The organism is Bacillus sp. 491mf (genome assembly GCF_900112415.1).
In the GTDB taxonomy this organism is placed as follows: Bacteria; Bacillota; Bacilli; order Bacillales; family Bacillaceae_G; genus Bacillus_A.
Genome location: NZ_FOLV01000010.1, coordinates 83,070 through 140,740, shown reverse-complemented (window position 1 = coordinate 140,740; position 57,671 = coordinate 83,070). Strand labels below are relative to the sequence as shown.

65 protein-coding genes and 5 pseudogenes (1 of these 70 only partly in view) are annotated in these 57,671 nt (G+C 34.1%); 43 read left to right on the top strand and 27 right to left on the bottom strand.

Features of this window, described 5'->3' with window-relative positions:
- The 4 genes in view from BM211_RS12395 to BM211_RS12380 are tightly spaced (at most 28 nt apart) and all read left to right on the top strand, a layout consistent with a single transcriptional unit that may run on beyond the window.
- Positions 1-162: the 3' portion of an amino acid permease gene (locus BM211_RS12395; protein ID WP_371261874.1), read on the top strand. It extends 1,287 nt beyond the left edge of the window; only the last 162 of its 1,449 coding nucleotides appear in the window; its start codon lies beyond the left edge, outside the window; it ends in the stop codon at positions 160-162.
- A 28-nt stretch (positions 163-190) separates the two neighbouring features.
- Positions 191-1,513 (top strand): 4-aminobutyrate--2-oxoglutarate transaminase, encoded by a 1,323-nt coding sequence (gene gabT / locus BM211_RS12390; protein ID WP_051957266.1) that lies wholly within the window; start codon positions 191-193, stop codon positions 1,511-1,513.
- A 24-nt stretch (positions 1,514-1,537) separates the two neighbouring features.
- The gene (locus BM211_RS12385) at positions 1,538-2,980 is read left to right on the top strand and encodes an aldehyde dehydrogenase family protein (RefSeq protein WP_090997663.1); all 1,443 of its coding nucleotides are present in this window, start codon (positions 1,538-1,540) and stop codon (positions 2,978-2,980) included.
- Positions 2,981-3,007: 27 nt separating this feature from the next.
- Positions 3,008-3,367 (top strand): DUF3870 domain-containing protein, encoded by a 360-nt coding sequence (locus BM211_RS12380; RefSeq protein WP_035431970.1) that lies wholly within the window; start codon positions 3,008-3,010, stop codon positions 3,365-3,367.
- A gap of 603 nt (positions 3,368-3,970) precedes the next feature.
- On the opposite strand, the gene BM211_RS27110 is transcribed toward BM211_RS12380, so the two are convergent.
- Both BM211_RS27110 and BM211_RS12375 read right to left on the bottom strand, forming a co-directional pair.
- A complete protein-coding gene (locus tag BM211_RS27110; RefSeq protein ID WP_256217093.1) occupies positions 3,971-4,105 on the bottom strand; it encodes a hypothetical protein in 135 nt (44 codons plus the stop codon).
- 437 nt (positions 4,106-4,542) lie between these two features.
- A complete protein-coding gene (locus tag BM211_RS12375; protein ID WP_090997660.1) occupies positions 4,543-4,920 on the bottom strand; it encodes a hypothetical protein in 378 nt (125 codons plus the stop codon).
- A gap of 208 nt (positions 4,921-5,128) precedes the next feature.
- Here BM211_RS12375 and BM211_RS12370 point away from each other — a divergent pair, with 208 nt between their 5' ends.
- The 13 genes from BM211_RS12370 (at position 5,129) to BM211_RS12305 (ending at position 15,407) form a co-directional block, all read left to right on the top strand.
- Positions 5,129-5,395, top strand: a complete 267-nt coding sequence (locus BM211_RS12370) for a hypothetical protein (protein ID WP_090997657.1) — start codon at positions 5,129-5,131, stop codon at positions 5,393-5,395.
- Positions 5,396-5,556: 161 nt separating this feature from the next.
- The gene (locus BM211_RS12365) at positions 5,557-6,804 is read left to right on the top strand and encodes a WXG100 family type VII secretion target (RefSeq protein WP_090997654.1); all 1,248 of its coding nucleotides are present in this window, start codon (positions 5,557-5,559) and stop codon (positions 6,802-6,804) included.
- Between the two features lie 12 nt (positions 6,805-6,816).
- Positions 6,817-7,272, top strand: coding sequence for an SMI1/KNR4 family protein (locus BM211_RS12360; RefSeq protein ID WP_090997650.1), 456 nt, complete (start codon positions 6,817-6,819; stop codon positions 7,270-7,272).
- Positions 7,272-7,637 (top strand): hypothetical protein, encoded by a 366-nt coding sequence (locus BM211_RS12355; protein ID WP_090997647.1) that lies wholly within the window; start codon positions 7,272-7,274, stop codon positions 7,635-7,637. The genes BM211_RS12360 and BM211_RS12355 overlap by 1 nt, the downstream gene beginning before the upstream one ends.
- Positions 7,638-7,682: 45 nt before the next feature.
- Positions 7,683-7,901, top strand: a complete 219-nt coding sequence (locus tag BM211_RS12350; protein ID WP_090997642.1) for a bacteriocin immunity protein — start codon at positions 7,683-7,685, stop codon at positions 7,899-7,901.
- A 182-nt stretch (positions 7,902-8,083) separates the two neighbouring features.
- Complete coding sequence (locus tag BM211_RS12345) at positions 8,084-9,190, top strand: response regulator aspartate phosphatase (protein WP_090997639.1); 1,107 nt, start codon at positions 8,084-8,086, stop codon at positions 9,188-9,190.
- The gene (locus BM211_RS12340; RefSeq protein ID WP_090997636.1) at positions 9,187-9,441 is read left to right on the top strand and encodes a hypothetical protein; all 255 of its coding nucleotides are present in this window, start codon (positions 9,187-9,189) and stop codon (positions 9,439-9,441) included. The genes BM211_RS12345 and BM211_RS12340 overlap by 4 nt, the downstream gene beginning before the upstream one ends.
- Before the next feature lie 550 nt (positions 9,442-9,991).
- The gene (locus BM211_RS12330; protein ID WP_256217092.1) at positions 9,992-10,240 is read left to right on the top strand and encodes a GyrI-like domain-containing protein; all 249 of its coding nucleotides are present in this window, start codon (positions 9,992-9,994) and stop codon (positions 10,238-10,240) included.
- A gap of 27 nt (positions 10,241-10,267) precedes the next feature.
- Positions 10,268-11,191, top strand: coding sequence for a C45 family autoproteolytic acyltransferase/hydrolase (locus BM211_RS12325; RefSeq protein ID WP_090997630.1), 924 nt, complete (start codon positions 10,268-10,270; stop codon positions 11,189-11,191).
- 38 nt (positions 11,192-11,229) lie between these two features.
- Complete coding sequence (locus BM211_RS12320; RefSeq protein WP_090997627.1) at positions 11,230-11,688, top strand: DUF2262 domain-containing protein; 459 nt, start codon at positions 11,230-11,232, stop codon at positions 11,686-11,688.
- Positions 11,689-12,194: 506 nt separating this feature from the next.
- Entirely contained in the window at positions 12,195-13,136 is a 942-nt protein-coding gene (gene glaH / locus BM211_RS12315; RefSeq protein ID WP_177206932.1) for a glutarate dioxygenase GlaH, read from the top strand.
- 73 nt (positions 13,137-13,209) lie between these two features.
- Entirely contained in the window at positions 13,210-14,430 is a 1,221-nt protein-coding gene (gene lhgO, locus BM211_RS12310) for an L-2-hydroxyglutarate oxidase (protein WP_090997625.1), read from the top strand.
- Between the two features lie 257 nt (positions 14,431-14,687).
- Entirely contained in the window at positions 14,688-15,407 is a 720-nt protein-coding gene (locus BM211_RS12305) for a plasmid pRiA4b ORF-3 family protein (protein ID WP_051957267.1), read from the top strand.
- A gap of 46 nt (positions 15,408-15,453) precedes the next feature.
- Here BM211_RS12305 and BM211_RS12300 read toward each other — a convergent pair whose 3' ends face one another.
- On the bottom strand, positions 15,454-16,338 hold the full coding sequence (locus BM211_RS12300) for an Rpn family recombination-promoting nuclease/putative transposase (protein WP_090997622.1): 885 nt from the start codon (positions 16,336-16,338) through the stop codon (positions 15,454-15,456).
- 254 nt (positions 16,339-16,592) lie between these two features.
- Here BM211_RS12300 and BM211_RS12295 point away from each other — a divergent pair, with 254 nt between their 5' ends.
- The 4 genes from BM211_RS12295 to BM211_RS12280 all read left to right on the top strand — a co-directional run bounded on the left by BM211_RS12295 (position 16,593) and on the right by BM211_RS12280 (position 20,333).
- Positions 16,593-17,417, top strand: coding sequence for a MerR family transcriptional regulator (locus BM211_RS12295; RefSeq protein ID WP_090997619.1), 825 nt, complete (start codon positions 16,593-16,595; stop codon positions 17,415-17,417).
- 23 nt (positions 17,418-17,440) lie between these two features.
- Entirely contained in the window at positions 17,441-18,442 is a 1,002-nt protein-coding gene (locus tag BM211_RS12290) for a serine hydrolase domain-containing protein (RefSeq protein WP_090997616.1), read from the top strand.
- A 284-nt stretch (positions 18,443-18,726) separates the two neighbouring features.
- Positions 18,727-18,972: a GrpB family protein gene (locus BM211_RS12285; RefSeq protein ID WP_035432104.1), complete on the top strand. Its 246-nt coding sequence runs from the start codon at positions 18,727-18,729 to the stop codon at positions 18,970-18,972.
- Between the two features lie 185 nt (positions 18,973-19,157).
- On the top strand, positions 19,158-20,333 hold the full coding sequence (locus tag BM211_RS12280; RefSeq protein WP_035431988.1) for a DUF4272 domain-containing protein: 1,176 nt from the start codon (positions 19,158-19,160) through the stop codon (positions 20,331-20,333).
- An 804-nt stretch (positions 20,334-21,137) separates the two neighbouring features.
- Here the strand turns inward: BM211_RS12280 and BM211_RS12275 are convergent.
- From BM211_RS12275 to BM211_RS12265, 3 genes and pseudogenes are all read right to left on the bottom strand, one after another.
- Positions 21,138-21,788: a Yip1 family protein gene (locus tag BM211_RS12275; protein WP_090997613.1), complete on the bottom strand. Its 651-nt coding sequence runs from the start codon at positions 21,786-21,788 to the stop codon at positions 21,138-21,140.
- Between the two features lie 304 nt (positions 21,789-22,092).
- On the bottom strand, positions 22,093-22,641 hold the full coding sequence (locus BM211_RS12270) for an AAA-type ATPase lid domain-containing protein (protein ID WP_090997610.1): 549 nt from the start codon (positions 22,639-22,641) through the stop codon (positions 22,093-22,095).
- A 128-nt stretch (positions 22,642-22,769) separates the two neighbouring features.
- Positions 22,770-23,612, bottom strand: a pseudogene (locus BM211_RS12265) (transposase); the annotation flags it as partial.
- 305 nt (positions 23,613-23,917) lie between these two features.
- On the opposite strand from BM211_RS12265, the gene BM211_RS12260 reads away from it, so the two are divergent.
- Positions 23,918-24,274, top strand: coding sequence for a hypothetical protein (locus BM211_RS12260; RefSeq protein ID WP_090997607.1), 357 nt, complete (start codon positions 23,918-23,920; stop codon positions 24,272-24,274).
- 448 nt (positions 24,275-24,722) lie between these two features.
- Here the strand turns inward: BM211_RS12260 and BM211_RS25950 are convergent, their stop codons facing one another.
- On the bottom strand, positions 24,723-24,905 hold the full coding sequence (locus tag BM211_RS25950) for a transposase (protein WP_177206929.1): 183 nt from the start codon (positions 24,903-24,905) through the stop codon (positions 24,723-24,725).
- Here BM211_RS25950 and BM211_RS12255 point away from each other — a divergent pair.
- From BM211_RS12255 to BM211_RS12235, 5 genes and pseudogenes are all read left to right on the top strand, one after another.
- Positions 24,862-25,089: pseudogene (locus BM211_RS12255) on the top strand (IS4 family transposase); the annotation flags it as partial. The gene BM211_RS25950 and the pseudogene BM211_RS12255 overlap by 44 nt on opposite strands.
- Before the next feature lie 42 nt (positions 25,090-25,131).
- Positions 25,132-25,530 (top strand): hypothetical protein, encoded by a 399-nt coding sequence (locus BM211_RS26465; protein WP_177206928.1) that lies wholly within the window; start codon positions 25,132-25,134, stop codon positions 25,528-25,530.
- A gap of 278 nt (positions 25,531-25,808) precedes the next feature.
- On the top strand, positions 25,809-27,086 hold the full coding sequence (locus BM211_RS12245) for a DNA cytosine methyltransferase (protein WP_090997604.1): 1,278 nt from the start codon (positions 25,809-25,811) through the stop codon (positions 27,084-27,086).
- 91 nt (positions 27,087-27,177) lie between these two features.
- Positions 27,178-28,869 carry an McrB family protein gene (locus BM211_RS12240; protein WP_090997601.1) on the top strand — a complete coding sequence of 564 codons (1,692 nt, stop codon included), beginning with the start codon at positions 27,178-27,180 and terminating at the stop codon, positions 28,867-28,869.
- Entirely contained in the window at positions 28,862-30,112 is a 1,251-nt protein-coding gene (locus BM211_RS12235; protein WP_090997598.1) for an LlaJI family restriction endonuclease, read from the top strand. The genes BM211_RS12240 and BM211_RS12235 overlap by 8 nt, the downstream gene beginning before the upstream one ends.
- 332 nt (positions 30,113-30,444) lie before the next feature.
- Here BM211_RS12235 and BM211_RS12230 read toward each other — a convergent pair whose 3' ends face one another.
- A complete protein-coding gene (locus BM211_RS12230) occupies positions 30,445-30,792 on the bottom strand; it encodes a YolD-like family protein (RefSeq protein WP_090997595.1) in 348 nt (115 codons plus the stop codon).
- The gene (locus tag BM211_RS12225; RefSeq protein ID WP_090997689.1) at positions 30,789-32,054 is read right to left on the bottom strand and encodes a Y-family DNA polymerase; all 1,266 of its coding nucleotides are present in this window, start codon (positions 32,052-32,054) and stop codon (positions 30,789-30,791) included. Before BM211_RS12225 ends, BM211_RS12230 begins: the two co-directional genes overlap by 4 nt.
- Before the next feature lie 281 nt (positions 32,055-32,335).
- Here BM211_RS12225 and BM211_RS12220 point away from each other — a divergent pair, with 281 nt between their 5' ends.
- Positions 32,336-32,800: a DUF2691 family protein gene (locus tag BM211_RS12220; RefSeq protein ID WP_090997592.1), complete on the top strand. Its 465-nt coding sequence runs from the start codon at positions 32,336-32,338 to the stop codon at positions 32,798-32,800.
- A 97-nt stretch (positions 32,801-32,897) separates the two neighbouring features.
- Here the strand turns inward: BM211_RS12220 and BM211_RS12215 are convergent, their stop codons facing one another.
- Genes BM211_RS12215 through BM211_RS12205 form a run of 3 tightly spaced genes read right to left on the bottom strand, consistent with a single transcriptional unit; the run spans position 32,898 to position 34,042 of the window.
- Positions 32,898-33,374: a small multi-drug export protein gene (locus BM211_RS12215; protein WP_090997589.1), complete on the bottom strand. Its 477-nt coding sequence runs from the start codon at positions 33,372-33,374 to the stop codon at positions 32,898-32,900.
- A gap of 27 nt (positions 33,375-33,401) precedes the next feature.
- Positions 33,402-33,836, bottom strand: a complete 435-nt coding sequence (locus tag BM211_RS12210; RefSeq protein WP_090997586.1) for a hypothetical protein — start codon at positions 33,834-33,836, stop codon at positions 33,402-33,404.
- A gap of 2 nt (positions 33,837-33,838) precedes the next feature.
- Entirely contained in the window at positions 33,839-34,042 is a 204-nt protein-coding gene (locus tag BM211_RS12205; protein ID WP_035432022.1) for a helix-turn-helix transcriptional regulator, read from the bottom strand.
- Between the two features lie 411 nt (positions 34,043-34,453).
- On the opposite strand from BM211_RS12205, the gene BM211_RS12195 reads away from it, so the two are divergent.
- The 3 genes from BM211_RS12195 to BM211_RS12180 all read left to right on the top strand — a co-directional run bounded on the left by BM211_RS12195 (position 34,454) and on the right by BM211_RS12180 (position 37,565).
- Positions 34,454-35,260: a YwqG family protein gene (locus tag BM211_RS12195; RefSeq protein ID WP_090997580.1), complete on the top strand. Its 807-nt coding sequence runs from the start codon at positions 34,454-34,456 to the stop codon at positions 35,258-35,260.
- Positions 35,261-35,358: 98 nt separating this feature from the next.
- On the top strand, positions 35,359-35,856 hold the full coding sequence (locus BM211_RS12190) for a hypothetical protein (RefSeq protein WP_035432026.1): 498 nt from the start codon (positions 35,359-35,361) through the stop codon (positions 35,854-35,856).
- Between the two features lie 716 nt (positions 35,857-36,572).
- Positions 36,573-37,565 carry a zinc-dependent alcohol dehydrogenase family protein gene (locus BM211_RS12180; RefSeq protein WP_090997577.1) on the top strand — a complete coding sequence of 331 codons (993 nt, stop codon included), beginning with the start codon at positions 36,573-36,575 and terminating at the stop codon, positions 37,563-37,565.
- Between the two features lie 790 nt (positions 37,566-38,355).
- Here the strand turns inward: BM211_RS12180 and BM211_RS12175 are convergent.
- From BM211_RS12175 to BM211_RS12155, 5 genes are all read right to left on the bottom strand, one after another.
- Positions 38,356-39,345, bottom strand: coding sequence for a hypothetical protein (locus BM211_RS12175; RefSeq protein ID WP_090997567.1), 990 nt, complete (start codon positions 39,343-39,345; stop codon positions 38,356-38,358).
- 28 nt (positions 39,346-39,373) lie between these two features.
- Positions 39,374-39,790, bottom strand: a complete 417-nt coding sequence (locus tag BM211_RS12170) for a hypothetical protein (RefSeq protein ID WP_035432031.1) — start codon at positions 39,788-39,790, stop codon at positions 39,374-39,376.
- Positions 39,791-39,805: 15 nt separating this feature from the next.
- On the bottom strand, positions 39,806-40,504 hold the full coding sequence (locus BM211_RS12165) for a YwqG family protein (RefSeq protein ID WP_090997549.1): 699 nt from the start codon (positions 40,502-40,504) through the stop codon (positions 39,806-39,808).
- A 315-nt stretch (positions 40,505-40,819) separates the two neighbouring features.
- Positions 40,820-41,041: a hypothetical protein gene (locus BM211_RS12160; protein WP_035432035.1), complete on the bottom strand. Its 222-nt coding sequence runs from the start codon at positions 41,039-41,041 to the stop codon at positions 40,820-40,822.
- A gap of 30 nt (positions 41,042-41,071) precedes the next feature.
- Complete coding sequence (locus tag BM211_RS12155) at positions 41,072-41,494, bottom strand: DUF1801 domain-containing protein (protein WP_090997546.1); 423 nt, start codon at positions 41,492-41,494, stop codon at positions 41,072-41,074.
- A gap of 419 nt (positions 41,495-41,913) precedes the next feature.
- Between BM211_RS12155 and BM211_RS12150 the strand changes: the two genes are divergently transcribed.
- The gene (locus BM211_RS12150; RefSeq protein ID WP_090997543.1) at positions 41,914-42,714 is read left to right on the top strand and encodes an ABC transporter ATP-binding protein; all 801 of its coding nucleotides are present in this window, start codon (positions 41,914-41,916) and stop codon (positions 42,712-42,714) included.
- Positions 42,715-42,758: 44 nt separating this feature from the next.
- A pseudogene (locus tag BM211_RS12145) lies at positions 42,759-42,953 on the top strand (Tn3 family transposase); the annotation flags it as partial.
- A 649-nt stretch (positions 42,954-43,602) separates the two neighbouring features.
- Here BM211_RS12145 and BM211_RS12135 read toward each other — a convergent pair.
- Both BM211_RS12135 and BM211_RS12130 read right to left on the bottom strand, forming a co-directional pair.
- Positions 43,603-43,908: a hypothetical protein gene (locus tag BM211_RS12135; RefSeq protein ID WP_090997537.1), complete on the bottom strand. Its 306-nt coding sequence runs from the start codon at positions 43,906-43,908 to the stop codon at positions 43,603-43,605.
- A 20-nt stretch (positions 43,909-43,928) separates the two neighbouring features.
- Entirely contained in the window at positions 43,929-44,411 is a 483-nt protein-coding gene (locus tag BM211_RS12130; RefSeq protein WP_090997686.1) for a WXG100 family type VII secretion target, read from the bottom strand.
- Between the two features lie 223 nt (positions 44,412-44,634).
- Here BM211_RS12130 and BM211_RS12125 point away from each other — a divergent pair, with 223 nt between their 5' ends.
- Together BM211_RS12125 and BM211_RS12120 are read left to right on the top strand one after the other, a co-directional pair.
- Entirely contained in the window at positions 44,635-45,252 is a 618-nt protein-coding gene (locus tag BM211_RS12125; protein ID WP_090997533.1) for a recombinase family protein, read from the top strand.
- Positions 45,253-45,452: 200 nt separating this feature from the next.
- Positions 45,453-45,590, top strand: a complete 138-nt coding sequence (locus BM211_RS12120) for a YvrJ family protein (RefSeq protein ID WP_141771632.1) — start codon at positions 45,453-45,455, stop codon at positions 45,588-45,590.
- Positions 45,591-45,663: 73 nt separating this feature from the next.
- Here BM211_RS12120 and BM211_RS12115 read toward each other — a convergent pair whose 3' ends face one another.
- On the bottom strand, positions 45,664-45,963 hold the full coding sequence (locus BM211_RS12115) for a hypothetical protein (protein WP_090997530.1): 300 nt from the start codon (positions 45,961-45,963) through the stop codon (positions 45,664-45,666).
- A gap of 538 nt (positions 45,964-46,501) precedes the next feature.
- Between BM211_RS12115 and BM211_RS12105 the strand changes: the two genes are divergently transcribed.
- Together BM211_RS12105 and BM211_RS12100 are read left to right on the top strand one after the other, a co-directional pair.
- Complete coding sequence (locus tag BM211_RS12105) at positions 46,502-46,690, top strand: hypothetical protein (protein ID WP_090997524.1); 189 nt, start codon at positions 46,502-46,504, stop codon at positions 46,688-46,690.
- Between the two features lie 388 nt (positions 46,691-47,078).
- Positions 47,079-47,785: pseudogene (locus tag BM211_RS12100) on the top strand (IS6 family transposase).
- Between the two features lie 149 nt (positions 47,786-47,934).
- On the opposite strand, the gene BM211_RS12095 reads toward BM211_RS12100, so the two are convergent.
- Positions 47,935-48,234, bottom strand: a complete 300-nt coding sequence (locus tag BM211_RS12095; protein ID WP_090997521.1) for a hypothetical protein — start codon at positions 48,232-48,234, stop codon at positions 47,935-47,937.
- Positions 48,235-48,849: 615 nt separating this feature from the next.
- On the opposite strand from BM211_RS12095, the gene BM211_RS12090 reads away from it, so the two are divergent.
- From BM211_RS12090 to BM211_RS12080, 3 genes are all read left to right on the top strand, one after another.
- Positions 48,850-49,758: an acyl-ACP desaturase gene (locus BM211_RS12090; RefSeq protein ID WP_090997518.1), complete on the top strand. Its 909-nt coding sequence runs from the start codon at positions 48,850-48,852 to the stop codon at positions 49,756-49,758.
- A gap of 216 nt (positions 49,759-49,974) precedes the next feature.
- A complete protein-coding gene (locus BM211_RS12085) occupies positions 49,975-50,436 on the top strand; it encodes a CarD family transcriptional regulator (protein ID WP_177206927.1) in 462 nt (153 codons plus the stop codon).
- A gap of 546 nt (positions 50,437-50,982) precedes the next feature.
- On the top strand, positions 50,983-51,129 hold the full coding sequence (locus tag BM211_RS12080; RefSeq protein ID WP_090997512.1) for a BC1881 family protein: 147 nt from the start codon (positions 50,983-50,985) through the stop codon (positions 51,127-51,129).
- A 294-nt stretch (positions 51,130-51,423) separates the two neighbouring features.
- Here the strand turns inward: BM211_RS12080 and BM211_RS12075 are convergent, their stop codons facing one another.
- Positions 51,424-51,699 carry a hypothetical protein gene (locus tag BM211_RS12075; protein ID WP_090997509.1) on the bottom strand — a complete coding sequence of 92 codons (276 nt, stop codon included), beginning with the start codon at positions 51,697-51,699 and terminating at the stop codon, positions 51,424-51,426.
- 335 nt (positions 51,700-52,034) lie between these two features.
- Between BM211_RS12075 and BM211_RS12070 the strand changes: the two genes are divergently transcribed.
- Positions 52,035-52,235, top strand: a complete 201-nt coding sequence (locus BM211_RS12070) for a cold-shock protein (protein ID WP_090997506.1) — start codon at positions 52,035-52,037, stop codon at positions 52,233-52,235.
- A gap of 194 nt (positions 52,236-52,429) precedes the next feature.
- Here BM211_RS12070 and BM211_RS12065 read toward each other — a convergent pair whose 3' ends face one another.
- From BM211_RS12065 to BM211_RS12055, 4 genes are all read right to left on the bottom strand, one after another.
- Positions 52,430-53,860 (bottom strand): IS4 family transposase, encoded by a 1,431-nt coding sequence (locus BM211_RS12065; RefSeq protein ID WP_090997503.1) that lies wholly within the window; start codon positions 53,858-53,860, stop codon positions 52,430-52,432.
- A gap of 195 nt (positions 53,861-54,055) precedes the next feature.
- Positions 54,056-54,469 (bottom strand): hypothetical protein, encoded by a 414-nt coding sequence (locus BM211_RS12060; protein ID WP_090997500.1) that lies wholly within the window; start codon positions 54,467-54,469, stop codon positions 54,056-54,058.
- A complete protein-coding gene (locus tag BM211_RS26455; protein WP_218160803.1) occupies positions 54,459-54,614 on the bottom strand; it encodes a hypothetical protein in 156 nt (51 codons plus the stop codon). The genes BM211_RS12060 and BM211_RS26455 overlap by 11 nt, the downstream gene beginning before the upstream one ends.
- 291 nt (positions 54,615-54,905) lie before the next feature.
- Entirely contained in the window at positions 54,906-55,688 is a 783-nt protein-coding gene (locus BM211_RS12055) for an HAD-IIB family hydrolase (protein WP_090814624.1), read from the bottom strand.
- An 88-nt stretch (positions 55,689-55,776) separates the two neighbouring features.
- Between BM211_RS12055 and BM211_RS12050 the strand changes: the two genes are divergently transcribed.
- Positions 55,777-56,475, top strand: a complete 699-nt coding sequence (locus BM211_RS12050; RefSeq protein ID WP_090814625.1) for a Crp/Fnr family transcriptional regulator — start codon at positions 55,777-55,779, stop codon at positions 56,473-56,475.
- Positions 56,476-56,914: 439 nt separating this feature from the next.
- Here the strand turns inward: BM211_RS12050 and BM211_RS12045 are convergent, their stop codons facing one another.
- Positions 56,915-57,259 carry an NUDIX hydrolase gene (locus BM211_RS12045; RefSeq protein ID WP_371261873.1) on the bottom strand — a complete coding sequence of 115 codons (345 nt, stop codon included), beginning with the start codon at positions 57,257-57,259 and terminating at the stop codon, positions 56,915-56,917.
- 17 nt (positions 57,260-57,276) lie between these two features.
- On the opposite strand from BM211_RS12045, the pseudogene BM211_RS27105 reads away from it, so the two are divergent.
- A pseudogene (locus BM211_RS27105) lies at positions 57,277-57,671 on the top strand (RNA-guided endonuclease TnpB family protein); the annotation flags it as partial.

The window sequence follows — 57,671 nt, the reverse complement described above, 5'->3', positions numbered from 1 at the left end:
ACGATATTCGTTTCGCAAGCATTTATCGCGGATATGCGCATGCAATTTTATTTGACGATTTTAGCTGCTGTAGTGGTGATCGCATCGTATTTTCTAAGAGTTAGAAATAAACAAGAGTTTCCTATTTTAAAAGGTTCGGAGATTGGTTTAGAGAAGGATTAAGTCAAAAATGAAAAAGGGGTATGTTCGAATGTTAAAAGATAATATGGTTACTACAAAATCTGCAATTTTACATGAGAGAAGAAAAAATGCGGTGCCACAAGGTCCGTATAATATTACGAATTTCTACGTTCAATCGGCAAAAGGAGCCATGATTACGGATATAGATGGCAATGAATTAATCGATTTTGCCGGCGGAATTGGAATGCAAAATGTCGGGCATTGTCATCCGAAAGTAGTAAAAGCGATTCAAGAGCAAGTGGAATCTTCCATTCATACTTGTTTTCATGTAGCGCCGTATGAAAGTTACGTTGCGTTAGCTGAAAGATTGAATGAATTAACGCCGGGCGATTTTAAGAAAAAAACGCTGTTTGCCAACAGCGGAGCGGAAGCGGTTGAAAATGCGGTGAAAATCGCGCGAAAAGCTACGGGGCGCAGTGCTATCGTTTCGTTTGAACGTGCTTATCATGGGCGGACATTAATGACAATGTCTCTTACAAGTAAAGTAAAACCGTATAAACATGGATTTGGTCCGTTTGCGCCAGATACATACAAACTACCTTATCCGTATTATTACCGCGCGGAAGACGGGATGACGACAGAGGAAGTGGATGGACAAATTTTAGCGTATTTCGAACGCTTTATGTTAGAAGAAGTGGCAAGTGATAACATTGCGGCGATTATTTTGGAACCACTTCAAGGGGAAGGCGGATTTATTGTCCCAAGTGCTGCGTTTATACAAGGAGTAAGAGATCTTTGTGATAAATATGGGATTGTCATGATTGCAGATGAAATTCAAACGGGCTTTGCTCGTACAGGAAACTTGTTTGCAATGGATCATTTTGGGGTAGCTCCTGATTTAATGACATTTTCAAAATCAATCGCTGCCGGTATGCCACTTAGCGCAGTGACAGGAAAAGCGGAACTAATGGATGCACCTGGCCCAGGGCAGCTTGGCGGTACGTTTTCAGGAAGTCCAGTTGCTTGCGCGGCAGCTTTAGCTGTTTTAGATGTCATTGAAGAAGAACAATTAGTGAAACGTGCCCGGGAAATTGGCGATCGTATGATGGAAGTGTTCAATAGCTGGAAAGATAAATATGAATTAATAGGCGATGTGAGAGGCCTCGGAGCGATGACAGCTATGGAACTTGTTAAGGATCGAAATACGAAAGAGCCGGCAACAGAAGAAGTGAAAGCAATTATGCAGGAAACACACAATAAAGGTTTAATTACAATAAGTGCGGGCATTTACAGCAGTGTACTTCGTTTCTTACCGCCGCTCGTTATTACAGATGAACAGCTTGAAGAAGGACTCGCTATTCTTGAAGCGGCAATTGCTAGGGTATCGAAATAAGAAGAAGTAGTTGGGGGTAGCAGAATGAAGTTTTTCAATTATATAAATGGGCAGTGGAAAGAGACGTCTACTCAGCGATATTCAAAAAACTATAATCCGCATAATGGAGAAGTATTAGGAGAATTTCCATTAAGCACAGCAGAAGATACACAAGCAGCCATTGCCTCTGCGAAAGAAGCCTTTCATAATTGGCAAAGGTTATCGTTTCAAGAGCGGGCAAGTTATTTATGGAAAGCAGCGGCGATTTTAAAAGAACGAGTGACGGAAATCGGTCATGACTTGACGAGTGAAGAAGGAAAAACACTTGCTGAAGGAATCGGAGAGACGAAGCGAGCAATTAGCATTCTCGAATACTATGCAGGAGAAGCAAATCAGCCGGTGGGAAAAATCATCCCGTCGGCTAATCCGAAAACGATGCTCTACAGTAAGCGGGTAGCGGTTGGACCAGTAGGATTAATTACGCCGTGGAATTTCCCAATTGCCATCCCAGCATGGAAAATGGCTCCGGCACTCATTTACGGAAATACGGTTGTCATAAAACCGGCTGAAATTACCCCGAAATCCGTATACCACCTCGTAAATGCTTTTCACGAGGCGGGGATTCCTGCCGGCGTTATCAATTGTGTCTTTGGAAAAGGTTCCGTAGTCGGAACGGAATTAACAGAAAACCCGGATATAAAAGCAATTTCTTTTACTGGTTCAAATAGCGTCGGAAAAACCATTCAACAAACAGCTACTGAAAGTGGTAAAAAGGTGCAATTAGAAATGGGCGGGAAAAACCCACTCGTTGTCTTAAACGATGCTGATATTCATAAGGCAGTAGAGATTGCGATCAAAGGAGCATTTATGTCAACAGGACAAAAATGTACTGCGACAAGTAGAATTATCGTGGAAGCGGAAATCTATGAGGAGTTTCGCAATCAACTTGTGCAGCGCACAGAATCTCTTACAGTTGGTAATCCGTTAGAACAAGATACATTTATGGGCCCATGTGTATCTGAAAATCAGCAGCAATCTGTTTTAGCGATGATTGAAGCAGGTAAGAACGAAGCTTCACTGCTTTGCGGAGGCAGCGTACCAACAGAAGAGGAATTACAACAAGGATGTTATGTGCTACCGACTATTTTTGAAGACGTACCACACGATGCACGCATTGCGAAAGAAGAAATATTCGGTCCTGTTATTTGTTTATTTAAAGTGAACAATTACAAGGAAGCAATTCATCTAGCAAACGATACAGAATATGGGCTAAGCGCATCGATTTGTACAAATAACTTAAGCCTGGCCCAGCAATTCATTGATGATATGGAAGTTGGAATGGTTCACGTCAACTCAGAAACAGCAGGAGCAGAGCCGCAAGTTCCGTTTGGCGGAATGAAACATTCCAGTGCTGGGCCACGCGAACAAGGAAAAGCAGCTGCAGAATTTTATACAAGAATCAAGACAGTATATGTAGATCAAGTATAATAAACAACATAATAATGGGGGATGAACATGCGTAAAGGAACTTTTTTCATGGCAGGACATGCGAGACTTCCGAAAGGGATGGCTGTGCGCAGCGTCTATGAAACACTAACAATTACAATAGAGGCAGATCACAAATATCACGTAATCATCGAATCGTCATGTACCCTTGCAACAGGACACGGGCGGGACTTTATTTCACAAATTTTAAGAGGATATAGTTTACAAGATGGTATTGATGACATCATCGAAGAAATATCCTATCATTATCAAGGAAAAGCGCAAAATGCGATTATTAGCGCTTTAAAGGACTTGTACCGCCAATATACAAGTTATGTAAACGGCGAAAAACCGCCGGAGGAGTATGAGGAGATTGCTCCGGTAAAATAACTTTTAAAAAACTTCTTTTTTAGTAAGGAGACAAGAGCATTTGGCCGTGCATAGAAACGGTCAGGGTTTGTTTTTGCCACATGCCAGGTTTAAAACATGTTGTATTAAAATGAATATGTAAATTATGAAACTGTCGAGTTTATTGCACTTCGATTTTAGAAGAGCGTTCGTAAATGAGAGCCAGTTGTATTCTAGCTTATTTGATGAGCGGAATATAGCTGGCTCTTTTATTTTCATAAAATAAGGGGGCAGGAAAATGGGGAAATCAAGTGGAAATCTAAAGGGAAAAAGGGAATGCGTAAAAACTACGAAACTGTGTAAGATGTGTAAAGTATGTAGTCAAGATCAAGATAAGGAAAATAAATCTGTTAAGTGATAATAGAGTTGTTTGAAACATTATCAAGACATAAATCGTAAAAGGGGTGATACATACGTGACTAGTATGTATCACCCCTTTTACTTGCGCCCGATTGTAAAATATGGTAGGAACCCCATAGCCATCAAGTTAAGAAAAACAAATACCCCAAAACAAAGAAAATGAGTTGAATTCTCATAAATAACTGTAAAATAATAAAATTTTCGTTTTGGGGACACTTTAAAATATTAGCTTGATGGCGATATAGCTTTTAATTTCTCGAAAAATTCTTTTAAGTGTACAAATTCATCTTCATTTCCGCGTGTTGAAATCATACCTTGTATATTCTCATTTGAGGACATTTTCTCTTGAAATTCTTGCATTGCATGTTCTTTTTAAACTCATGTAGACGCCTCCATAGATTAAAGTTTTTTGATTTTTTACTCCAAAAAAAGACTAAATCTTAACAAGAAAGCTAACATTTACAAAAATAGGCTATAAGCATATTCTTTGATATCGACATAAACTACTTATTGCTCCAATAAACATTATCAATATCACATAGGACATATAAATATGAAAATGCCCCATTTTTCCCCACTTTATCTATACTCATTATTTATAACGTTTTTTACAATTGGGGGGAGTTAATATTCTTAAGTTGATGAGCGTGTGGTAAGACCCCATCGCTATCGAGCTAACAAAATTAAATTTCCTTCAAATGAAAAGCTACACGATTGATAAGTAAAATCCTAAAGCCTTTATTGCACGTATTCTCTAAAAGTCGATAATAGATTAAATCGTAAAAAAGGAGCCCTTCTCACATGAGATGGCTTTCTACTTTATTCATTAAGTCTCGTGGAAAATTATCTTCTAAGTATCTAAATGCATCAACCTCTTCTTTTGTCATTTCTCTTACATAAATTGATTCCTCACGTGTCAATGGCTCTAATAATACCAATCCCGGCATATTTCTATACTCTCTTCTAAAATCCATTCTATCTTTCTCACTAGGAAGTTTACTAAGAAATAGCTCAACAGGAACGGGTGTTAAAAATCTATTATTTTCATCAACAAAATTAATGTCTATGTTATTATTCATTTCTCGAATGTGAAACAAGCAATCTTTTTTATCTTGCTGGGATACTTGCACTAAATAAGATGTTATCTTTTGTTCATCGATTAGTGTCCATTCCAATAAACTCAGCTCCTTAACGGTTTATTTATGTGAAATTTTAATAGCCGAATGTTAAGCAGATATAAAATTATGGCTAATTTATCTATAAAATCTATTCATAAAAAAAGAGCAGTATTTGCTCCTTACTCAAATGAACAATATTTTTTCTTAGTACGGCTAGTTCTTGTTTGTCCATGAAATAATATGATATATTCGACAACGATTTTATGTGCGCATAAAAAATATAGGAGTAGCTTTTTATCGCCATCTCCTATACCAAGTCGAAAACGATATTTTCACGTATAAGCTATCTTATATCTTAAAAGTAGTTGGTCATTATACAAAAGGTAAATCAAGCGCTGCACAATATAAAGCGTATTTATCAAACGGTGGTATAGTTATTGTTTTAACAAAGCACGATGATATTAATGGAGTGATTGAGCGCTCAATGAAATCTGATGATATACGAAAAATATATGAAACTGTAATAAAATAATGCAGTCATGAAATTTCCAAAAGTTTGATATAATTTATTTATCATATTTACAAGATATTTTTCACCTTAATTTGTATTTCCTAATATTTTTCCACCTTATAAATCTGTTATACTTTTATTTACAATTTTGTATATAAAATGGAAATGTGGGGAAATAGCAATTGGGACAAGTACGAGTTGATCCGGATAAACTGGAAGAAGCTGCAGATTCTATATCACGAAATAGAGAAGCTATGGAAAAAATAATTCGAGAACTTTTACAAGTCACGTTCGAATTACAGATATCTTGGGAAGGTATGGCACGCAAACAATTTTTTGATGAATTTTTCTCAAAAAAGAAGAGTATGGACGATTTAGTCAAACATTTACATCATACTGAACTCGAATTAAAGAAATCTGCGAAAACATTCCGTGAAGCGGATGAGAAAGCGTTTGGTGATTTTAATCAGATGGGTAAGCTATCAGACGCCTATCTACGAGGAAGCGGGAGAGCAGCAGGAGACACTATTTTTGATCCACTTAAAAAAGCATGGAACAAAACATCAGACTTTTTCGAACACTTAGCTGATGACCCAAAAGGAACATTAGAAGATGCAAAATATGGACTTAGGGACTTTATGGAGAATTCTATTGATGACACAAAAGAAGAAATTAAAGATACATACGAATTTGTGAAAAACCTGTGGAATGATCCTATTGGAACAGTAAAAAGTGAGTGGAATGAGAAAATCCAAGAGATGTATGCTATACGAAACGTTTTGTCTGATTGGTATGTAAAGAACGTAGAGTACGGAGATGAAGAAAGCTTCACAGAATCGATAGCATACGGGGCGACTTCTTTTGCAATTGCTGCAGTTCTTACAAAAGGTGCTGGTGCTGTAGGTAATGGTGCTAGATGGGGAAGAAGTTTGTCATCCATGTCCGAGTTTCAATTAGGAAGTCGTTTAGAACCAGGTTATGTGGGTAGTGGCACACAACACTATTTGCAAAAAGCGGTAACCTACACTTATGAAGGTGAGAATGGTTCGAAAACGATCAGATTGAGAAGAGGTTATTTAGCCGGGGATAAACATCCAGTTACAGATATACCATACAACCATGAAGGCTTCCCAATTTTTGAACCTTTTGGAGAAGTAAAGCTAAAAGAAACGGACTTTAAAAAAGATAGGCCAGCTCATGATAGAATATGTAGTAAAGCATTATATCAAAAAATAATAAAAGACCCGGAGTTAGCTTCTAAATTTACAGAAGAAGAGATAGAACTATTCAAATTCGGTGAAGTACCCGATAGATTCACATGGCATCATCATCAAGATACAGGTAGAATGCAGCTTGTAGATTCCTATTTACATGAGAAAACTGGTCATACAGGTGGATACAGAATTTGGGGGAAAGATTCCGATAAATAAGGAGGTTCACATATGAACGGTATAACATGGATTGGAACGAGTAAAAAAACAATAGCAGACACACAAATTCAACAAGTAGAGCAATATTTTGGTATTAGATTTCCCAATGATTTTATTGAGTGTGTAAAACAGCATAACGGTGGGCATCCACGTCCTAAAGTATTTTGTATAGAAGGACAGGAAGATAGCTCATTCAGTAACCTTTTAACTTTTGATTTAGAAAGTCAATACTCCATTATTCAGAGATATGAGAATATAAAAGATAGATTAGTAGATAGGGTATATCCTTTTGGTAGAGACTCGTTTGGCAACTTTTTATGCTTTGATTACCGAAACGGACACCAATCACCAACAGTTGTATTTTGGGATCATGAGGAAGAAGAAATGGAAAAAGCAATTTTCCCTGTTTGTTCGTCTTTCACAGAATTACTTAATAGCTTACGTGATTTTGAAGATGAGGATGAATAATGATTATATATAACGGACCAGTGGGTGATCCGATTGAAAATCCAAGTGGAAAATTTATAAGAGAACTAATATTTGATAAGGATAAGACATATTGGAAACAAGGTAGTGGTGATTCGTGTTTTGAAGTTGATGGATGTGAGGAACGGTTAATACTATTTTACGATGAACCGTATGGTTTTTTTATAATGAGACACCCAGATTATTTAGTAACACTTAATAAAAATGTTGAAATAGAAACAGTTGAACATTTAGTAGGCGGAGAACCAGTGAAAATACCTACTTGTAGTTATGTGGATCGTGAAATGACATATCGTATAATAAAAGGGTTTATCACAACTAAATCAGTACCAAAATTTATAGAATAGATTGATTTATACGATATAGATTTTGATCATGGATTTTAATGATATATGAATAGTAAAATAACTAAAGAAGAGCTTATTAAACTTGTAGAGAAAATATGTGATCCTAAATTGACGGATGAATTAGGTAGTAAGTACATTGATATTCTAGAAGCGAACGTACCTCACCCATCTCCAAGTGATATAATCTTTTGGGATTTTAGAGACTTAACACCCGAAGAGATAGTGGAGATTGCGTTGAACTACAAAGAAGAAGAAGAAAAATAAAATATTAAAGGACGAGCTACTCTTGAAAAAGGAATAGCTTTTTGTCCTTTTTCATTTCACTTTAATAAAAACTGAATATTCTATCTTTTATTGAAAAACAATTGATCTCCCCATTCGTTTTATCCAAATTATGTTAAAATATTAGTTAATAATCACGTATTATTAGTGGAGGGAGACTTATTATGCATGTATCGATGAAGGGAAACGAACGAGTTACAAAGTTGCTAAATGATTGGTATCAAGTAATGCTACACAAACAAGTGTTAAAAGCAACAAATTTAAAGCAAGAAATTGATGAACAGGTTAACATTTTGAAAACGGAAGAAAATGCAGAACTACAAGACCAAAATTTACTGTTATATTACTCTCTACTAGATTTTCGTTATAAGTTATTAACAACTAACACATATCTTTCTCTTGATGAATTTGATGTAATCGAAAAACTCAATAAGAAGTCCGTCGATAACTATTTATCGTATTATTATCATTTTTATAAAGCAATTCATAATATGATGTTAGCTAACTACATAGACGCTGGTGAACACTTTGGAAAAGCAGAAAAACTTTTAATATATGTTCCTGATGAAATTGAACATGCAGAATTCAACTACAAACTAGGAGTGCTATATTATCATATTCACAAACCTTTATTAACAATTAAACATGTACTTAAAGCAAAAGAACTATATGAGAAGCAGGATAATTATAAACTTAATCAATTGGAATGCGATGTCACATTAGGACTAGCAAGTATTACTTTAAATCAATTCGAACAAGCTGAAGAATATTTTGTAAAAAGCTTAGAATCTGCTCAAAAGCAAAATCATGAAAATTTAGTTATGTTAATTCGTTACAATTTAGGTTTTCTATATGCAAAACAAAATATATCAGAAACCGCTATACGTTATCTAACAGATGTTTATAACAATGAAAAACCATATCATAAGACATTATTCTTGTTAGCACAGGAATACTATAAGCTAAAACAGATTGAAAAAGCTAATACTCTTTTAAAAGAAGGTATGCAGTTAGCTGATACAGAATATACACATCATTTCCGCATAGTACAAGCTTTATATGACGTAGAATATAAGCAAAACCTAGAATCTGCTATTGTGGCAGGGATTAGTTACTTTGAAACACAACAACTTTACGGTTTTATTGAAGAGTACGCAGGACATCTTGCAAAACATTTCTATAAAGAAGGTAGTTCTGAAAAGGCTAGTAAATATTTTAATCTTGCCTATGAAGCAAAACAGACACTTACACAAAGGAGTGCATTGAAATGAAAAAATTATTAATTGGTTTTGTTGGTTTTGCGGCAGTTCTAACTATAGGTAATGTTTCATTTTCATATTCACAACAGGCTGATCACGGTAGACCACCAGCACCCCAAAACCCTGATTTGGCTTATACGACTTGGTCTCCAGCTTATGATCATGGGAGACCACCAATGCTAGCTAATGCCCATGGAGATCATGGCGGTTCTGGTAGTATAAGCACTGAAGGTGAAGCGGATCTTCCTACACCACAAGCATAACACTTTAATAGATTTAAAGAACAAGCCGCCCATCTAAAAGTGAGCGGTTTTCTTTATTAATACATTTATTAGATGTTACTTTGCACTTCACATCACGATTACTCCTCCTACCCTGTTTAGGAGGAACTCGAAATAAAACAGCGAGGACATAACGAAATTTGTTGTCTTCGTTTTTTACAAAATAATCAAGAAAACGTATACAATCTTTTTGATTTTTGTTAAAGAATAATACGAGGAGAATACGTATTTTAGGTTAGATTTTTTATATAGGAGAGACATATATGGAATCTCAGTTTTATGAAGTAATACGGTTTTATGAGGAAAAGATAAGTAACTTTCAGTTATTTTCTAAACGACATTGGTGGATTACATGCTATGGTGGTTTCTTAGTTTCCTTTTTTATATTGGTATTTTTAGCTCCTAACAATATGATAGGGCATTTACTTTCAGTAATACTTGTGTTTTCTCTGGTTGCTATTTTGAAAATTGGGAGGAGACATTAGTCTATACTCTCCGAAAAATAATTAAGTTCAAATTTATAGATAAGCTCGTGAAAAAATTATTTGACCAAGTTTATGCTTTTAATCTTGAGGTTAATGGTCCTTACACAGACCTAGCGGCAGGATATGAAGTATTGAAAATATATATGGCTGAAAATAATCTAACTCAAAATGGACATGTGATGGAAATATATGAAAAAGGACTTATACCTACAAACTTAGATTTACAGGATTTACGTCCAAATTTAAGCAGAAATCCATCAGACTTTCTTACAAAAATATGCGCACCTATTATCTAGTATTGTAAATAAATATAAATAATAAAGATGTGTTTAACAGAGGAGAATTTAAATTGTGGTAAGTTATGTATACCTATTCTGACTGCGTTTGATGTGAGTATTGTGAAGGAAATCCAAGGTTTCGCTGACGGATGCCATGCTTCATTTGAGGAAGTAAGTTCCTTTCTATTAAGTGTAGGAGTTTTTCAGCCAGCTGGCCAATGTAGTATTTTTGCAGCGTTTAATGGTAGTGAAGTCATTATTGGACGTAATTATGATATGCTCTTTAGTTTGAGGGAAATTACGGAGTCGTCATTGGTTTGTTTTAATGGAAAAAATAAATATCTAGGTCACTCAGATTGTTTTATTGGAAAAGTGGATGGTATTAATGAACACGGTTTGTTTGTGGGCATTACAGCAGTTCCGCATGAGGAAGTTAGACCTGGTTTGAATTTTTATTTTGCATGTAAACATATTTTAGAGAATTGTAGTAATGTAGAAGAAGGAATTGCGGTGTTGAAAAGTTTTCCAAGTTCCGTCGCGAATAACTATTTATTGGCTGATCCATCAGGAAGTATGGCTGTGGTTGAAGTTACACCAAATGGAAGTCATGTTTGTGTGCCGAAAAATAATTATATTCATTGTACGAACCATCATGTAGGTGCTTCTGTTTCAGAGAGTTGGAATTGGAGCAAATCAAAAGATCGTTTTGAAACTTTAGATAAAGTACTTGCTGAAAATGTAAATCATATGAATCTTTCCATTGCCCAATCAATTATGTCTGAAACAGATGGTCATGTCTGTTTAAATTTAACAGAATATAAATTTGGAACACTTTTCTCGGTGGCAGCGAACTTAAATACATTGGAAATAACCAGAGCTGAAGGTCAGCCAAACAAAGCAAAATATATTGTGGATCAAAGACTGACAGATGCTATTTTAAAAGAAAAAAGAAAGGAAATGTCGATATAATCAATAGAGGCTTATATGAATAGAAAGGAGATTAGGAGATGAAAAAATCAATACAAAGTGAATTAATTGGAGTGTTTACCTTCAATGAGACTTGTAAAATATATGAGCAAAATAAGGGGAAAATACATTGGCAATTGGACATTAGAAATGAATATGTAGATGTTAATGAAATGATTAAAAGAGCAGAGAAGCTTTTTTTATGCATAGAAGAATTTGATAAAAAGGCTAAAGTAGCCATAGCAGAGCAATTGATTGATTACAAAAATGATTTTTGGCCTGAGTACGATGAGAATGATGAACATTTAAATTGGGATGCTGTAGATGCAGGGGAGTATGATGTGACTAAAGAAGAATTTGAAAAAACAATTATTCTCTATGACATCGAAATTAGAGCAAATGATATATACTGTGAATATCATGATGGAGATTTATTTGCTGGACACAGGATACATGCCTATTTTGATAATAATTACAAGTTATTAAGTGCGGATGTGTAGTTGTAATTAGATAAAAGTTGCAAGAATAATGCGGGGTCACGTTAATGCACAACTTTTAAATTATATGTAAATATTCTTCTTTATTAGATCTATACAAAATAATAAAAACGTATTGACATTCAGAAAATTTTAAATTAATATTTATTTATAAAGTGATAAGATCCATACGAGAAATAATCCTTCTCTACATCCGATCTTCACTTTCTAATTTGCACATAGTTGAATAAAAAAACTGTCTAATATTATTGTACTTTAAGAGATTAAAGACATTCGTAATTTGAAGCCAGTTGTACGTTTCTACAATGTATATATTGTAGATGCGTATGACTGGCTTTTTAGTTTTTCCCGCTATTCGTGAACAGTAAGACCCCCACCTAAAGATTCAGAGAGAAGCAAGAAGAAGGTGGGGACAACTGTCCGTAAAAGCCCGATTGGTTCAACTAACCCTTTTAGGAGAAAGACACTCCTAAAAGGGAAGTTTCACTTTATCAAGACTAAGGAGGAAGATATCGATGATTACGGAACAAGAAATGAAAATGAAATTTGCGAAGAAATATGAGGGGTATGAAATTATGCCTCATCCAGAACATAAACGTTTGTATCATATTGCGTTAAATCAACAATTGCTTGGGCAATTTTTTGAAGAGGTAAAAGAATATTCTGAGCAATCATTACAATATATTCCTTATTCTCGCTTTAATCTTGCTGATCAAATGAGAAAGATCTTTGGGGCATCTTTTATGGAAAATGTGCGCGGGATTATTCATGACCGTGAAACGGGCGGGTTTACCATTGGGGTGCAGGGCGAAACGACAGCGGCAGAAGATTATGTGAAATTTGCGACGGCATTAACGCATTTAATTGGGACGCCTAACTTTGATGCGATGACAGGGACGTATTATGCGAGATTTAATGTGAAAGATACCGACAGCAGTGACTCTTATTTGCGCCAAGCGTATCGCTTATTCACGCTTCATACAGACGGAACATTTGTTGATGAACCGACAGATTGGCTGCTTATGATGAAGATCGAAGAACAGAATGCAGTAGGCGGCGAATCACGTTTACTTCATTTAGATGACTGGGAAGAACTTGATAAGTTCCGCAGTCATTCATTAGCATCTGTCAAAATCACATATAAAGCACCGCCAAGTAAAAATGCACAGGAAATCGTCCACCGTGAAACATTTTTTGATGTAAATAATGCGCCGTGTATTTGCTTTATCGATCAATTTGCTTATCCTGATAACATTGAACAAGCAAACTATTTGAAGGAACTATCACACTCTGTTGAAAGCTCTCCAGCAACGCATGCATTAAAATTACCAGTCGGCGATTTAGTTCTATTAAATAACCTATTTTGGATGCACGGGCGAGCTCCTTTTGAGAAAAATAAAGATTTATATCGAGAGCTAATGCGCCAACGCGGCTGCTTTTCCAAATCATAATCAGTGCGGCGGGTCTTGAAATAAGGCCTGCCTTTCATAATATACATAGATATTTTTTAGGAGGGGAAACAACATGTATGATTTTATTATTATCGGCGGAGGAATTGTCGGGCTTTCAACAGGGATGGCCTTAACGAAAAAATTCCCTCGTGCCAAAATCGCAATCATTGAAAAAGAAAACGAACTGGCCCATCACCAAACAGGACATAATAGCGGTGTTATCCATTCCGGCATTTACTATAAACCAGGCAGCTTCAAAGCAAAATTTGCGAAAGAAGGAAATGCCGCAATGGTACAGTTCTGTAAAGAAAACGGAATCGCCTATGACATGTGCGGAAAGGTCATTGTCGCAACAGAAAAAGAAGAGATTCCGCTTCTGCAAAATCTCTATGAAAGAGGCCAACAAAACGGCTTAGACATTGCGAAAATTAGTTCAGAAGAATTAGCCGAAATCGAACCGCATGTTAAAGGACTAGGTGCAATTCGCGTTCCGTCTTGCGGCATTGCCGATTACAAAGGAGTCAGCTATGCCTTTGCCCGTATCATTGAAAAAAACGGCGGAGAAGTACATCTAGGAACAAAAGCAGAACAAATTTTTGAACACAAGGATTTCGTTACAATCGAAACAAACAAAGGCATCTTTGAAACAAAATTTCTCATTAACTGCGCTGGATTACACAGCGATCGAATCGCCAAAAAAACAGGAATACTAACAGATATGAAAATCGTCCCGTTCCGCGGCGAATATTACGAACTCATCCCAGAAAGACGCCATCTCGTGAAACACTTAATCTACCCAGTACCCAATCCGGACTTTCCGTTCTTAGGTGTGCATTTTACAAGAATGATAAACGGAGACGTACACGCAGGACCAAACGCCGTCCTAAGCTTCAAACGAGAAGGCTACACAAAAAAAGACTTTGACCTAAAAGACTTCATGGAAACCATGACCTACACCGGCTTCTGGAAAATGGCCATGCCAAACATGAAAGAAGGCATGAAAGAAATGATCCGCTCGTTCAGCAAACAATCATTTCTCAAAAACTTGCAGCGATTAATACCGGAACTAACAGAAAAAGACATCGTCCCAACTCATGCGGGTGTAAGGGCGCAGGCGATTCTCTCTAATGGAAACATGGTCGATGATTTCTGCATCATTCCAGGTATCAACTCTATGCATATTTGCAATGCACCGTCCCCGGCAGCGACAGCTAGTTTGATAATTGGCGAGGCGATTGCGGAGCAAGTTCCAGATAGAGTGAGTCCGGCGGGATTATTAGCAGGCTATCCTTGATGGATGGCCTCTTTTGTGCGGCGGAATTTGTCGAAGGGGCTTTATTTCGTGTCGAGGCGCCGATATATTCTGAAAAGCGCTGATATATTCAAAGAATCGCCGATATATTGGTGAAAGTGGTCGATATCGCATTATTGATTGATAGTGATGAAAAGTAAGGCGGTGTAGATTAAAAAATCTGTTAATCAATAATTATATATGCTAAAAAATCGTTTATAATGATTCGTATAAGATATGAAGAAAGAAGGTGTTTCAAAATGTTAATAAACAAAATCGTATTAGATCTCATTGAGGAGATAAAGAAAACTGACCTTTGGACGGTAATGCCACCTGTAGAAAAAGAACGTTTGGCAGAAATTATAGCGTTTGTTGGTGGACAAGACGTAACAAAGAGAAGAGAGAAAAAGTCCGTACAACCTGCTATCTATCAATTTAAGATTACATTAAAGGGAATGCGTCCACCAATTTGGAGAAGGTTTCTTATCGATAATCAAGTAACCTTTGAAGAATTACACACTATTATTCAAATTGTAATGGGATGGGAAGACTCTCATTTATATAATTTCGATACGAAAGACGCACTTGTTGAGATATTAGATGATTCCTTTGAATTCTTTCCATCTGCAAGGGAAAAATATGATGCTAGAGAGACACAAATAGGAGAATTGATCACAGAAGAAAAGCAAAAATGTTTGTATACATATGACTTCGGTGATGATTGGGAGCATGAGCTAGTACTAGAAAAAATATTGCCAATTGATGAGAAAATTACGGTTCCGACATGCCTAAAAGGAAAGCGTGCATGTCCGCCCGAAGATTGCGGCGGTGTTTACATGTACAGTGAAATTCAAGCAGCCTTAAAAGGCGAAGGTGAGCTAGATGAAGAGATGATAGAATGGCTCGGCGAATTTGATACAGAGGAATTTGATATAGAGTTTATTAATAGTATTTTGAAGCATTATGCTGTAAATAGATAGGAGTAGTGGAGGGCTATCTCAAACCAAGATAGTCCTCACTACTCACTCATTTTTGTTCCAAAATACGTTCTATATCTTTGATACTCAATTTACTTGCTTTCGCAATCATTTCCAGTGAAACTCCAATTTCATGCATTCCTCGAATCATTTGGATCTTTCCCTGTTGAATTCCTTCTTCTCTTCCTTTGTTACGTGCATGAGCAAACTTCGCAGCCTCATCCATTAAGGCTTTTTCCCTTGCTTCATACTCTTTACGGAAGGAAGAATCTTGACTCATACGCTCCCACTTATCCATTGCTTTTTGTAAAATAGGATCTTGGTTCATAGCAATATCCTCCAATGTTTGTGTTAAGTGTTCATCTTCATTCGCTGGCAATAGTAACAGCCAACGAACAAAAGAATCTTTCCACGGATTGATTTTTTCCTCCCGCCATTGTTGCATCAATTTCGGGATTTCTACAACATGAATTTCTATATCCTCACTAAATACTTTCTGTCTTTGCATATTCCATAGTTTTCCTGTTGTGTGGAAATCTTCATACTCTTGGAACAGTGCAAAGTTTAATAAGTTGATTGTAATGGTTTGATGAAGTGAACTATAAGGCATACCTTTTTGTAATTGTGAAGTGTACAGTTTCCCCCAATAATATAAACTACGTTTAATCATATCATGGGTATTATTCAACTGTATCTCTACATTAATTTTTATTCCTGTATCTAATGTAGCAGATACATCTAGAATTGATAACTTATCATCCTCGTATTCACGATGTAAATGGGGATCTTCTAATTGAAGTGATAAAATAGGAGCCTCTAAAGAGTTTGCTAGCATGGCATTTAAAAACGCGATTAAAATATCTTCACTACCACTTGTGCCAAATAGCTGTTTAAACGCAAAATCAATTCGTAAATTTACTAATTGATTGGACATGGATTTTCTCTCCCTGTTTATAACTCTTTTCTATATTGTACAAGAAATGAAAAGCAATGTGCAAATAGTGAAAATAATCTTAGTGTATGGGGGAATCTGGATTGTTTTGTTAACTTGATGACTATGCTCTCATGAGTGTTTTTTGAAGTGTTAGGAGTATTATTGCAGTTGACTTTCCCCCTACGGTAAGCTGTATAAAAGAATAGAACAAAGCATTTTATTCGTAAAAAAATATGAAAAATGGAGGTGGCCCCTTGCTATCAATTGGAGAATTCTCAAAGATATGCGAAGTATCAACAAAAACGCTTCGATATTATGATGAAATTGGATTAATTCACCCTGATGAGATTAATCCAGAAAATGGTTATAGGTATTACTCCATCAGTCAACTAAAAACGATGCTTCTTATCAACCGTTTGAAGTCTTATCATTTTTCTCTGGAAGAAATTAAAGCCATTTTGGAATCGGAAGAGGATCAGTCAGAAGAGAAACTGTTTTCTGCTCTTAATCGCAAAAGAAAGGAAATCCAGGAAAAGCTAAATGCTTTTGCATATACCTTAAACCAAATGAGCAATGACATTCTCAATTTAGAAAACGGCATACCAATTATGTCGTACCTTGACAATATAGAAGTACAACTTGTGGAAACAAAGCCACTGAATATCCTTTCAATACGTCAGATGATGAGTAGCGATGACTATGCTGCAGGGTACGGAAACTATTTTAGCAGTCTATATGAAAAGATCGCCACGGAAAAGCTCACCTTGCTTGGCAAGCCAATGACGATTTATCACAGCTCTGAATACAATCCTGCTGGCAATGATACAGAGTTTGCAATTCCGATAGAAGAGGCTGTAAAAGGAACGAGAGATTTGCCCGGAAGCCTTTGTGCCAAGTCTGTTTTAAAGGGATCCTATCCGGAATTGACATCGGTATATGCTAACTTGATGGAATGGACTGAAAAGGAAGGATATGAATTGATAAACTCACCATATGAAGTGTACGTAACTGACCCCAATCAAGTCACCGTTCCTGAGGATATTGTGACAGAGGTATATTTTCCAGTAAAGAAAAAATAGCCAAACAAAAGGAGGCATTTATCATGCAAGGAAATGACTGGCCAACTGCAGACCCAGGAACATTGAAAATGGACCCTAAAAAACTTTCAGCACTTGAATCTACGATAAAATCCGATTACAGCAATATAAACGGTATTGTTGTTGTGAGAAAAGGAAATATTGCATATGAAAGATATTATAATGGTTACAGCCCAGATGATACTTATCATGTGGCATCTGTAACGAAAAGTATCATTTCTGCCCTCATTGGAATTGCCATAGATGCAGGATACATTCAAAACGTAAATCAGAAAGTACTAGATTTTTTTCCCGAATATGTTTCCAATACTACTGAAAAACAGGAAATTACAATACGCCATCTTCTCACCATGACAGTACCATACCCATTTGAGGACTGGCATGAACCATTAGACAAACTGTGCCGACAACAAGACTGGATAACATATACCCTCGATATACTAGGCGAAAAAGGAAAACTTGGCGCTTTTAAATATTCCACCGCAGGAGCACACCTACTCTCAGCCATCATCACTCGCAGTACGGGCAAAAGCGCCCGTGAATTTGCCAACGAAGGCTTATTCAAACCTATTGGCATGAAAGAAATCCCGGATTACGAAATGAAATCATTTGGATTTGAGGACTTATTCGGGAAAAATGTGAAAGGGTGGGTGAAAGATCCAAACGGTAACTCTACTGGAGGATGGGGACTTACACTAACTCCTCGTGATATGGCACGTTTTGGTCTTCTATATTTGAAACGTGGTATGTGGAACAACGATCAGATTGTTTCTAAGACGTGGATTGATGAATCAACAATGATAAATCCAAATAATTACGGTTATTTATGGTGGGTACATGAAGAGGACGGGATTTTTGCATACTTAGCACGAGGCGATGGTGGGAATGTCATTTGTTGTGTTCCAGGAAAAGATCTCGTTGTGGCAATTGCATCCGAATTTATCTTTAATCCTCGGGATAGGTGGGAGTTGATTAAGGAATGTGTTATTCCGGCTGTGCTAGATTAAACTTATTAGTCTAGTAAAGATGAGTGGAGAAATTTTCTTTATAAAAATAGCCATGTATGCAAGGAGCAATGACTATATTCGCTGTTATGCCCCCATCACCATCAAGCTAAGAAGATACAACTACCCCCAGAACGAAATTTTGTGCTAACTTGTAATGAAAAAGCCAATTTTTTCGTTTTTGGGTGTTAAAAAACCGCTAAGTTGATGGACATATGGCGGTACTCTTAACGGGATAGTATAATTATTTATATTAACAATTAAGACAATTAAATGGGAGGATCTGAATGAGAAAAGTTGAAGCGAATCCATATAACGAGAAATGGCCTTCAATGTTTGAAGAAGAAGCTAATAGATTGCATAAGATATTCGGCCCCGAAATCATTGATATTCACCACATTGGCAGTACATCCGTAAACGGACTAATGGCAAAGCCTATCATTGATATAATGCCTGTGGTTAGAGACGTTAATCGGATCGATGATTTTAACAAATCAATGGTCGATATCGGTTATAAGCCAAAAGGAGAATAGTGGTATCGAAGCTCAAGAGCATAGATTAGATTATTTCACTAATACGGACTTTAGTTGAAGAACAAGCCATAATAAAAAGGCTGTTTAATATATTAGTCACGTATAGTATGCTAAACAGATTATGTTCTTTTGTTTTTCTAAATTTAATAGCTAAGTTGAATATAAGCATTAGAGGAGGGGGAAAATTGAGATTTTTCACGATATTTGCATCAAGGAACGATACAAATGATATAGAAGGTTTCATTACTCAAGTTTTCCAAAATGGATTCAAGGTTGTACGCAATAAAAATGAATATACTATTCAATCGAAGAGACTATTTGGCAAAAATAAAATTATTATTCGGGTGGATTCTGAAGAATCATCTCCTGATTATTTTTCCAATAATATTCCTGGAATGATGCATATGTACGATCAAATTGCATTTCAAGAAGAACGCCTTAAGACGATGGTTTTGGCACAGATTTCTGTAATTAATACCATAATTGCTATAGAGACGAAGAAGGATTATAGTGATGACTACGTGGAACTGTTCCTTAAGTTACTCAATCAGGTAAACGGTATTGGTTTTATCCCTGATCGTACTCTCATCGGGAAGGATGGACAAGTAATCGTATTTCCAGATGGATCCTCTGGTCCTTCAGAATTTACTCCTCACGCGTGTACGAAGATAATAATGCGACAGGAAAGTACTTCTATCGATGGGGAAAAAAGAAGGCAGAAATCGATAAGCAACCTGCAAGATAAAGGGATTCCATATATCGAAGGGTTGCCTCAATTGCCGCCTTTGACAAGTATTCAGTTGAGAAGTCGAGAAGAGATTACGAAGAGAGCAGTAGCTTTGCTGATTGTTATACAATATGCTTGTGATGTTGCCCAAGAAGGAGATTTGAAAACTTCCAAAGAGTTCGTCATGGAGCTGCTGAAAAAATTCGATGTGGTTGAATCATTAACGAAGCAGGAAAGAGATTTCCTAAATTCAGAGCAACCTGACCAGAAAGAAGCCATACAGATTGCATGGCAGTATGAAGCTCAATGGGTTTTACTTTGGTCGATAGGTCTCGTGAATACACTGAAATTTCCAAAAGAGGTCTGTGACTGTCATTACGCAATTAAACTCGTTTCTAATTGTGGTTCTTTTAATGAATTTTATCAACAAACAAGATTACGAAGTGCAGAAGAGATTTTGGACGAGGCCGACCTCATTTATCGGCTTCATTGGGCCTGTGTACATGATAGAATTAATGGGAGAGAAGCAACTGCTGGTATGCAGGAAAGTATTGTTGTTGAAAGACGAAGAGGCTTGTTCTGGCTAATCAGTTATAGAAATGAAGCTTGGGACTGCATCTCCATGGATACATAATCTATATTCTTTGTTCTGTAAATCTTTTTTATTTCAGATAACGAATTTTACGTCAACTAGTACCTCCTACGAGGGGCTAGTTGTTTTTTGCTTAGCGTGTTTTTTCCAAAATGCTGGTGGTACCCGATGCCCATCAAGCTAAAATTTTATAGTATCCTCAGAACGAAATTTTGTAATAACTTGTAACAAAAAAGCTTATTTTTTCGTTTTGTGGTATTTGCTTTTCTTAACTTGATGGTGATGTGTTATGAACCTACTAAAAGAAAAAAGGAACAAAATATAGAAAGAAAGGCGACTTTCCGTTCAATTTTGAAAGAAAAGTCGCCTTTTTTGTTTTACATGTGTTTTATGAGAGGAAAAATGGAAGTTTTTCAGTGGTCACGATGATTCTTTTATATCTCTATTTTTAAGTGTTAACCACTAGTACACCGCAGCAAGTCAATATTACTAACAGCACGTAGAAAACGTTTGGATAAATAAGAAGAAAAAATAAAGATTCAGAATCATATTTGCTATAGGGACAATGGAAAATGAGTATAACGAAAAGGCTTAAAAAAGGAGCCTTTTTTAATTTGACCGATAATTTACGTATATTTTAAGTGCTATTTTGCATATCCAACTTTAAAAACCCAGCTACCTTCACATGAGAAGATGAGCTGGGTTTCTTAATTATTTACATTCAATCATTTATAGAACAGACAAGTAATATAGCGTCTGCTCATTGTTTAGCAATCGCGCCCGCGAGTAGCGGGATAAACTTACCTGAATTTGAAGTAGGAAAGTCTATACGAAGCAAATAAATTATTAAAGGGTTGTAACCCCTGCTATAAGTATTACTATTATTACCAATGGAAGAATGATAATCAAAAAGGACACTATTGTTGTTACTAATGCTTTCCATGCTGAAAATTGGTGTGCTTCTCCTAAACATTTTAAGGAAATAATGATTGTCCAAATTCCAATAACTAAATCAATTATGCCAAAAATAAGGAACAAAATCGTTAAAGTTGTGCTACTATCCATTTTCGGTGTCTCACTCGTAAAGTTTTCTATCCCAAACAAGAAAAATGAAGGCACCCAAACGAATATAAGAGAATAAATATAAGGGATATAAGAATAGGCAATAGAGTAACGTGTTTTTTCAAAGTCACCTTGTCCACCAAATTTTTTTGCTACCCAATTTAATAACGCTGGTAGCAAAAAATAATAAATTAAGGCACCAACGAAGGTGCTGAATATAACTATTGAGATTAGTGGAAATGGACTACTTATTGAATCTGCCATATTTTTGGAAGATGCTCGATCTAAAACCTGTACGAATAAGCCTAATAAAATAAGTAAAAACACATTCTTAGGTTTGGATATGAAAATTTCTTTCATTGTATCACGTGGTTTTATCCAAATGGAGAACCAAGGATTAAGTGCACGTTTAAATTGATTTTCTGGAGTTTCCATATAAAAAACATTCCCCTTTCTTAAAACATATTAAATATAATTTTCCAATTATCCCTTTTATGTACATAGAATATTAAAACATAAATAGTTGATTATTTAAATGTAAATATTCAATTATTTAACATGGAAGTTTCAAGTCCTTACTCATAAAATTCCTTTACCAATCCAAGGGGATTCTATTAATAAGCAACGTACATGACGATTTCTAGTTTTTCGCAATTTCTCCACTTGAGCTTTCACTAGGAACCAATTCTATAAGGGGTTAGTTTCGTTTATGATAACTTTATCCACTTTCAACACTGTTCTAAAATATTGTTTTTTCTTTAAAGGAGTTTTCAAAAATACGAGCTTCTGTTATTTGATATTGTTTTATCTTTTGATATAGAGTTGAGCGACTGATTCCGAGCAACTCCGCGGCTTTTGTTTTATTTCCATTCACTTTAGTTAATGCAGCAAGTATGATATTGCGGTCAGTTTTGTTCATTTGATCTTGTCGATTCTTTACTCCCACTTCTTGTTGATCTAATGCAAATTCTTCTTTTTTAGTGAGGGTTTCAAAAAAACTTGGTGGCAGATGAACAGATTCGATATATTTTACCTGACAAAAGTGGAAAGCTCGTTCCATCACATTTTCAAGCTGGTGAATGTTTCCTGGCCATTGATGAAGCTGGAATAATTGGAGGACTTCTGGTGAGACCCCAAAAATTGCTTTGTTTGTTTTCTTTTTGGTTTTATCGATAAAGTGTTGACATAGGACAGGGATGTCATCAATTCGCTCACGCAATGAAGGAATATGCAGGTGTATCACATTTATCCGGTATAATAAATCTTCTCTGAATTTATCCTCTTTCACAAGCTGCTCTAAATCTTTATTTGTAGCAGTGATAATCCGTACATCAACGAGGCCACTGAAAAACTTAAGTTTTTCATCTCATAAAACATATGTAAAACAAGAAAGGCGGCTTTCTTTCTATATTTTTGTTACTTTTTTTCTTTTAATAGGGTCATAATTCGTTTTAAATTAACAGTGAATATAGCCATCGCTCCTTGCATTTGCATACCAATAAGACCCGAGGAAGAAGCCACATCGTACCCGTGTCTGTGCTTTAGTTCACTATTTTTCGCTTCAATTTTATAACGCTCTTTCACTTTTTCTTTGAAGTGGTCACTTTCTTGAAATACCTGTTGTTCCTTATGTTCTGTCGATTTTATGCTGACAGAATACGTCTTACTTTTTGCACCTTCTTTATAGCACCCATCTTTAAATGGGCATACTTTGCATTTTTTGATATCAAAGTAGTAAGTGTGCTTTTGATTATTGTTTATTCCCTTTTTACCAGTACGTGATTTACGGATATCCATATGTCTAGCTTTGCACACGTACATGCCAGCATCCTTGTTAAACTCAAATTCATCTTCTTTTTGACGTTTACCCTGTGTAATATTTGGATTTAATTTTGATACTAATTGCAATTTATGTCCGTTCGCATATTGAATATTCCCTTTTTTCGAATAAGCAGTATCTCCAATGACCGTATCAATTTCCATTCCTGTTTCACGACTTTTTTCCACTAATGTTTGAAGGTATTTGCCATCACTTTTCTCACCTGTTGTAATCACCGCAGCTGTAATAATGCGTTCTTCATTCATCGCAATATGTGTTTTATATCCAAAGAAAGAGGAGTCAACTGTTTTATGTCCAATTCGTGCATCAGTATCCTCTGAAAATTGAAAGTGTTCTTGATGATCTTCTACAATCTCTTTCAGATAGTTGAGCTTTTCTTTCACATTTGGATTTTCACGGATCATCTCTTCTTTCTTTAAAGGATGCAATTTTAGAAACGTATTTCTCGCATCGAGAGCGGTTGCTTGGATATTCGGATCATTCGGTGTTGGAGTTACTAGATGAGGATAACAATTAAAAAATTTCTAAGCGGGGATAATAACAAACAACAACATTCGTTCTTGTTTGAGGATTAATTTTGTTTATTTTTCCATTGACAATGCATAAAAGGAAAATTTAATTATTGTTAATGTGGAATTTATACTATATTTACATTTCGTTAACCTTGAAGTGCTAAAATTTTACATGTAATAGAGGGGGAAATTTTAGTAAAGGGGAGAAGAAAATGAAGCAGTTGGCGGAGTGTAAAGTATCTGTATCAGAGGGAAAGAAGTTAATACGGCATATTGCAGAAGTGAAACGTGGTTATAATACATATTATTTTGAGATTAATAAAGAAATTGATTACATTTCGGTATATTTTATCGATGAGGCAAAGCGTAGGTTTTCAATCGCTAGTGTCAAAGAAATACTAACGTTGATACCTAACGAGATAGAACGGAAGCGGTATCGGAATATCATAGGTGATGCGAGTTGGTTATTGCTAGATGGAACACATGATTTTCGTAGTATGACGAAAGAAGAGCAAGCAGCGTTTCTTTATTTGAAAGAAAACGTATTAAATGACATGGAAATAGAGTAAGAGAAGGTAAGTATATAAGCGTAAAGTGAAACTACCTGCAAGGGCGGTTTTATTTCTATAAATAATAGGGAATATAGATTATTCTGCCATATTTTTGTCCTAAAAGTGCCGTTTCATTCATTTAGTGCCATACATAAGAGATCCCATTGATATTCAATGGGGTCTCTTATGTATGACGCCGACTTGGTTCGAACCAGCGACTTCTACCCTGTAAATGTTTGGAAGTTAGGATCATGTGTATATCAATTATTTTTATTACGTTTTTAACGAAAAACCACTTCACATGAATTACTTACTAATTTTATTATAAAAGGGTCATTTACTGTTGGAAAGTGGCTAAAATTTCAATGTCATTTATTATATACGTATTTTTAATGTTTTAATTATTATGTGAGACTATCAAACGTTAACTACGTAATTAAATGTATTAGATTTTAATTCTTATATTTTAAATAAAGTGCCATCGATCATACACTTGTAGAATAGAAGGATTCGCATCTGAAATTCTTTGACGAAAACTTGTAAATCTATCACGACTCACTACTTGGACATGAGGATGTTGTTTCAACCATTCCGTTACAGTTTCAGGTGAACGATTGGAATGCCATTTGTATGGGCAGCTGATTGCCATTCTATTCTGTTCCTCTATTATGTTTCAAATACGGAAGCTACTTCTCATGAAGAAGAAACAAGAGTTGAGTGAATATAAAGCTGTATATATGATTAAAGACTATTTTTCTCTTCTGTTTCGATCCATAAAAAAAGACACCCAAGAATTATCAAAGATTTTCCTTCGTCTGTTCAACCTCCTACAGTGAAACGAACGAAAATCGCATCGATACGAGCGTGATGAGACGTTGTATGAGGAAAGCTACTTATATGTATCGGAAATCAATCAACGATTTAAAAATCCATTGCCAGAAAGTGAATTAAAAACGCAAATATTAAACAAAGAAAAGTTATATCGTTTCAAGACTGAAACACGCAATGCATGGTTTGATATTACGTTAGAAGAACAAATTCAATTAAAAGTAAAAACAACAGAAGCTAAAAATGAGAAGTCTAAACGTCAGATGCGAGCGAAACGTAAGAAGGGTGGGGCGGTGAATCATACAAATACACGAGAGATGATTCAAGAATTGTTATTGAGCAATCCTGAGCTTTCTGACAAAGGAATTGCAAGGAGGGTCAAGGGGAATTTTAGGAAAGGAAGTCCAACAACAGTAGGAAAAATACGAAAAGAAATGCAAACGTGATATGGGTGTTCATTTTCGTTACTTATGTATTATTTTTATATGACTTGTCTGTTTGGAATTGGGTATCCAATTCCTTTTTTATTTAGGGTTAGGAGAACTCTTTTTTTGGTAGTTTTTGTTATTCTTTTTCTTCTTTTTGTTGAGTTTTCTATATTTATTATCTTGCATAAAATTTTCTTAATGTTCTGAATCATATCTGGGTCTGGTAAAAATGGACTTTTTATAATAAAATCAAATTCAGAGAATATAAGTTCGTATAAGAAAGGGAAACGAAAAAAATGATAAGATTAGCTACTGTTTTTAGTGGGATAGGTGCTATTGAGCATGCTTTACAAAGACTAGAACTTCCTCATAATATTGTTTTTGCTTGTGATAATGGTGATATTGAGGTGGAACAAAGTGAGGAAGAAATTAAAGCACATTTATCTACTTTAAGAACTGCCAAGGAAAAAAAGAAATATATTGACGGTTTATATGGAATGAGTAGAAAAACTAATTTTGTAGAGAAAAGTTATTTTTCCAACTACAGTATTTCTCCTGATGATTTTTATAGGGATGTAAGGTTTTTAGATGGAACTGTTTATCAGAATCAAGTGGATTTATTTGTTGGAGGTAGTCCGTGTCAATCGTTTTCAATGGTTGGGAAACGTGGGGGGTTTGAAGATACTAGAGGAACTCTATTTTATGAATTTGCTCGTTTGGTAAAAGAGATACAGCCTAGAGTTTTTATTTATGAAAATGTTAAAGGTGTTATGAGTCATGATAATGGAAATACTTGGACTATCATGCAAAATGTTTTCAGTGAATTGGGTTATAAGTGGGATTATGCTATTTTAAATGCTAAAAATTATGGTATTCCTCAGAATCGTGAACGTCTTTTTGTGGTAGGTTTTAAAAAGCAAGATGTTCAATTTGATTTTCCAAAATCTATTCCGTTGGAAAAAACGATGCAAGATTTTCTTTTAGAAAATACTGCGGAAAAATATTATTTAGGAAAAAAAGGAATTGAATTTGTAACTAGTCCTAAAAATATTCAAAAACAGTACACTCAAATAAATGGTGAGATTGGTCTCTGTCAAAAAGCCAATCAACAATTTAATTGGCATGGGGATTTTGTATTCGAAGAAGTAAGAGAGCAGTCTTTAAATAATGAAGAGCTTATTGAAGAAAAATATTATTTATCAGAAAAACTTGTGGATTATGTTTTAGCTAGTGGAACTAAGAATTTTTATAGTAAACCTAAAATTGATTTAGAAGTGGCTCGTCCGTTGTTAGCAACCATGACAAAGATGCATCGAGCAGGCGTTGATAATTATGTTACAACAAAAGGGAGAATAAGAAAGCTAACACCTAGAGAGTGCTTACGGTTGATGGGATTTTGTGATAGTTTCAAAATTGCTGTGTCTGATACGCAAATGTATAGACAAGCAGGTAATTCTATTGTGGTTGACGTATTGATTGCAATTATGAAACAAATTTTAAGAGCAGAAGATATTACAAAGCCTGCACCGTATGAACAAATTTCGATTGATGATTTTTTAGTAGTTAATGACTAGATAGTTTAGCCTAATAGAATTACACTTAAAGGAGAAGCATGTTAAATGCTTTTCCTTTTTATTATTTTTAGATTAATTTGGAGGGTTTAAAATGTCATTAATAGATCATTGGACGGTTCCTATAACTTCAAGTAATGTTCATGGAAGCGTAAAAAAAAGGGGACTGACTGGAAATGGAGAAATTACTATTTATTTTGGTCAGGGAGACGAAGCAGAAGAAAGATTTAGAAATTTTTTTAACGTAGTACCAGGAGTAGATGAAAGGGGAAGAGCCACTTATACTTTTTCAGACCAAGATGTTTTTTATTTTTCTAAACAAGGATTAATTAATTATCTTTATTCTGTTCAATTTGAATATAATTATCAAATTATGGGTCAATACAATGAAGTTTCATTCCTTTCATGGAAAGAAAAATTAGAGACTATTAAAAATGAACAGCAAGAAGAAGTAATCTTTCCTCCAAGATGTGTAATAAATCCAACCAATACACAAGGAAGAAGATTGTATCTAAAATCTTCAGCCGGCAGAACAGGTAGTTTTATAAGGATTATGAGGATACCTTTAGCAGAAATTACTGAGGTAACAGTTAATAAATATGAAGAAAATTCTAGTGTCTATCGGTTTGAATTTATTTTCAAACTAAAAATGGATTTAGATATTGAAAATCCAAAAAATAATGCTGGAGATACTGATGCTACTTTCAATGATTCACTTAGTGAAATTGGAATAGGACAAAACTTAATTGTTTACGGGGCTCCTGGAACAGGAAAGAGTCATTATCTAAATGGAGAATTTCCTGAAAATAGACGAAGAGTTACTTTTCATCCAGAATATACTTACCAAGATTTTGTTGGAAATTATAAACCAGTTCCTGTTTATAGACAAGGTGGTACAGGACAAATTAATGACAATAATGGTGAACGATTTTCTAAAGGAGAGCCACTAATTGATTATAGATTTGTTCCCGGACCTTTTACATTAGCATTGTCGGAAGCTCTTCAACATGAAGATAAAATGTACACTTTAATTATAGAAGAGCTAAATCGAGCGAATGCTCCAGCTGTGTTTGGCGATTTATTTCAATTGCTAGACAGAGAAGATGATGGAAATAGTACATATTCTGTTACCAATGTTGAAATTGCTAATTATTTAAGGAGTATTGAAGGCATTCAAAAGGACCAAAATGACAATGAAATTAGCATACCGTTTAACTTAAATATTGTAGCTACGATGAATAGTGCAGATCAAGGCGTATTTGTTATGGATTCTGCTTTTAAAAGACGATGGAATTTTGAATACCGACCAATAGATATTCAGAATGCTGGGCATAAAAATGAATTGATACCTTACGGTCGACAATATGTTAAATGGGGAGAATTTATTGGTAAAATAAACGAAACATTGTCAGATAACAATATTAGAATAAACGAGGATAAACATGTTGGTCCATATTTTATAAAGCCAGCAGATTTAGAAGATAAATCAGATGAGCAAAAACAAGAAATTATAGCATCAAAGCTCTTAATTTATTTGTGGGATGATGTTGTAAGACACAAAAGAACTTATTTCTTTGAAAATCCAACTACTTTTTCTGATTTAGTGGTTCGTTATAAAGATGGCGAACTTGTTTTTAAGTGTGAATTTCTAATGGTTTTAGAACAAGAAGAGAATAATGATCCTAACAATAGCGATATCTCTAGTGACACAGATGATAGATTAACGATGGAAAACGATTCACCTGAAGAATTATCGACCGGGATAGATAATAGTAACGATGAATAAAGATAACCATATCTTCCCGTTTGTGGAGCTAAAAGAATATTCGTTTTTGGATACAAAAAAAATAGTTCCTGACCAGTTATTTATTGATGGGTTATGTTCTCGTAAACAAGATAAATTAGTATTTGAATTTTCAGGGGTAGTTATAGAAAAAGATAATGTCATCGTTGTTTTCCCAAAAGGGTACGATGTTCCAAGTGATTTTGATGTACTAAAAAAACATACTATCAATCTATTGGCTACGTTAATTCGATATAAACAAGAAAATGATATTGATCAGTATGAAAACAACCTACTAGGTGGTACAGGAGACAATAATAGTATTGCAGCGGCTTTTTGGATTTTAAAGGATTATATATTGAATGGATTAATAAACATTCAAAAGGAATCGTATATTTTTAATGGTCAAGGACGTATTAATTGGGGCCGTACAACTAAACAGCTTAATCCAGTCGTAACTAATGGACAAGCAGTTTACTTAGATTATGTTACTAAAAAAAGAAATACTGACTTCAATAATTTGATTTATAGAATTCATCAATATGCTGTTTATCAGTCTTTAAACCTTTATGGTTGGTTATTTAGTGGGATAGATTTCGATGAGGAAAATGTAGATTTAATTATTGATAAGGATACAGCCATTTACTATCTTCAAAAAGAACTACAACAAACTTTTGTAGACCGTGAAATTCACCTTTACAATAATTTAATTGAATTTCTTAAAGGAAGTATTGATGAAAAAAATCGTGATAAAGTAATTACTTTCTTAACACCCCATTTTCATACGGTTTGGGAAAAAATATGTGACTTTGTATTTAACGGTACAAAGAAAAATGAAGTTGTAATACCTAGACCTTTTTGGAATATAGACGGTCAAATAAAATATACAAAACAAGTCCCTGATACTATGTTTATTTCAAATCAAACATTATTTATTTTAGATGCAAAGTATTATCGTATTAAAGAAAAATTACCTGGTTGGGGAGACTTAGTTAAACAATTTTTTTATGCAAAGACAATTGATATTACTGATATTAGAAACATATTAATTTTCCCTGGTACTAATTGTGATGGTGATTTGATTAAATTTTTAGGTTTTGCAGAGATAGAAAATAAACAATTCGAGTTTGGGAGAATTAATGGATATGTTGTTGATGTTCATAAAGCTATGGAAAATTACTCTAGCTACAATAGAGGTTATTTTCAACAACATTTAATTATTTTAGATAATAATCAGGATGATTAAATAGTCCGTGACTATTTTGGATGTCCATTTTCGTTACTTATGTATTATTTTTATATGACTTGTCTGTCTAGAGAAGAGCGTTGCTCTTCTTTTTTTTAATGGATTTATTGATTTCTACAGCTATTCTGCTAGGTTGTGTGGTGAACTGCACCCAAATTGATAGAACGGTTATTTCGTTAAACGGGTTCTTAGGTATGAGTTCAATACCGCATCGAACTCATACTTTTTAATTTTACTATTATAGAGAAGCCCTCAACATTTTTTCTATAATAGTAAAACTAATTGATCGATATCTCGAACGATGAGTATACACACTTAAAACAGCTATTATTCTAATCCACCCCCACAACATCACCAAACCAAAGCCGCAAACTAACCCCAAACAAATCCCGAAAAAACACCATCCCCGTCTGCCCTGCAATCGCCTTTACAACAACTGTCTCATGCAAAATCTGCCCGTCCTGGTAATAAGAAATCATAATTGTTTTCTGCAATTTCATTGATTCAAGCAGCGCTCTCTCGATTTCTTCCTTCATATCTTGTGTAACAATAGGACGTGGTAGTTTCGTTTGATCTTCAATGAGTTGTTTTATACCGAGGAATTGCTCTGGCATACTCGCAAATGGCCGCCACTTTACCATTCCTCGGCCTTTTATTTTTGGTGCTCCTATATTGTTCATGATTTGTGTCCTCCGATCAGTGTGTTTCGATATCTTCCAGTCGCGTTAGGGGAGTAGGATACTCCGCGTAGGATACTGTTTTTGCCGAAGCGTGTTCTGATTTCATCCATTGTTTTGGCAAGGATGATTTCTCTTTCTCTTGCATATATGTCATCGAAGAGGCTGATTTGTTCTTCGCCTTCGTTTACTAAATTTGTTAGTCCGATACTGACTGTGCGAATCGGTTCGCCTGTATGTAGTTGTTTTAAGAGTCTTAAGCAAACTCGATAAATATCTAATGTTAGGTTTGTCGGACGTTCTAATGTACATGATTTTTTGAATCCTCCAGGAGAGTCCTTGCTATAACCGATAGAAAATTGGATAGTCCGCGCTAGTTTGTGTTTGCTGCGCAGTCTGTAGCAAACTTCTTCTGTATGTTCTAATAGAATGGGCTGAACTTCATGTAGTTCATAATCACGTAAAAGGATTTGGCTTTTACAAATAGAAGTCTCATGCGGTACATATTTTTCAGAAATACGACTAAAGTCAATGCCGTTGCTATGTAAGTGGAGTTCCTCGCCGATTACTCCAAAGCTTTCTTTTAAATAACGTAACGGATAGTGTGCCAGATCGCCGATAGTGGCAATCCCTTTTCTGTTTAATTTCGCTTCCGTTCTGTGAGAGATACCCCAGAATTTACTTAGCGGGCGTATTGGCCATAGTTTTTCCGGGACATCGTTATAAACCCAATAAGCAATTCCGTTTTTCGTTTTCTTAGCTTCTATGTCCAAAGCGACTTTACTCATTAATAAGTTCGGTCCAATGCCGATCGTACTGTGGATGCGGGTATGTTTGTATATCTCCCTTTTGAAATTCAGCGCAAATTCATACGGATGATCCGCAAACAAGTGGAGACTTGCGGTTACATCCATGAAAAACTCGTCAATCGAATATTGGTGAAAATCCTCTATAGCGACGTATTGTAATGCTAATTTTGTTATGTAATTTGAACATTTTATATATGTTTCCATAATTGGATTAACAATAAGTATGTCTGGTCGCCTTGGGATTTCGTACAATCTGCTCATCTTTTTTACTCCTAAGTCTTTTAGCGGCGGAGTGGCAGCTAGCACAATTGAGCCTTGCCTATTCACATCGCCAACAACGGCGAGTTTCGTATGCAATGGGTCGAGTCCCATTTTGACGCAAGACACACTGGCGTAAAAACTTTGTAAGTCTACGCATAAGATGTATCGGTTTGGTAATAGAGAATAGTCATACAGAGTAATCACTCCTATATCGGAACATTTGTTCTTATTATATACGAACTTATGTTCTTTTAGAAGTGTTAATTTTATTTGTTTTCCGTTTGATGGTGCATAAAGAGTAGAATGAATCATCGTTAATAGGAAATATATTGCCAAATGGTTGTGTAGTAGAGTTTGAGTTAGAGGCAAAACAGCCGTTAGATGAACTGATGAAAATAAGAATGCCATGAAAAGAAAAATTGCTGCATAGCTATCAAGCTGTTTCGTTTTATAATAATCTTGAGGGGGGCAATGTTATGAGGAGAGGAATTCGTTTTGAAATTCCAAACGAATATGGAAGTTTGCTTGGAGAAGTGCTAAAGCCAATCGACATTACTGTTTTTAGTTGGCGAATTGGCGATGGTGAGTCATATATAGTAGAAAATGACCAATTAGGTAAAGAACTTTTCTCAGAAGATAGAGATATTATTGACGGGGCTGAACTCAAAAATTTATTAGAAGGTAATAAATATTATATGATTTTCGCTGATTTACAAGCATATTTAAAAGGTGAATTCTCTGATATTGATACTTATGAAGAGTTTATTATAAGCAAGTGTCACCTAGTTCTGTTAGTGGTTGATTGTAGCTATGTCACGATATATTGCAAAAATAAGAAGGACCTTGAATTATTATATGACAATGCAAGGGATTGTGGGTTTGAGAATGTTGAGTATATAACTGATGAAAATGATACAAGAACAAGGCTATCTGTTTGGTAATGTAAAAAGACCTTTGATTATTTAAAGGTCTTTAAAATCAACAATATTATTTTTAGGTAGTGAACGATTTTAGATTATATAAGATCATGATGTTATTCTAAATGATATTTAAAAAGCTAAATCCATACATCGAAGCAACTGCAAAAATGACTGTCCATACTGCTAGACTGACCGTCATCCAACTTATGACGTGTGTCCGGGAAGACCCGAATGTTAAAGCCAATACGGCCGCAATATCGGTCCCTACAAGAATTGGCGCGAGTAAGGCCAAACCTGGAATACCATATCGTTCCCATATTCTTCTTGACCTTGTTTCTTTTTTCGAAGGTGCTGTTATACCTTTTTTTAACCTTCTTGCAGCTTGCCATCTGGCAAACTGTTTAAAGAAAAAGCCTAGTAGTAGAACTAAAATAAGATTTCCTGCAAATGCTGTTACTCCTACTGCAAATGGGTGTAACCCCCATGCGATACCAAGTGGTACAACAATTGATACATCCATCCATGGGGCAAAGGCTAATAGAAATAACACGACATATTGCCATAATGCACCCGCATTTTGAGCCCACTCCAACATATTGTTTCATCCCCTTTTTTCTTTAGATTAAATACGATTTAAAATAAGAATAGTAGTTAACCAATAGACAATGTATTGACCTGCACCTAGTACACCAATGCACAGTAATGGAACAAAATTATGTTGAGAAAAGAGGAAGCAAATTCCTGCCGTTACTGGAAGTGCAATGCTATAGTAAATATATACATTTCGGCAAGCCTTATAGGTTACCCACTGCTGCCCCTCATCTATTTCACGAAATTCGGATGGTATAAAGCCAAATAATCTAATCTTATCATCAGGATTCTTTCTGTTATAAAACTCTGTAAGAATAAACCATAAAAAAGTAACCGTCGCTAAAATCCCAAAACATAATCTAGCTAAAACGACCTGTGTACTCATAAGGGAAAATAGTAAAAATGCAATAATCAACACAAATATACTCGCCCCTATAAGCGGAGATCTTAAAACCTGTTTCACCATAATCATTCCTTTCCTTTTAAATAAAAAACATCTTCTACGGTAACTTGAAACGCAGCAGCTATTTTTAATGCCATAGTGACAGATGGGGAATAATCACCTTTTTCAATTAACCCGATTGTCTGTCTTGTCACGCCAATTGCATCGGCTAAGTCCTGCTGAGTCCATTTAAATCGTGCCCGTAATTCTCTTACTCTGTTTTCCAGCATTTTGATTTTCCTTCCTTTATTTTCTATTACCATTATTGTAAAAGATTGGTTGTAGAATGTAAACAATCATTTGCATTTTGTAATGAATAATTGCTAAATAAAACATAAATAACACCATCTATAACTAAAATGGCGTTGTTTAAGTTATATGATACCTAACGAGATAGAACGGAAGCGATATCGGAATATCATAGTTCTTTCTGTTTTTGATTGTTACATATTTTTTGTAAAAAAAGGGGCTTAGCCAAATCATAATATCTACAGTAGCCTGAAAAAAATCACCTTCACGTTTTACATAAAATTTTAATTTGTAAGCACAAGCAATGCTAACCATGTAACTACCTCGTAGGAAATATATGTATATAGTGTTTTTTTTATGTTAACATTTAAATAAAAACAGGGGGATTCTAAATGAAAGATATAGAGTTATATATTCCTGAGCAATTAGAAAACTACAAAGAAGATATTTTAAAATCATTAAAACCAACACTAAAAATGACAGGTAAAGTAGGGACTACAGAGTTATGGGAGAGCAAAATTGGTGGATACCCTTATTTGCTAATCGATGAGGAACTCCCTAAAAACAAACAAGGGGAGACATTGCGTTTGCTGGCACAAATCAATTTTGAAGATGTGCCGCATATCGATAACATGCCGACAAAGGGCATCTTGCAATTCTTTGTAGATACTACAGATGATTTAGTTGGGGCGGATTTCGATAATCCTACATCACAAGAAGGGTTTAGAGTTATATATCGTCAAGATATTATAAAAGACAAAAGTAAATTGGTTACTGAGTTTAATTATGATATCGGGGAGCATGATGAGGAGTTCATTTCTCCTTTGGAAGCGAAACTTGTATTTGAAGAAGGATTACAGCAAGTTACAACTAGTGATTACCGATTCGGCAACGAGTTCCTTGTGGGATTTGAGGGAGAAAAAGAGGTACAAGACGGTGATCAAACGATTGAGTTATGGGACTTATACATTGATCATATGGATCATATCGGACATAGAATTGGCGGGTATCCGTTCTTTACACAGTATGACCCACGAGAAGAGGGTACCAAATATGATACGCTGCTTTTACAGATCGATACAGATGATGATTTAGGAATTATGTGGGGAGATTCAGGTGTTGCAAACTTTTTTATTAATAGAGATGACTTAGCTCGGTTAGATTTTTCAGATGTGTTATACACTTGGGATTGCTGCTGAGGATGTTTGACGAGATCGTGCCTATTTTTAATACTTAATTTTGGTATTACTAGATAAAAAATATATTGAAAATTCAATTAGAATATGGAGTGAGTAGTTTGTTTACAATAGAAAATTACACAAGTTCTTTAAAAAAGGGTCTTGAAGAACATTCCGATGATCTGATTCGGAATATAAAAGAGACAATTCAATTTAATTATTATAAGGGGATAGATTTATTAGACTTTACTGCTTTTGTTCAAGGATTTGGAATGTCCATTGTCATGTTTTCCATGGATGGAGGAGCAAGTGAGGTCTTTTATGAAGGAAGTGATAGCAGCATTTTTTCAGGTAGTCACGATTTGATAGATGATGTAGAATATTACGAATTCCCTGATGACAAATCAGATGAATTTTGGGAGTTTTATGATCAAGATGATGGGGAATTATCTAAAATTGAGACAGAAGCTATTGTGGAATGGTTTGCTACGTGTTGGAATAAAGCAGGTGGCCCAAGCGTTAAAATGCCTGCCTACTTTAGTTTTCATGATTATGATCCATGCTTTGATTTACATAACAGTAAATGGATTACGGATGGAGACAAATGGTTCGATTAAACGATAGAACTTGATAGGGTTTTGTAGTATGTTCTTTACATGAAGTGGGTATAATTCTATCAATTTAAGATTTTGGTTGTATTCAATGATCTTTTTTGAGTTAACATAACTTCACCTATCAACAGTCAAAGTATGTAGAAGCATAAAAAAAGTCCCTTTATAAGGGACTTTGCTCACACAAATGATCTGTACAACAATGTATCTTTGCTATACAGATCATTTGTATGATAATGTTTTAAAAATAATTGCTGAATAATGAACTTACATAAATGATTTTAAAAGTTCTTGAATGAATGGAAGGATTCCACCTAAAAATTTTAAGATTGCCATTGCGATTGACATGTTATTTCCTCCTTTTTTGTTGGTATTAAGAAGCGCTTTGTCTTTATATCCCTATTATAGTAAGTCTTTCCATTTTTAACAATACTTTTAAATATGCAATATTGCATATTTTGGTAGGATAAACGAAATGTCAAATCTAATAGATTAGATGTGCATATCGTTTGTATGTAGAAGTAGGGGATATGTAACAATGGTGTGCAGAGATAATAAAGTTTTAAAAAAGACGCGAAGTTGCGACACTTTATCTCTTCGATCAAAGAATTCTAAATAAGTTTTGATTCATTTGTTCAAAAAGTTCAAAGGTTTTTATCTCCAAATATCTTACTAGAAAGTTGATTTAAGGAATCTGATTATACGAAGGGGAGAGAAGTGTTTTGTATGGAAAATGTCTTAAATTTTACGAGTTTGGTAATCCTCAAGATGTCTTAAAAGTTGAATATAATAGTATAGAAACGCCCAAAAATAAAGAAATTCTAGTTCGAATGTTAGCAAGACCTATAAATCCATCTGATCTGATTCCAATAAGAGGATCGTACGCACATAGGATTTCTTTACCCGATATACCTGGTTATGAAGGTGTTGGCATTGTCGAAGAGGTAGGTTCTTTCGTTTCCAAAGACCTCATTGGCAAACGAGTTTTACCTTTACGCGGAGAAGGCACTTGGCAAGAGTTTGTTAAAACATCAGCGGACTTTGCAATTGCTATACCTGATTCAATTGCTGATTTTACAGCATCACAAATGTATATAAACCCAGTTACAGCATGGGTGACTTGCACAGAAATCCTACAATTAAAACCGACAGATGTTTTATTAGTGAATGCTTGTGGTTCTGCTATTGGACATCTTTTTGCTCAATTATCGCAGATTTTAGGTTTTCGATTGATTGCAGTTACAAGAAATAATAAATATACAGAAGATTTACTTCATCTTGGTGCTTCTTATGTAATAGATACCTCGACTGTGCCACTTTATGAAACAGTTATGGAATTAACAAATGGAATAGGTGCAGATGCTGCTATTGATTCCATTGGCGGAGTAGACGGAAATGAATTAGCTTTTTGTTTACATCCAAATGGCAACTTTGTAACGATAGGTCTTCTTTCGGGAATACAAGTAAATTGGGCAGAGATTGTAAATAAAGCAAAAGTAAATGCTAATATGTTTCATTTAAGGAATTGGAATGCAAGCGTCACAATAGAAAAATGGCAAGAAACTTTTTATCACTTAATTCGTTTAATAGATGATAAAAAATTAAGTTTGATGAAGGTCGATTCCACATATGAATTAGCAGATGTAAAAAAGGCTATTGCTGCGGTTGAATCTGCAAAAAAAAGCAGAGGGAAAGTACTTTTAACAAGCTATTGATAGGGGAGTAAAGGTTAAAGAGGTGGAGAATGTATACTATATTTTATCGATGGTGCGAAGCGTAGCAGTGCCGAGGTTAGCGAGATGGAACGGAAGCGGTACTGGAATATTATAATTAAAAGATTGGGATTTTACGTAATTATTTGTATGAATATGTAAGACTTTTGTAACTTTTATGAAAGAGATTTGAAAGACTTTTAAGTTAAAATGACTATGATGAACGTACTGATATGGTTTTTAGCATGTCGCTAGCAAAAGAATAAGCAGCAATATGGCATGCACATCAAGTTAAGGTTTTGAAGCTCTAATCGAAAATACTTTCTTTAATACCTCTTTATCAATTTGCGTCTAATTTTTTTGATTATGTGGAGATTTCTTAACTAGATGGTAACTAGTTGCACTAACGGGTCGTGGAAAATGTATACTAAGAAAAAGTTTATAAATGATTTGAATGAAACATGTAATGAAGACTTGGTTTGTTAATTTTTTCTGTTTCAATTTTAGGTGAGAAAAAATTTTTAATAGAATACTAGGTAAAATACGATATTAAAATAACTATAAGTCTTTGTTCTTTGCGGATTCAAAATCCTTTCTCCACTTCCATACAATTTCTTAGTATATGTTTTCTGCGAAATGTTGGTGTGAAATATTCAGTAACTAAAACGTGTCTTTTATGATTGGATCATGACAACTAAAGATATGAAGGATATATTTGGAGAACTTCAAAATATGCACAAAAAAAGAAAGAGCATATTTTGAAACATGCTCTTACGTTCTTTATACAAATGATTTATTCCTCAGGATACCGTTCTTTCACAAGTTCTTCGATGTTATTACTTTTTTTGACTTCTTCTGATGATAACCAGGCTTTATATCTTGTTCCATCTTTATTGGTTAAACATATGGTAAATTCTTTATTATATAGTTCCTCTTTAAGGATCGTGGCCACCTTTGTTAGATCCTCAATTAAAGGGGGATCGTTTTTAAATTCCGTACTATTAATAACTAAATTCACGTCATACTTCGGACACTCCCCATCTTTCGGATGTGAACAAGTAATACCTTTAAATACAAAACGGTCGTTTTGTACTTCTTTTAATCTGTCTACTACTTTTGTTTGCGTTTGAATCAAATATGTCCAATAACCGTCTAAAGTATTTTTCATTGTTAGTAGCAGTTCTTCTTTCGTTATAACGTTTTGTACATTATTGAAAGGGAGACCCATAGATTCATCGTTATGATCTTTAATTGCAAGTTCTGTTATCTTTTTATTACTCTTTTGAATGAGTTGGAATAGAGCATATAAACGATCTAATTCTGCTGATTCAAATTGACTATAATCCATCTTGTTACTCATTTTTAAAGTTAATAACAACTCATCAGTTGGTTTTTCTTCCCTATAATCAACTATATACTGAAGTACATTTTCTTTTTCAAATTCCTCGTAGCCTAACTTTTTCATTTCTTTTAAAATTGGTTTAAATTTCTTGTATTCCTCATATGTATTTTTTCCATATTGGTATTCATCACCTTTTATTGTTGAATAGAAGATGCCATCTACCTCTACTCGAAATTGCATATTTTTGTTGTTTTTTTCTTGAACAGTATGGTATGTATGTCCCATATTCCCTTCATGTATAGCGCCCCAATCTGTTACAACAACATCGATGCCATGTTTTTTCTTTATATATTTTTTTACTTGATCTTCATTTTCATAATTACAACCACTCAAAAATAAGAAACATACTACTAACAACATTACATTTTTCATTCTCTTCATATAACCTCTTCCTTATGTAACAAATTTATCATTTTCGTTCATATATAGTTCTGCTCACAAAAAAGGTAATAGAACAAATAGCAGTCAGCACCATATATAGCAGCGTCTCAATAGTAAAGGCGTCCGCTATATTTACTCCTAGTAAAATCTCAAATATAAATACAATTCCTGTGCCTAGAATGATATATAGTATGAAAGAAATGCTAAAATGTATTTTATTCGGTAAAATGATATATCTAAATAATAACTCCCCAAGAGCACACCCAAGTAAAACGATAGGGGCTCCAATATATAACACAACAACTGTCATTTGCATTGCATTCTTAATAATAGTAAAATAACCGGCTTCTCCAAAAGTCTCCTGAGTATGGTACAGTTGAAGTATATTCATTGAAATTAATAGACTTAATACGCTATATACGAAAGATATTAAAAATTTCTTCAATAATAATCACCTCTCCTACAAGAAATCACAATGTGCGATCCAATCATTTGTTTTCACATTTTTAGCAAAGTAAATTCCACCGCCATGAATAATTCCAAAGTGTGCTTTTGGATCTTCTGTTATTTGAAACACAAATTCATAATCCGCGGGCCATCGGATACCTAATTGTGCAAAGCTAGCATAACCGCCTAATTTGTGTTTGTAACGATTCTCTTCAAAAATATCATCGTAGTATTCTATTCCGGTCGTGTCTTCAAGTTCTATAATTTTATCTTCGATTGTGTGCGGAAAATCATCTGTATCCCATAGCGGAAACTCATCGCTTACTAGTTTTGGTATTAACGGAAAAGGCTTTAGATTTTGAAACGTAAGTAACATTTCATTCGGTACTAATTTCTCTAAAGAATCATATTCTCTAATACAAAAATTTCCTGATAGGTTGGATAAATCTTTAGTAAAGTTTGGAGAAAGAAATACGGCTATAGCTTTTCTATCTTTTAATGCTTCTGGAACGAAAGGGAGCTGAGTTAAATTCATCATCATGATTGCATACATTTTGTCTTCATAACGGTCGAGTGGGTAAGTTTCATTTGGTAATGAATAGGTGATCTTTCCAATCCAACTTTCATTGATAGATAAATCGGGTCTCTTTCCGCCTGTTTGAAATATAGTTGCTTTTTTTCTTAGGATATTCTTTATTTTGTCTATTCCCAATGTGTTGCTCCTCCTAACAATATTAGTGTAAAGATCATGATTAGTCCTAAACGATATTTTTTCAATCATTATCCCCTCATTAATGATATTCTATATTTAGAATATATCAAACTTTCTGGTGGTACTGTCGATAAAACGTGGATATTATTCGCTAAGGTATTTTGGGAGAGATACGCTTATAAAGAAAAGACACAATTTTAGGTGTTTCTTTGTGGTTTTATAATTCATTTAAGTGAATATAAAAGAACACCAGGTATAGAGAGCCTACCTAGTGTTCTTACTGCAACATTTTCTATTGTCTTTTTTACAATACATTCAATTGGTTTTCTGATTATTTCTCTCATATCTCACCATACAAACCACGCTAATAATAAGTATAATAAGAGGGATTCCTTGAATCATAAAGAATCCAATGAAAAATTCGGTAAGGCCGCTTCCAGGAGCATCTGTTGCCATTCCACCAATAAATAGAGAACCAGGAAGCACACAAATATTCAATATTAAACTAGCACAAATAAAAAGTGCTCTCCAAAACATGAAAATAATCCCCCTTGTAAATACATTTCATTACTGATTTGGATACGTCTCTTCTAAAAAACTGACAGATTGTTTGATTAGTGCTTTTAGAACAGTAATATCAATGTCTTCTACTTTATTAATGTATACACATGATTTTCCCGACGTGTATTTTCCGAAGTTTTTCAATAGTTCTTCTCGCTTAGGATCACCAGTGGCAAAATATAAACTAATTTTGGCTTTTCTAGGGGAAAAGCTAACTAACGGGGCATCACCTTCATGACCTGATTTATATTTGTAATGATATGTACCAAATCCGATAATGCTCGGTCCCCACATCTTTGCTGTATATCCTGTTGTTTCAGTAAATATATCTAATAATTGATAGGCACTTTCTCGTTTTTTAAGGCTTTCAACACTTTCGATAAACTCAATTACACTATTGTTCGTTTCTGTTGTTTTGAGTTTGTACATAGTAAAGACACTCCTTTTTAGATATCAGTTTCGTCATATAGATAATTATAATATAGGGCCACTATATATGTTCATCAAGTTAGGAAAAAAATACCTGATAGTCAACTCGCTTTAGTCGGAAACTATCATTGTAAACGCACCAATTATAGCAAACAACTTTTTAAGTTTTTCCATTTTTAGGAACAAGTAATTTCTTAAGTTGATGGGCATACGGCTGTACCCCTGTTAGAAAAAGATGAATAGGAATATAGGATACATAGAATAAGGGAATGCAGTACAAATCAATGTACAAGCACTTCCTTATTCTATATATGTTTACCTTCTAACTATAATTTTAAAGAAATGTTAGATTATGTATTTTGTCCTTGGTATATTTAAAGGGTAATTGGGTATTAAGATTAATTAATAGAGGTGTTTGCGTGGAATTATTTGAGTATTATAAAAAAAAGGGGCGTTTTAAGTGTTTGATTGGAATAGGTGTTTTTCTTTTTGGATTATATTGTCTGTATAATAGTTGGGGTGATGTTAATTGGGGAGAAATAATATTTATTGTTATAGTTTCGTTTGTTGTTTTTGGAATTGGATATTGGCAATTAAGAAAAGGGAATTTATTAAAAGAGAATATAGTTAAAAATGATTTTAAGTTTTGGGATATTGATACTTATGTTTTATTGGAATTACCCGAAAGTAATAAACATTTCGGTTTATATAATCCCGATGGAGCGTATATAGCAGGAACAAATATAATTTCAGCTGATATAATTTCTTCAAAATTACCTTTTTTAAAAAACAAGCAAGTTATTGGATTGGAAGCAAGTAATGGGGAAATTCTTGCGTATTTCCATAGTGAAGTTGAAAATTATGATTGGGTTATTTATGACTCGAATTATAATTGTGTAGGTATGTTTAAAGAAAGTATTATACAAGGATTTGGAATGGTACGTGGTTCTTTAATGAATGAAAAAGAGATTAAACTTTGTGAGGTAGAAGTTGAATTTGATTTTTTTGAAACGTCTTTTCGTGCAATAGATGATCGTACATTAATAAGCTGTAAAAGAGGATATATGCCTTTAGAATGGAATGAAAGATTTGGATTAAATGCACCTATTATTAAATTTGGGAATAATATTTCTAACACTGAAAAGATATTTGGTTTAGGGGTTCTTTTCTATATTTTAGAAACAATTAAAGCAAGAAAAAGTAGAATTTTTAATGATTAGAATTAAATATTCATATTTTAATATTTAATAGAAAGATAAAGTGTTCTATTTATATCTCTTGTGCAATTGAAACATTGCGGAATAATGGCATTCATATTCCAAAGGAATATATTCAACACATCTCTCCATTAGGCTGGGAGCATATTGCACTTACTGGTGATTATATTTGGAATTTAAATCAAAAAGTAGATTTTGAAAACTTACGTCCATTACGAAAAAATAGAATAAAGAAGAAATAGGGTGTTTTTGCCCAAATCCCCGAAATGGGGGGAGAGAAAAAATCTATGTCCAATCAATTAGTAAATTTACCAAGAAAAAATGCGCTACTTATAAAAATGAGGTCATTTTATTTATTACAAAAAGATAGAAAGGGGGTCTATTTTTTACGAACAAAACGTGGGAGTTATGTGTAATTCATTTTGAAAGGAGAATAAAGCTTATGGCGACAATTTTGAATTTTTGGTCTTTTGTTTTTTCGTTATTTTGTGTACTAATGTTCTATATATTCTCTTTTACACCTTTACATAAAGTTTTCTTGAATTTGACTGGAATAAATCCAATTTATATGACATTTTATTTAACTTTATTTGCTTTTTTAATTAGTGTAATGGGGCTAGGAGGCATAAAAAACCGAAAATCTACTTTAAGGAGTACTTTGGCTATATTAATTAGTGTAGGGCTATTAATGATTCTTACCTTTATAATTTTTATAGGGACATTTTTTGAAAGTACTTAAGAGGGGTCACCATACATACCCATAAAGAAGAAATATGTAAAAATATTCCTTAACGTACAATTTTCTTTTTTTGGTCGTGTGATCCCTAGTACTTCATATAATTCATTCTCTGTAAGGAATAAGACACTATGTTTAACTGCGTTTTAAAGATTTTATATGTAACTTTCTGCTATATCAATATCTTTTGTCATTTCTAACTCTGGAAATTTTGCATCTAATTTTCTTAAACACTTAATAAATTCTTTACTTTGTATAACTTCTGTTATATCTTCAAAAACTTCACTTATCCAATATAAATTTTCTTTACTACAATTTTCTAAATACCTTATAGTATTTTCCTCATTTTCTGAGAGTACTTCTACTATTTCATCCCAACTTTTTTGTATTCCATAATCATCATTTAAGTCTAATTTTTTTCTTTTATCTAATATAGCTTCCATTTTATTTTCTATATTCATATTAATCCTCCAAACTCTATCTATGGTTGTTGAGTAGCATCCGGAAAAATAGTCCCTATCTCCCCGTCTGTTTTTATAACTCCAACCCTAACCCCATTATATTCTCCGAAAATAGTCACACCATTTTCCGCACTTGCGAATTCAGTTAATTCAGCAACCTTAGTCCCTGCCGCTCTCCCGCTTCCTCTCAGAAAGGCGTCCGATAGATTATTAAGCAGATTGAAATTCCCATACGCTTTTTCATCAACTTCACGGAATGTTTTTGCAGATTTCTTTAATTCGAGTTCAGTATGATGTAAATGCTTGACTAAATCGTCCATACTCCTCTTTTTTGAGAAAAATTCATCGAAAAATCGTTGATGCGCTATCCCTTCCCAAGACATCTGCAATTCGAATGTAACTTGTAAAAGTTCTCGAATTACTCTTTCCATGGCTTCTCTATTTCGTGATATGGAATCCGCAGCTGCTTCTAATTTATCTGGATCAACGCGTACTTGTCCCAATGTCATTCATTCTCCTTTCCTCTTTATGTATAAAATTACCAATATAAGTATAACAAATTATAGAGTTAGTACGGAAACAATTCGTAAATGTATACCTTTACAGATATATAGAATACTATAAAAAACCACGTCTATAAATGTCCTTTTCTCATTTTACAGACATCTTTTTATTCCATATACCTTTGCAGACATAATTGGTATAATTACCAATGAGGTGTAGCAAATGAAACATAAAAAATTTGGATATGTACGAGTTTCAAGTAAAGATCAAAACGAAGAACGACAAATTCAGAATATGAAGAATTTAGGGATAGAAGATCGGGATATTTTCATAGATAAAGAATCTGGGAAAAATATGGAGCGAGAGAATTACCAAATGTTAAAGCGTCTTGTTCGTACAGGAGATACCATTGTGTTTGACTCCCTAACAAGGCTTGGTAGAAATATGAATGATACTTTAGAAGAATTTAGGTACTATGAAAGGCATAGGGTAAATTTACAATTTATAAAGGAACCTTATATTAACGTCAATTACACTGGAGAAAGTACAAATGATGTCATTCAGAGCGCAATTCAAAAAGCAACTCTTACAATATTATCAGCCTTTGCAGAAAAAGAACGAATTGATATTAAACAACGTCAAGCTGAAGGAATTGCCCTTGCCAGAAAACAAGGTAAACGTTTAGGGCGTCCACCTGTTGAAATAACCGAAGAATTTACGGATGCTTACAAGGAATGGAAATCCGGTTCGATTACAGCAGTAGGAGCCATGAAAAAGTATGGCATCAAACGTTCTTCTTTTTATAAGCTTGCTAAACAGTATGAAGAAAAAATAAAATAAACCACGCTAAGGATTTTTGAGTCGTTTTAGCACTAATTTAAATTGTGTTGCATCGAAATACTCTTACCGGGACAAAGTTTACATCATTTTATGCTGAAATTTGCTTAACGTGGGGTTTTCCAAAATGCTGGCGGTACACCTATACAAAGAAAACGCAAGGAAACGGAGTTCTAAGATTATAATGGAGTACTTACTAAGCTATGACTCCATTTGAAATGTTTAGCACATCAATAGGGAATTTCAGATTTCCTATTGTAATTTCTATTTACCTTTTAATTAGATTTGAGAAGAGAATCGACACTTTGACAACTGCAATTAGGCTGTTTTTGCTCAATTAACGAATTAAAGCAAGTTGCAGACAAGAAAAAAAGCATCGGATACATTTTGACCGATGCTCTTCCTTTATAATTATTAAGGTCCAAAAACTAAAGTTGCCACAACATTATAAACAATTGGTACTAAGAACATTACAATATTAAAAATAATACCCCATAAAGACAATTTATCTTTGTTCATGCTATATCCAACAAAACCTATAATTGCTCCAATTGGCGCTAATATTAGTGGCATTACTATTGGTAATCCTTGAAGTTTATCTAGTGGAACTATACCAGTTAAAAAATTAATTACAAGTGCAGCTAAAACAACTGCAAACACACTTGAAATCCCCCCCAATACACTACTTTTTACTTCTACGTTGCTGTTTGCCATTTTAAATCCCCCAATACACTATTCAAAATACAAAAAATATAACTTCATACCATAATAAATTATGATATTTAAGAATACCACTGTTACTAATGCGTACACTGGATTAAATGTCTCAAATCCAAACACACCATAAAAAAATAATAATGTTAAAAAACCTATATTCGACCAACATGGGGTATCGTCTCATCGCCATCAACTTAAGAAATACATTCTTCCCCAAAACGAAAAAAATGAACTAAATTCCCATGGGGTAATGACGACAAAACGGGGATTTTATACGCCCAGGATATGCAGGATTTCATGCAGGCTACGAAAACGGTTTGAACTGCAAAATGCTGTCGTGACGGGGATGTATGAAATCCTGCATACAGCGGAGGGAACAGAAAGCTGTCAAACTATTGGTATGAATGGATTCCTGAGATCTGATTACCGCTGATAATGAGACGTTATGTTAACCGAGCGTGAATACTATATACATCCGAAAATCCGAACAAATTGTTATTCTTGAATGGTACAATTAGGAAAAGGGGGAGAAAAAATGAACTGGTTAGTGTTAAGAGATTCAAAAACAATGTCAGGTTTCGTAATTGCAATATTACTTGCAATACTATCAGTTGTTTTCGCTGTAAAAGGAAGTGACTATTGGATAGTCCTTGTTATATTTGCAACCGTTCTAACGTTCCTTAGCGTAAATAGAGCAGACAAGATTTACAAATCAAGAGGATAAAACAGTAACCCTCTCTGAACAAGAGGTTTTTTCAATAACTTCCAATAACGATAATTATGTAAATGAGCTGTCCATATGGGCAGCTCATTGTATTTTTTGCTTAGCGTGGTTTTTTTCCAAAATGCTGGTACTAGGACTTTTTTGAACTAACTTTAGATACTAAGTTATGACATCTATTTATCTATTGGTAATACAACATTCTAAAAACAGAGTCAAAACTTTTAAGTTATGAAACTGTTTATAAAAATCCTTAATGTTTATTGGTGAATAATGTATTGTTATGACCTGGTTTTACAGGTTCTGGTGCAAAAACTTCAAGATAATTGCAAGTAATCTCTAAATCTTGGACATACTGATACTATTACTCTAAAAAAGGTGCGTGATCAGTATGGAAAATCGAAATTTATTCAAGTGGAAACATTATCATCATGATATTATTTTGCAAACAGTAAGATGGTACCTACGGTACAACTTGAGCTTTCGTGATTTGGTGGAAATGATGGCGGAACGGGGCATAATCGTTGCTCATACAACGATTATGCGTTGGGTTCATCAGTATGGTCCTGAATTAGACAAAAGAATCCGTCGTCATCTCAAGCAAACTAATGACTCGTGGAGAGTCGATGAAACATATATCAAAGTAAAAAGTCAATGGATGTACCTGTATCGTGCTGTCGATTCGAAAGGAAGTACCATCGATTTTTACCTAAGCAAAGCAAGAAACCACAAGGCTGCAAAGCGATTCTTCAAGAAAGCTTTGCAGTCTTTTCATGTTTCTGAGCCTCGTGTCGTGACAGTGGATAAGAATCCAGCTTATCCTATAGCAGTTGAAGAATTGAGAAAAGAAAAAAAGATGCCATTAGGCATTCAACTAAGGCAAGTGAAGTATCTCAATAACATAGTGGAACAAGATCATCGGTTTATTAAAAAGCGAGTTCGTTCGATGTTAGGATTGAAATCCTTTCGCACAGCTACATACATTATTTTTGGAATAGAAGCTATGCATATGGTAAAAAAAGGCAACTTATTTTACTGGACAAGTCTGTCCAAAATCAAGTGAATTTCATCCATCAACTATTTGGAATTGCTACTTAAGACTAGATTCCACTAGGCAACTTTTTGCCTCTTTATATCTTTCCTAAGTATTTGCACCAGAACCCTTTTTGTTAACAAAGTTTCAAAAATAAACTTTTTATAAAGGTTTCCTTTGAATATGATTATTTATTTCGAACATATAATTATAATTATTGTATTTCGAGGGTTTCCTTATTAACCTTAGCTATATATTTTACAAAATCAATGATGGGATATTTTATAAGTGAACGGTGCTGCGTAAAACGAATCCCTGATTTCTCCATTTTTAAAATGAGTTGTTCAATTTCTAACTCTTTTTGTTGTATCCTATTATAATTTTGGTATACAATGTTTTTCCATTGATAGGAGGAACCGTGAAAGTAACTTTCTCCTTTTACCCTGTGACTAAATATTATTTCTATTTTTTCTCTACGATGTTTTTCCTTCATATGTGCTTCCGTTGACTGCATGTTTATCGCCTCTTCCCTTTGTGCACGGTCTAACCGTGTAAATAACCCCATCATAGCCAATGTACAGTGATTTTGTTGGGAATTGTCGTTTAAGGATATCTCATCAAGTGTATATATTTTTCAAGCGCTTAATCTAACAGCTTGGATTTTACATCTAAATAAGTTGTTAGTGTGTATAAAATACCATTACTCTTTTCAGTTTTTGCTACCAATAACAAAATTAGAAAGTAGTGAAAATGCAGGAAAGATTAAATGTTTATTAATCTTTATTATAAAACGATTCTTTATGGGCATGCACCTTTTTACAATCACCAAGATTTACAACATGACGAGTACCTTCATCCATGAATTTTATTCTCTATTTACTGATGATCGTTTTTTATCTAGGCTAAGCAACATACCGTATGCCTCAGAACCCCTTTTATATAAAAGGACAATATATGTAACGGTTCCCCTTTTGATTTGAAAAAATCATATAAAAATATAGGGCTCTTAAAGAGTTTTGTTACAAATTTGTTATGTTTGACTTAAAAAAGGAAAGTAATATTCATTTGTAGAAAATTTTTAAGGGTAAAAATAGGATGAATATCCATGGTAAGAAGAGGGGGCACTTATATGCTAACAAATGATTTAGATTTCCGATTAGAACCACGTTTAAAAGAACTGTATGAACAACACAAAATAAGAGCGCAGAAGATAGACTGGGGGTATCATGAGTTTTTACCATGGGATAAGGGAATGGACTTTAAAAGAATTCCTTGGGATGAAAGTCAAGTTACTCTTCCTTCTGGTGTAATTACGGCCATTGAAACAGCTTTATTAACAGAAGTGAATTTACCCTGGTTTACAACGTATTTATCTGCGACTTTTAAAGGTTCTCTTTCTGTTATTACAGACTTTATTCATACTTGGACCTCAGAAGAGGATCAACATTCGAATTTATTGGAGACATATTTACTACTCACTCGAAGTGTGAACCCTAAACGTATACATGAATTAAGAAAGTCAGTCGTTGAGGATGGATTTGAGCCTGATTTTCATACACCAATCGAAGCCATGACGTATACGACGCTACAAGAACTTGCAACGATGGTGTTTTATAATAATGTAGCTAAGGTTGCAAGTAAGCATGATCCAGATCTTGCTACATTATTACGCCGTCTTGCCAAAGATGAAACTCTTCATTATGCGTTTTATCGAGACCTCATTCGAACACATTTGGAATTAGAACCTAATTATTGCTATCATATTGCCAATGTGATTAGGAATTTTAAAATGCCAGGTGCTGTCATGCCAGATTTTGAAAATAGAATGGCTGTAATTGCAAAAGAAGCGAACTATGGACCACTACAATATTTTGATCAAGTACTTGATGTAGTGATTAATTATTGGGGGTTAAAAGACTTACGACCAATTGCACCTTTAGCTGAAAAAGCAAGAATTGAGATTTTGGAGTACCACACAAGATTGAAAAAAATACGAGATAGATTGGGTCGTTTTCTAGGGGAAACTGATCTACGTTAAAGAGTAAAGGTTTCAGAATATACACGGGGAAATTCACCTTCCCCTTATTGGAAATCTGACACACTCCCTATTGTTTTGTTGCTGTTTTTATTAAATTTAAATTTTAAAGAAAAAGTGGTTGACGATAAAAATAATTTTATGATATTATAAAATATTTGATAAAAAATCATATGTGTGTTAAGGTTAAGAAGGTTACCATATATGGAGGTGGATTATATGTTTCAGATTGGCGATAACATTGTTTATCCAATGCACGGAGCAGGTATAATTGAAGCCATAGAAGAAAAAGAATTCTCAGGGGAAAAACAACAGTATTATGTGATAAAAATGTCAAACAGTAATATGCAAGTCATGATTCCTATGGGTAAAATATCAAGTTCGGGTATACGCCCAGTTACTGATATAATTGCATTAAAACACATTATACACATTTTTCAGCATGGAGAAACAGATAAATTATTGCCGTGGAAACAAAGGTATAAAGTGAACACGGATAAAATAAAAACGGGTGAAATACAAGAAGGTGCTGAAGTTGTACGTGATTTAATGCGTATAAATAAAGAAAAGGCACTTAATACAAGCGAAAAAAAAATGTTGGATAACGCACATGAATTTTTGATTAGTGAACTAGGATTAATTAAAGGGATCACTGAAAATCAAATAAAAGGTTTCTGTTAAGATTCATTATAGATAATGTATTACATCCCCCGAAAATATCCTCAATTTTTCGGGAATATGATGATTATTAAAAGTAAATCATTTCAAAGACATTCAACTTCTTCAACTCACTTTTAGAGTAGGAACCTCTTTTGTTATTACTTCAATCTTATCCATTTTTATTTTTAAATTTCTTTTTTGAACGTTCGAAATTTCATCAAATAACTCGATTAAATAGTCACTTGATTTTTGCAATCCTGATTCACACTGGCACGGACAAGGAGCCGTAAGGATGAAAGAGAGGTAGGGCTTTCATTGTTTTAGGTAATATACTATCTAAGTCATTATTTCTAGAAGAAAAAACAATCAATCTCACCACTATCTTTAAGAGTTCCTTACATCTACTCAGACAGTGAATAGTAATTGTTTATCTTCTTTACGTAAAATTGATAAACGAACTGGTAACACCATATGGTCAACTACAAAAAATGGTTTCCAGACCAGGTAACCATTTTTAATTTAATTTACATACCAATAGTAAATTAAGCAGTAAGAAGGAGTGCACACATGAAAAAAATGTTAACAAAAGAATTAAGTAATGAATTAAAGAAGCGAGAAGGGATCATTTCTATTACAGTTGAGCCTTATGAAAAAATCGAAGTTGGTGGAATTCGTGTAGAGGGACCAGCTGTTATTCTAATTAATCAAGAATAGCTAAAAATAGTTGAATGAACGAAGAAAAGGATCAGCCTTTACGAGAAGGGAAGATCCTTTTTGTTTGCTGCAGCTAATATGGGATATACATAACTTTCATCTGATGTGTTGGGGGTAAAAGGAAGGAGAGGGTCGGGATTATCATGGTGGAAAGTTTAATATTGGTAGGATTTCTTTTTACGTTATATAAATTAGTTGATGAAAAAAACTAATTATTTAAAACGATATATTCTTTCCTTTAATTTGATTTATAACAGATTGGTTTCATAGACGACCAAATAAAAACACAGGGTTTTATCTCTGTGTTTCTTCAAATATTCGTTTTTGGATATATGCTTGAGCATGGATAATTTCTTTCTGAAGTTCTTTTAATTCTTTCGTAGAGCCTGATTCAATCCTCATGTACGTAGTAACTAGACTAATCATCATATCCATCTTCTCTACTATATTTTGAATGACCTGTTCAGATTGCTCTTTTTTAGGGTGTTGTATTGCTATTAATACATTTTCTATATAATTGTTCTTTCTTTGCTGGATATCATAAATAAACTGTTTCGTGTTTGAGTTCATTTCTTTTCCCTCCGTTTTGGATATATTTCCATTCTATCATATTTGAATAGAAATATTGGATTCCCCTAAATTCACATCTGTCTCGCACATCTCCTCAAATATACAAACTAATTCCTTAACGTACAATTTTCTTTTTTTGATATGGTGACCCCTATTAGTGGCTAATTACCATAAGGACTTATTTTGAAATTTGCTATTTTTTAGAAAGTATGTTAATTTAAGAAAGACCTATTTTTGTTCGGTTTGAGATTAAGAATAAATTTTGTTTTTCGTCTAAGGTATTTGAGCAAAGGTAGTAACATATGTGTGGGTATCCACACTAGGAGGCAACAATTATGGAACAAGGTAAAGTAAAATGGTTTAATGCAGACAAAGGTTTTGGATTCATCGAGCGTGAAGATGGAGAAGACGTATTCGTACATTTCTCAGCTATCCAAATCGACGGTTACAAATCTTTAGACGAAGGACAAAGTGTAACGTTTGAAGTAGAACAAGGACAACGTGGCCTACAAGCTACTAATGTTCAAAAAGCTTAATATTAGTTCATGAAAGACCCTCTTGTAGGGTCTTTTTTAAATTTTGTTATAGGGGTCCCACCCCATCGCTATCAAGCTAAGCTCACACAGCGTCAATTATAGTGGAGGTTGTTTCTTTTTTCTAAAGGGTACGTGTAGGAAATTTAAAGATTTGCATAAGAAATAAACCCTAATAGGTTTCATTTTTTTGTGAATTAAGCCACTTGACTGTCCGACATGGTACAATTATAAACGACACCTAATATATCAAAGACTGTTTTTTTCTCGTACCGATGAGATTTTCGCCCATTTTGCTGTAGGAGGTTGAACAGGCGAATTAGAATCTTTGATAGCTCTTGGGTGTCTTTTTCTATAGCTTGGAAAAAAAGAAGAAAGTAATCTTTAATCATATATATGGCCTTATATTCACTCAGTTCTCGTTTCTTTTTCATAAGAAGTAATTGCCGCATTTGAAACATGGTAGAAGAACAGAGTAGAATGGCAATCAATTGCCCATACAAATGGCATTCCAATCGTTCTCGTTTTATCTTTTTACAATGATGAATACGAAAGAATGATTTCCACGTTTTAAATAAAATCTCGATTTGCCAACGTAAAGAATACCAATCATGTACTTGTCCCATTGGGACAATATCTATAGGAGTATTTGTCATATATACATTGATACCGCTAAGTCGTTTACTACGAGCAGAATACTTCGTTCCTTTCTTTTTTTCTCTTACAGCCTGATCTTGTAATCGTTTTTGTTGTTGTTCTTGTGTTAGTCGATGAACAATCACACGAGTTGGGATTTTATCAGTCATTCCTACATAAGCATCGGATATTTCACATGTTTGTCCTGGCTGAAGAGAATTCATTAAGACCTCCATATCTATTTGTATATACTCTGTACCTTTCTTGATTCTTCCATCTTGAAAATAATCAGGATTGGGATTTTTTTGATAAATACGTGTATTCGATTTGATACGAGAGATATAGTAAGCCTTTTTATTGTGTATATGTTGTAGATCTTTCAAATGAAAATAACCTAAGTCTCGAATACATAAATCATTCGCTGTCACTGTCGGAACACATAAAGAACCGTAGGTTCGATCATGTTGTTTACCTGGACCGGTATGAATATGAAGGAACTGTCCACTTAATAAATCATACTCAAGCTGAATCTTTACTCCCGCTGTATGGCTGCATCCTCCTGCACCTGGATAAACGAATGAAAAAGGATCTGGAAGTTGAAATGCAGTTGAATCTAAAATACGAATACGCTTGAAAACAGAAGTATATGGAGAAGAAATCGGCATAGATGAGGTCAGTTTTTGGTTTAGTAGTTCAGCTAATAGGTGTTGTAAAAATTGAACAGCTGCTTGATTAAATCGTTGATTCAATCCCTCAGGGCTGATGAGCACTTCTGTTGGTGCTTCCAAACAGCTAGATAATTGAGTTAAAGAAGTCGTAGCGATACTTTGACTCATCCATACACATAAAGCGACTAAATCTTTTGCTTGGTATTTACTGGTTCGTTGCACGAAACCAACATCTCTAGCTAGATCTCGTAAGATATTTGGAGATAAAAAGCTTTGAATCTCTTGAGCAAATAGTTGTAATTCATCAGATACAGAAATAGCCATACAAAAACGCCATCCTTTCCTATGATTCTACAGAAAGAATAGCGTATTTTTTCATTTTAGGGGGTGTTTTCTAAATTACTTCCTAACAAAGATAGGATCAAGATAAAATTAATTATTAAAGATCTATTATAATTTCCTACTAATATAACACGACTAATTTATTACTTTAGAAAACAAAATTAATTCGTTATTAAACTAAAAGACTCTGTTCAGTCTAATTTTATTTTCAACAAAATCAACTAAATTAGGGTATGTTGACGTATAGGCAAATCCTTGAGGTGGCGTAAATGAAAAATCAGACTTCAATTCTTTTAATTCAATCGGAATTTCAAGTTGAAACAAGCGCTCTATGTAGAAAGCATATTTTCCATTTTCGCCATTGTTAAATCGGTCATCACCATCAGCAAGTTCTTCAACCTTATTAGGATACTCAATCGGTAGACTAACGTCTGCAATATATTTTAGTGCTGATGTTGGGGATGATTCATAAATCCAAAAACGCTTTATTTGATTTTTAGGTTTATAATTTCTAAATTCATTTAGCTTTTTTCTTTCTTTTATTTTTTTACAATATACTGGTTTAATACTAATAAAGATTTCATTTTGCAACTTGTTCCCTTCTTTCTAATGTTTTACTATACTCTTCAAACTTTTTGATGAAATAATACACTGTATAATGTCTAAATAACTCTTTTGGATTCGATATCCAATTATCAGTAATATCGCTAATTACTGACAAAGATTCTATGCTCATACTTTTTTTAAACTCACTATAATCTATCAAATATTTTGGTAAATATCTATATGCATTTTGCTTAGAAATAGCTATACAAAAACGCCATCCTTCCCTATGATTCTACAGAAAGAATAGCATATTTTTCATTTTAGGGGGTGGTTTGTTTTATTAGCTTGATAGTGATGGGGTTCCACCAACAAAACGCGAATTTCGTACGCTAAGGAAATACAACATATAAAAAATCCTAATTTCAAGCTACAATAACGAGAAATTAGGATTTAATTATTTCATAAAAGCAAAGATTATGTATTATGGGTTTACCAACTTAGTAATTGTATTTATTTCTCCCAATTCACTAAGTCTTTGTACTAGGATGTTTTCTGTATCCTCACTTAATACCAATTGTTCAGATGAAAACGGTGCTAGTTGTAAGCTCTCACCAATCATAACTGAATACATAGCATGTTGAAACATTGTAATATCATTCGCATCATTACCAAATGCTATATATTCTTTTTCTCCCACACCCAATTGTTGCAATCCACTCCACTTATCTATTCCATTTGGACTTATGTCTAAAATTCCTTCATTTCCATGAGAGTGAACCACAACATTCATATTGCTAAGCCGTTCTTCAATTGCTTCCATATTGTTTGAAGTAAGCACTAAAATTTTTATGATTGCCTGTAATTTATCCAATTTAACGTTTTTCGCACGTCCTTCTGGATCAAGATTATTCAAAATTGGATGTGTAGCCGGCCCTGTATAGGCATAATCCCACTCACCATCTATTAAATAAGAAGCATTATAAGTTCTAAGTAACTGAACAATATTTGCAAGCGTTTCTTCATCAAAACTAATCGTTGATATTATTTTTCCTTTATTTGCAATCATTGATCCATTTCCCCCAATCATTGGGTATTGATGAAAACGCTCATGTAAGACGGGGAGTAAATCACGTATTGGCCTAGCTGAAGCAAAAATGACTTCGTGTCCTTGATCTACTAGACTTTCTAATGATACTAGTAGTCTTTCAGAAATAGGCTGACCTTTAAAACAAATTGTCCCATCTAAATCAAATACAAACTTCATTCTATGCCACTCCTAAAATTTTTTATTGTTCTTATCATATCAGTTTATTTTATAATAAAAAGGACATATGTCCCAAAAGGAGAATTATATGAAATTTGTTCATAACTTGAAGCTACTCGAAACAAAATTACAAGAATATCATATTGAAGAAATGTTTGCCCGAGAAAAACAACTCCCATTTACACTACAACAATATGGACAAGATGAAATTGTTTTACTTGAAGGAACTGAACTAGAATCATTATTATTTTTAGTGGAAGGGAAAATGAAAGTAACATCAAGTGTTGAAACTGGAAAATCACTTTTACTACGATTTATCCAACCTTTTTCCATTATTGGTGATATTGAATTAATTCGAAATGTTCCCGTTCAATCACAAGTTAAAGCAGTTAATAACTGTTTATTAATTGGACTGCATTTTGATTATATAAAACAACATGAAATGAATAATCCGAAGTTTTTACACACACTTTTAGAACATGTAAGCTATAAGCTTCAAACTTGTACAACAGCTTCTCGCGTAAATTTATTAGCATCTGTGGAAAACAAGTTTGCAAGCTATCTTATGTCCACAATAGCACCCGAACCAGATAACATCTTTGGAATAGAGCTAAAGGCTTCAAATATAAAAGAGATTGCGGATTTACTTGGCACGACATATCGACATCTAAATCGAGTTATTCATTCGTTATCCGAAAAGAGAATCATTGAAAGAAATAAAAATTCTATTCGTATATTGAATTGGAGCGATTTAGAAGAAATGTCCAATGGAATCCGATATAAGTAACTCTTAAAATTCGTTAATTCTCCACTTCTGATATGGTGCCCTAAAGTTGATGTGAGTTTTATGAAGTTACTGTTCCAAAAACGACCGTTTATGGGACTTTACTTATTTCTACCTAAATAAAGAAAAATACTATTCAAGTTCAGTTTCAAAAATCATTACCAAAAATAAAAGCTCCTAACATATTAGTCATATATAATATGTTAGGAGCTTGATATTTTAAGTGTTTTTTTGGATTTAGGTCTTGATAATATAGGCTAAGACGGTTTCTAACAATGAAATCTCATCTTTGCTACTGTAAAAAAACAACTAGTCCCCCCTCAGGAGGTGCTAGTTGACGTAAAATTCGAAGTTGGAAGTGAAAATTATCTTTTTTGATAGATACAAGAAATTAAGAACTGATCTTTACTCAAGAAAAGCACTTGTTAATTCAATAACCATCTCACATAATTTTTTTCAATAACCTTACCATAAATGGTGTTTTTAATGTCTCTTTTATTAGTGAATTTTTGTGTTTCATAAAATTATTGATCTGTTTTTTTCTATTTGGAACCATTAACAAAGGTAATCTACTAGGATTAAACCACCCAATTTTTGCAGTTTCAGGTCCATTATTTATTGGTTCTCCTCCTAGTAATTTGCCTAAAAATATATGTTGCATATCATCGTATTGAGGTTGGTGATATTCTCCTATTTTACGTTCAATAGCAATTATATAGCCCGTTTCTTCTTTAGTTTCTCTTATAGCACATTTATCTAACTGTTCACTCTCTTCTAATCTTCCCAACAGAAGCACAAAAAGAAGTGTTAGACCGTTGGTTGCAATATTGTCGTCAAACCTATAATTCTGCCTTGTTAGACAAAGAACGGAAATATAAGCAAAACAAGGAAAATTACGATCGTTATGATATGCAAAGACAACTTACATTGGATAAGAAGACGTATCCTTTTCTAAAAGAAATGCCTTCTCAGCCTTTACAAGAAGTTTTTGCACGTCTGAAAAAAGCCTTTGATCATTTCTTTCGTAAAGATGCAAAGTATCCAAAACAGAAAAAGTATAAAGACTACAATAGTATGACGTTTCCGCAATTTGGATTCAAACCAAACGGAAAGCATCGTTATGCGATGTCTTTTTCTGATCACGGTAAGTTATACAATAAAAAATTGGGAGAAATAGAAATCCTACTTCATAGACCACT

Excerpts from the sequence above, each read along its gene's own strand:
- gabT (WP_051957266.1), top strand. The coding sequence starts at position 191 with ATGTTAAAAGATAATATGGTTACTACAAAATCTGCAATTTTACATGAG.
- BM211_RS12385 (WP_090997663.1), top strand. The coding sequence starts at position 1,538 with ATGAAGTTTTTCAATTATATAAATGGGCAGTGGAAAGAGACGTCTACT.
- BM211_RS12380 (WP_035431970.1), top strand. The coding sequence starts at position 3,008 with ATGCGTAAAGGAACTTTTTTCATGGCAGGACATGCGAGACTTCCGAAA.
- BM211_RS27110 (WP_256217093.1), bottom strand. The coding sequence starts at position 4,105 with ATGCAAGAATTTCAAGAGAAAATGTCCTCAAATGAGAATATACAAGGT.
- BM211_RS12360 (WP_090997650.1), top strand. The coding sequence starts at position 6,817 with ATGAACGGTATAACATGGATTGGAACGAGTAAAAAAACAATAGCAGAC.
- BM211_RS12355 (WP_090997647.1), top strand. The coding sequence starts at position 7,272 with ATGATTATATATAACGGACCAGTGGGTGATCCGATTGAAAATCCAAGT.
- BM211_RS12350 (WP_090997642.1), top strand. The coding sequence starts at position 7,683 with ATGAATAGTAAAATAACTAAAGAAGAGCTTATTAAACTTGTAGAGAAA.
- BM211_RS12345 (WP_090997639.1), top strand. The coding sequence starts at position 8,084 with ATGCATGTATCGATGAAGGGAAACGAACGAGTTACAAAGTTGCTAAAT.
- BM211_RS12340 (WP_090997636.1), top strand. The coding sequence starts at position 9,187 with ATGAAAAAATTATTAATTGGTTTTGTTGGTTTTGCGGCAGTTCTAACT.
- BM211_RS12325 (WP_090997630.1), top strand. The coding sequence starts at position 10,268 with ATGTGTTTAACAGAGGAGAATTTAAATTGTGGTAAGTTATGTATACCT.
- BM211_RS12320 (WP_090997627.1), top strand. The coding sequence starts at position 11,230 with ATGAAAAAATCAATACAAAGTGAATTAATTGGAGTGTTTACCTTCAAT.
- lhgO (WP_090997625.1), top strand. The coding sequence starts at position 13,210 with ATGTATGATTTTATTATTATCGGCGGAGGAATTGTCGGGCTTTCAACA.
- BM211_RS12305 (WP_051957267.1), top strand. The coding sequence starts at position 14,688 with ATGTTAATAAACAAAATCGTATTAGATCTCATTGAGGAGATAAAGAAA.
- BM211_RS12300 (WP_090997622.1), bottom strand. The coding sequence starts at position 16,338 with ATGTCCAATCAATTAGTAAATTTACGAATTGATTTTGCGTTTAAACAG.
- BM211_RS12290 (WP_090997616.1), top strand. The coding sequence starts at position 17,441 with ATGCAAGGAAATGACTGGCCAACTGCAGACCCAGGAACATTGAAAATG.
- BM211_RS12285 (WP_035432104.1), top strand. The coding sequence starts at position 18,727 with ATGAGAAAAGTTGAAGCGAATCCATATAACGAGAAATGGCCTTCAATG.
- BM211_RS12275 (WP_090997613.1), bottom strand. The coding sequence starts at position 21,788 with ATGGAAACTCCAGAAAATCAATTTAAACGTGCACTTAATCCTTGGTTC.
- BM211_RS12260 (WP_090997607.1), top strand. The coding sequence starts at position 23,918 with ATGAAGCAGTTGGCGGAGTGTAAAGTATCTGTATCAGAGGGAAAGAAG.
- BM211_RS25950 (WP_177206929.1), bottom strand. The coding sequence starts at position 24,905 with ATGGCAATCAGCTGCCCATACAAATGGCATTCCAATCGTTCACCTGAA.
- BM211_RS12245 (WP_090997604.1), top strand. The coding sequence starts at position 25,809 with ATGATAAGATTAGCTACTGTTTTTAGTGGGATAGGTGCTATTGAGCAT.
- BM211_RS12240 (WP_090997601.1), top strand. The coding sequence starts at position 27,178 with ATGTCATTAATAGATCATTGGACGGTTCCTATAACTTCAAGTAATGTT.
- BM211_RS12235 (WP_090997598.1), top strand. The coding sequence starts at position 28,862 with ATGAATAAAGATAACCATATCTTCCCGTTTGTGGAGCTAAAAGAATAT.
- BM211_RS12230 (WP_090997595.1), bottom strand. The coding sequence starts at position 30,792 with ATGAACAATATAGGAGCACCAAAAATAAAAGGCCGAGGAATGGTAAAG.
- BM211_RS12220 (WP_090997592.1), top strand. The coding sequence starts at position 32,336 with ATGAGGAGAGGAATTCGTTTTGAAATTCCAAACGAATATGGAAGTTTG.
- BM211_RS12215 (WP_090997589.1), bottom strand. The coding sequence starts at position 33,374 with ATGTTGGAGTGGGCTCAAAATGCGGGTGCATTATGGCAATATGTCGTG.
- BM211_RS12210 (WP_090997586.1), bottom strand. The coding sequence starts at position 33,836 with ATGGTGAAACAGGTTTTAAGATCTCCGCTTATAGGGGCGAGTATATTT.
- BM211_RS12205 (WP_035432022.1), bottom strand. The coding sequence starts at position 34,042 with ATGCTGGAAAACAGAGTAAGAGAATTACGGGCACGATTTAAATGGACT.
- BM211_RS12195 (WP_090997580.1), top strand. The coding sequence starts at position 34,454 with ATGAAAGATATAGAGTTATATATTCCTGAGCAATTAGAAAACTACAAA.
- BM211_RS12175 (WP_090997567.1), bottom strand. The coding sequence starts at position 39,345 with ATGAAGAGAATGAAAAATGTAATGTTGTTAGTAGTATGTTTCTTATTT.
- BM211_RS12160 (WP_035432035.1), bottom strand. The coding sequence starts at position 41,041 with ATGTTTTGGAGAGCACTTTTTATTTGTGCTAGTTTAATATTGAATATT.
- BM211_RS12155 (WP_090997546.1), bottom strand. The coding sequence starts at position 41,494 with ATGTACAAACTCAAAACAACAGAAACGAACAATAGTGTAATTGAGTTT.
- BM211_RS12135 (WP_090997537.1), bottom strand. The coding sequence starts at position 43,908 with ATGAATATAGAAAATAAAATGGAAGCTATATTAGATAAAAGAAAAAAA.
- BM211_RS12125 (WP_090997533.1), top strand. The coding sequence starts at position 44,635 with ATGAAACATAAAAAATTTGGATATGTACGAGTTTCAAGTAAAGATCAA.
- BM211_RS12120 (WP_141771632.1), top strand. The coding sequence starts at position 45,453 with ATGACTCCATTTGAAATGTTTAGCACATCAATAGGGAATTTCAGATTT.
- BM211_RS12115 (WP_090997530.1), bottom strand. The coding sequence starts at position 45,963 with ATGGCAAACAGCAACGTAGAAGTAAAAAGTAGTGTATTGGGGGGGATT.
- BM211_RS12105 (WP_090997524.1), top strand. The coding sequence starts at position 46,502 with ATGAACTGGTTAGTGTTAAGAGATTCAAAAACAATGTCAGGTTTCGTA.
- BM211_RS12095 (WP_090997521.1), bottom strand. The coding sequence starts at position 48,234 with ATGCAGTCAACGGAAGCACATATGAAGGAAAAACATCGTAGAGAAAAA.
- BM211_RS12090 (WP_090997518.1), top strand. The coding sequence starts at position 48,850 with ATGCTAACAAATGATTTAGATTTCCGATTAGAACCACGTTTAAAAGAA.
- BM211_RS12085 (WP_177206927.1), top strand. The coding sequence starts at position 49,975 with ATGTTTCAGATTGGCGATAACATTGTTTATCCAATGCACGGAGCAGGT.
- BM211_RS12080 (WP_090997512.1), top strand. The coding sequence starts at position 50,983 with ATGAAAAAAATGTTAACAAAAGAATTAAGTAATGAATTAAAGAAGCGA.
- BM211_RS12075 (WP_090997509.1), bottom strand. The coding sequence starts at position 51,699 with ATGAACTCAAACACGAAACAGTTTATTTATGATATCCAGCAAAGAAAG.
- BM211_RS12070 (WP_090997506.1), top strand. The coding sequence starts at position 52,035 with ATGGAACAAGGTAAAGTAAAATGGTTTAATGCAGACAAAGGTTTTGGA.
- BM211_RS12065 (WP_090997503.1), bottom strand. The coding sequence starts at position 53,860 with ATGGCTATTTCTGTATCTGATGAATTACAACTATTTGCTCAAGAGATT.
- BM211_RS26455 (WP_218160803.1), bottom strand. The coding sequence starts at position 54,614 with ATGAGCATAGAATCTTTGTCAGTAATTAGCGATATTACTGATAATTGG.
- BM211_RS12055 (WP_090814624.1), bottom strand. The coding sequence starts at position 55,688 with ATGAAGTTTGTATTTGATTTAGATGGGACAATTTGTTTTAAAGGTCAG.
- BM211_RS12050 (WP_090814625.1), top strand. The coding sequence starts at position 55,777 with ATGAAATTTGTTCATAACTTGAAGCTACTCGAAACAAAATTACAAGAA.